This is a genomic window from Clostridium sp. HBUAS56010 (genome assembly GCF_007115105.1).
Classification (GTDB): Bacteria; Bacillota; Clostridia; order Lachnospirales; family Lachnospiraceae; genus Lacrimispora.
In genome coordinates, this window is sequence record NZ_SULJ01000003.1 from 173,014 (window position 1) to 230,684 (window position 57,671).

Below are 57,671 nucleotides of genomic sequence, written 5' to 3' on the forward strand. Positions count from 1 at the left end.
CTTCTCAAGTTCGCTGTATACTTCACTGACAAATTGATAAAATACCCCTTTTCCATAAAATAAATCCAGGGCAGTCATACCATTAAAACGTTCATAAAGACGTTTTAACTGATCTGCAAAAAAAAGCGGATTGGAAGGAGAGAATCCATACTGCTGTTGAAAAGGGTTTCTCTTTTCCATCAGCCTGCAAAATTCAAGTCTGTTAAATACGGGTTCTCTGGCTTTATAAAAAACCAGATAATATTCCAGCCAGTGACTTAAGGGATAAATGGACAGGCTGGCACCTTTCCCTCCATGAAACAGACCAAACCGTTCAGAATGAAAACGGGTATCGCCAAGAGATACGGCTGCCATGCCAGAGGTAAAGACAAATGCACTGGCTGGCAGAAAATAACTTCTGACTGCCTCTTCCTGGGTGATTAAATTGTGCCGAATATCCAAAAGTGAAATCACTGCCAGATTCCAGATCTGAAGTGAAGCCTGGATCTCCTTTTGTGTAACATGCAATTGTGCCTGATCCTGTCTGTCCATGGGAATACCTCTTATAAACGGGGGAGTTAGTTTTAGCTAACCAAAGTATAACATAGGATCTTATGGCTGTACAGTCTGGTTTGCTTTCCTGGGGTAGTTTTTACTGGAAATTGAGAAAAAAAGAAGTATCTTCTTTATATTAAAATACTTCCTGACGGAAACCCTATGCCTTTGCATTTAGATATAGGAATCCAATTTCTGCGTTTTTTATTTATAGCCCACCCTCTATTTGATAACCAGCTTGTTCTAAAACCTCTAATGCCTTGCTATAATTTTCGCTTTTGGTTAAAATATAATCCGTGTTATAAGTGGAAATGGCAAAAATGCTAATCTTGTTATCGGCCAATATGGTAGCAATGTTTGCCAATATTCCGATAAGAGAAAAGTCCAAAATGCCTTGAATTTTCAGCGCCTTCCAACCATCGTCTCTTTCAATGGTGTTTACTGGAACATGTTCTGTCATGCATACTAACGATAGTTCTTCGTCTGTTTTTCCGATGAAATAGAATTCATCTTTTACATCAACCTCCACTAAATTTTTTATTTTACATACTGAAAACGGATGTTTAATCGTTCTGATTTTCATATACTGGACTCCTTTTTTCAACGCTTACTGCCCTTTCATTATAATATAAAAGCAGGTTAAAAACGACATAATACCGTTTTCAACCTGCTTTTTTCAAAGCGGGTGATGGGAATCGAACCCACGTATCTAGCTTGGAAGGCTAGTGTTCTACCATTGAACTACACCCGCAAAGGAATTTCAAAATGTAACAAAGTGTGCAAAAGCACAATGCCCAAAGCTGGAATCGAACCAGCGACACGAGGATTTTCAGTCCTCTGCTCTACCAACTGAGCTATCTGGGCTAGCCTCTTGGAACATGAGTAATTTTACAAGATTTCCCGCCTTTTGTCAAGAGAAGTTTTCTAAATATTATAAAAAATCCGAAAAAACAGAATTATATTTTCCATGCTTTCTGTCCTCTGGTAAAAGTTGGTGTTATGTTTTCCTCACTCTCAGGGAATTCTGATAAATAAGATCAATAAATTGGAGGCACTTATGAACAAGGAACCGGTATTTTTAACAGATCAGAATCGAAACATCATTTTAGAAGCAATTCTAGGAACACCAAACGCAGCCATTCCAGATAGCTTAAAACCATTTATCATTCTGGAGCCTAACACCTCAGACGGCGCATCAGAAAAACATGCACCAGTTATTGAAACCAGTGGAAACCATGTAACAGTAAAAGTGGGCAGTACCTTTCATCCTATGTCTGAAGAACACAGCATTACCTGGATCTGTCTTTTTACAACCGCAGGGTGTCTGATGCGGGTGCATCTCCAGCCTGACTGCGAGCCTGCTGCCTATTTCACATTAGAAGAAGGTGATAGCCCGAAAGCAGCTTATGCCTACTGCAATCTTCATGGGTTTTGGAAAACGGAGGCATAAAAAAGAAGCTTATACAGAAAAGGAATTCTTCCAATCACTGTATAGGCTTCTTTTTTGCTGATTACAACACCTTCTTCAACCGCTCAATATGATTCTCTTCAATTTTTAAAAGCTTCTTCATCAGGTCCACAATATCCTTTTGTGCCTCTCCTTCATACTGCCCAATGCGCTTGATACAATCAATCACTCCCATGGTTCCGCCTCGAATCAACATTTCCGCCATATGGGAAGCAGACTTATCCACAAACGTTTTCATATCAATGGTCAGATATGCCATGACTTTTTCCATGGCTCCTATTTCTTTTTCCTTTAATCCATGTTGATTCAGCAGTTCCTTTGCCTCTTCATGAATCTGTGTATATTCTTCTAATTCTTCTTTCAGATGATTGGCAAAGCTTTCGTTATCGGTCATGGGAAGAAGCTGATTGACCGTCTCCACTCCCATCTGGGAATTCTGATAGATAAAATTTAACAATTCTGCATCTGCGTTCATGATTCCACCTCATATCTTTTTTCTTTTAGTATGGGATAAAAATCAGTTTTCTATGAAAATACCTTCCTGCTCCTGCAAAAGCTGGAATTTTTCCACTTCTTTTTGAAGCATTTCAGCCTGGCTTTTCAGTTCTTCTCCCGCAGAGGAATTTTCTTCTGCCATTGATACGTTGGATTGAATGACCGCGGATACTTTTGACAAGCCCTGATTGATCTGCTCCATGGACCGAACCTGATCCAGAGAGGAAGCCTCCACCTCTTTTATCGTCTGCTCCACCTGACCGGACTGCAAGGCGATCTGGCGGAATACTTCTCCGGTTTCTTCTGTCAGCCGCTTCCCCTCAGTGACGGATCGAACGGATTGCTCAATCAGTTCAGAGGTCTGCTGTGCAGCTTTTGCTGATCTTTCAGCCAGATTCCTGACTTCGCCGGCAACCACCGTAAATCCTTTTCCTGCAGTTCCTGCCCGGGCAGCCTCCACCGCAGCATTTAATGCAAGAATATTGGTCTGAAACGCAATGTCTTCTATGAGTTTTGTAATACTGGAAATCTTACCAGATGACAGGCTGATTTCTTCTATGGCATGCTGCAGTTGTTCCATGTGCTGGTTGCCTGCCTCTACTTTCGCTCCTGATTCATGGATATGTCTGGAAGCCAGACCTACGGATTCCACGTTTTTTTCCGTCTGGCGCTGTACCTCTTTTATGACGGAGTGAAGATCTTCTACTGCCACAGACTGCTCTTCACTTCCAGAAGCAAGAAAATGAGAAGCATCTGAGACCTGGGAAGCTCCGCTATTAACTGCCTGTGCCGAATCCTGAACGCTTCGAAGGGTTTCGCTCAAACGTAGGGCAATGGATTCCATTGAGGTACGGAGACGGTCAAATTCTCCAGGGTATTCACAACTGCTTGCAACAGACAGATTTCCGTAAGAAATCTCCTTGAGATAAGATGAAATGTCTCCAATGATCTCTTTATATTTGGAAGCCATATCATTAATCCTTTGCGTGATCTCTCCAATCTCATCGTCCCTCTCAACCAAAAGCTCCATATCTAAGTCTCCCTGCGAGAACCGCTGAAGAGAAGCCACCACTTTTCCAACAGGTCCGGTGATCCGGTTCACAACCTTTAAAATAGTCAGCACTCCAAAAGCCAGAGAAAAGAAGCCCAGCACAACCGCACAGACTACAGAAGTCCAGATTCCCGACATGAATTCTGACTGCAGGGCTGTTACATTTACAGACCAGCCATTGGTTTCTTTAATGGGTGCATAAGACCCGATTTTTTTCTTGCCATCTGCATGAAAAAAGCGGAATCCACTCCTGCCTTTTATCATGTCCTCTTCCAGGTCTTTTATCTCCTTGTAGGCTGCAGGATTCTTTTTCCCGTCTTCTATGGAATTCTGCCTGCTCTGGACCAGGGAAAGATCCTCGCATGCCACCTTGGTCCCGGCACTGTCCAAAATATATGTGCTTCCAGTCTCTCCTAACCTGGCATCCTTTATAATGGTTTCAAAGACAGAATAAGGAAATTCCAGTAAAATGACAAGATCCCCATATGGGTAAGCATATTGAAAGGAAACAGAATCTTTTTGAATCACGGGGTCTGATAAAAATGGAGTTCCCTCTTTTGCCCTTTGATAGGCCATGTTTTCCTGATAGGAACTTCCGCTTACAATGGATTTGCCATCTGGTGAGATAATATCTATCTTATTCAGACCGTATTGGGAACTGGATATGGTCAGAAATATGCTGATATTTCCTCCACGTCCTGCACTTCCTTTTTCATAAAGAGCAATGGATTCTGCAATAATAGAATAATCTTTTAATTGTTGTGTGACTTTCTCAGCCACCAGTTCCGATGTCTCATTGAGACTTTTTGCCAGTGATTTGTGCGCGGTATCATAAATAAGAAATATGGAGCTTACAGACAATAGAATTATGATGCAGGTAATACTGCTTATGGTGAATAAAACCAGTTCCTTTTTTATTCCTTTTCGACGTCTGGCCATCTGTTTCAAACCTCCAACCTATGATTTGTTGGTCCCCTGTTCCTTTAGGGACCAATGTATATATCGGAAACCTTTTCCTCTTCAAATAGACAGTTTACAGACTCTTTACCTGATTTTACAGAATCATTGCATTACTTTACCTTTATTTTTCTTAACTTACATAAACTTTACAAATTGTCTTTCTTTTAATACAACAAAAAAACCTTGTACTCAATATCGAATACAAGATTTTCACATTCATGCCGGCGACCGGAATCGAACCGGTACGGGCGATTAAGCCCGCAGGATTTTAAGTCCTGTGCGTCTGCCAGTTCCGCCACGCCGGCATTCTCATATATAACTACAGTTTCCTGCTGCTATACGGAGTGGGCGGAGAAGGATTCGAACCTTCGAAATCGTCGATAACAGATTTACAGTCTGCCCCCTTTGGCCACTCGGGAACCCGCCCATGCTTTTTAAGTAAGCGTTAGTAATTCTAACACATGGTCGAAAAAAAATCAAGGGTTTTTTGTAAATTTTTTAACTTTTATGTTGTCTTTAAGACAAGAAGAACAGAGCTTGTTTCCGGCATCCATACGTTCACATGGCCATTCTGTACGGTATAGGTAACCTTCCCCACATTATAGCCCCTTTCATCAGTAAACATATGCCTGATCATCTTCTCTCCATTCCGGACTCCAAGCTGCCACACCGGAATCTCCACCTCCCGTTTTATAAGGCAATGATTGACTGCAACCGCACATACACTTCCTTCACAGAATCTGCCATAAGAGATCAGATGATCTTCTGCAAGAAGCTGTTTTAAGGAGCCTTTCCGAAGGGCTTTCATTCTCCGGTGAAAGGAAGTCATATACCGGTGAAACTCAATCAACTCAAAATCTTCTCTGCCCCACGGATACGTCCTCCGGTTGTCCGGGTCTGTAAAGCCGCACAGACCGGCTTCATCTCCGTAATAGATGGCAGGTGCTCCCGGCCAGGTCATCTGAATCATCACCGCTTCCCGGAATATTCCATAGTGAACCCCAAGAGAAGCCGCCTCCGGTCCAAGGGTTGCTGCTCTGCCCGTCTTTTGATTGGTTCTCGTAAGAAAACGAGAGTGATCATGATTGGACAATTGGTTCATCGCCGCAAACAAAGACCCGGTCATCATACGGCTCATATGCTCATTCATGGATTGAAAGAAACGTTTCCCATCTCCAAATAAATCCATGTTTTTTTCATCGCTGTGCTTCTCCATTCCAGTAAGGAACCAACTGACCGGTTCCATAAATCCATCATAGTTCATTATGGTATCCCACTGATCTCCCTGTAGCCAGTCAGACGGGTCTCCATAGTGTTCAGCAAGTATCAGCGCCTCAGGATTGGCTTCCTTTACGGCTTTGCGAAATGCCCGCCAAAACTCATGGTTATACTGGCTGGTACGCCCCAAATCTGCCGCCACATCAAGGCGCCAGCCATCTGCGCAGTAAGGCGGAGAGACCCATTTCCTGGCAACAGCAAGGATTTCTTCAAATAGGGCAGGCGATTCTTCATAATTCAGCTTAGGAAGGGTCAAATGCCCCCACCAGCCATCGTAAGTGTCATTATAAGGCCACCCTTCCTGGTCTGAGAACCGGAAATAGGACTGGTACGGACTTTCCTTTGTTAAAAAGGCTCCTGGCTCATAATCTCCGGACATGGCATAGATTCCTTCTCCATCAAGCCACTTATGAAACGAACCACAGTGATTAAACACGCCATCAAGAATTACCTTCATTCCCCGTCTGTGAATCTCTTGTATAAACCTGGAAAAAAAAGCGTCACTGGCAGCCAGATTATCCTGGTCTGTGGTGCGAATCATATATCTGGTTGCTCCTTTGTTGTCAAAAGCCCCCTCTTCCACCACTTCACCGCCGTCTTTTACAAGGACCCCGTAATGAGGGTCAATGTGATCATAATCCTGACAGTCGTATTTATGATTGGAAGGTGATACAAAGATGGGGTTTAAATAGAGTACTTCCACACCAAGAGTCTGTAAATAATCCAGCTTTTTCAACACTCCCTGTAGATCTCCTCCGTAAAAGAATCCTACATCCATCTGTTCCGGGAATTTCTCCCAGTCCGTCACCTGAGTAACCAGCTTTCCAAGATAGATATATTCCCGGTCCTTTACATCATTATCCGGATTCCCATTATAAAACCGATCTACATAAATCTGATACATCACAGCCCCCTTTGCCCATTCCGGAACAGAGAATCCGGGAATCAGGCGAAAGCGGTACTGGGGAAATGATGTTTCAGAAACACCAAGGCGGTTATAGAACACATGTTCTTCTCCGTTTTCTATATAAAATACATAATAAAGAGGCTGGAGACCTGGAATTTGTCTGTGTTCATAGTAATCAAACACTCCATCGGAACAGACCTTCTTCATGATTGTCTTACGTTTTTCTTCCTCTTCTACAAAATAAACCTGACTTCCGTCATCGGCTGCCGTACGGAACAAAAAGCACACTTCCTCTGCTTCTCCCGGCTCCGCTGGAAAACGGAAATTCTCTGTCTCATCGGCAAACAATGCGTCTATATTCATAGGATCTCCATTTCCTTCCTTCTCTTCTATCTATTACTATCTTATCCGATTGATCTCAAATATACAACCCGGCTTTTGTTTTTGAAATAGAAAAAACGGTCAGCGGGGTAGCTGACCGTTCTTCGGAGAAGGTATTTCGTTTCTTATGGGGTGTAGCAAAAACTATATAATGTATTGGGGGGGTTTACGTTTATAAATATACCATGAAGCTCAGAATAAGTGTGCACAAACATCATTTTTTTGAATCTGTTTTTTTATGCACTTTTGCATACCATGTAGATAGGTTACAAAAAAGCAAAGAATCTCAGACAAAAGTTAGATATTTTATCTGAGATTCTCCACTTCTATTTTAGGAAGTCATTAGAAATCTGTTCTGCTTCGGAAGAAGCAGGGAAAAGACTTTCGAATTCCTTTTGACCAATTTTTTCCTTTTCCATGAGCATTTTACAGCAGGCATGGAGTACATCTTCATGCTGCAAGATAATCTCCTTTGCCTTTTTGTAGCACTCATCAATAATCCGTTTTACCTCATTGTCTATGGTATTGGCTACCTGACTGCCGTAGTTCTTGGTATGAGCCAGATCCCGGCCGATGAAAACTTCATCTCCATCATTGTCATAATTAATCATGCCCACCTGATCAGACATTCCGTACTGGGTTACCATGGCACGAGCAAGAGCAGTTGCCTGCTTAATATCCTGGGAGGCTCCGGTGGTAATATCCCCGAAGATAATCTCTTCTGCTATTCTGCCGCCTAAATCAACCATAATATCCTGCAGCATCTTCCCTTTGGTATTAAACATATGATCATTCTCCGGCAAAGGCATGGTATATCCGGCAGCACTCATCCCGGTTGGAATAATTGAGATGGTATGAACCGGTCCTTCATCCGGAAGAAGATGGAATAAAATTGCGTGACCAGCTTCGTGATAAGCGGTAATCCGCTTCTCCTTTTCGGTAATAACCTTGCTCTTTTTCTCGGCTCCGATGCCGACCTTAACAAATGACTTATCAATATCAGCCTGGGTAATAAACTTTTTGCTGTGTCTGGCTGCATAAATAGCGGCTTCATTGAGAAGATTCTCTAAGTCCGCCCCGGTAAATCCGGAGGTGGTCTGGGCAACTCTTCTTAAATCCACGTCTTCTGCCAAGGGCTTTTCTTTGGAATGAACTTTTAAGATTTCTTCTCTTCCCTTTACATCAGGTCTGCCTACACCGACCTTTCTGTCAAACCTTCCGGGACGCAGAATGGCAGGATCTAAAATATCCACACGGTTAGTGGCTGCCATAACAATAATTCCTTCATTGATCCCAAACCCATCCATCTCCACCAGAAGCTGGTTTAAGGTCTGTTCACGTTCGTCATGTCCTCCACCCATCCCCGTTCCTCTGCGGCGGGCAACTGCATCAATCTCATCAATAAATATAATACAGGGCGCGTGCTTCTTGCCCTCTTCAAACAAATCTCTGACACGGGATGCACCCACACCGACAAACATCTCCACAAAATCCGATCCCGATATGGAGAAGAATGGAACACCAGCCTCTCCTGCAACGGCTTTGCCAAGGAGCGTCTTACCGGTTCCCGGAGGTCCTACAAGCAGGATTCCTTTGGGGATTCTGGCACCAACTCCCGTATACTTCTGAGGATTTTTCAAAAAGTCAACGACTTCTTCCAGTTCCTCCTTCTCTTCTTCCAGTCCTGCTACCTTGCTGAAATTAATCTTATTGGCATCCTTTGCCAGAAGCGCCCGGCTTCTTCCAAAATTCATCATCTTGGAATTGGCACTGCCTGCTCCTGCTCTGGCATTCATTACCATGAACAAAAATACTACGGCAACGGCGGTAAGTATCAGCGGAAGAGTGATGGTTAAAAACAGATTCTCTTTCTGTACCGCATCCACCGTATAGGTAATTCCGCTGCGGTCCAGACGGTCCTGAATCCCGATCACATCGGATACATTCGCCTGCTTTGATGTGCCGTCAGTCATGGACATCTCAATCTTGCCTGTTGGGGGCGGATCATTCTGTCTGATGTTCGCAGATGCTATATTCCCGTTGTCAATAGCCAGCATCAATTCCTGGTTGGTGATGATCTGACTCTTTTGGGGAAGCCTGCTGGCAAATAAAAGCATGATAACCAGAAGGAGCAGAAATCCCAAGCCTTTAAATGGTTGCTGTTGTTTCAACATGCTGCCTCCTTATTGCTGTTCTATAACTCCTATATATGGCAAATTCCTGTATATCTGATCGTAATCAAGACCATATCCCACGATAAACTCATCCGGGACTGTGAAACAGGTATACTTCACCTGTACCTGCTTTTTCACCCTGCGTTCCGGTTTATCAAGCAGAGTACACAGTTCGATGCTGTTTGGATTTCTTTGCTTTAATACCTCTATTAAATACGATAAGGTATTACCGGAATCAATGATATCTTCAACGATCAGGACATCCTTTCCCTCAATGGGATCATCAAGATCCTTTGTGATCTTTACGATACCGCTTGATACGGTGCCGGACCCGTAACTGGATACGGACATGAAATCCATGGTAAGCGGCAGGCTGATTCGTTTTGCAACTTCACAGGTAAAGAAAACTCCTCCTTTTAAAATACAAATCAAATGAAGCTTCTTTCCTTCATAATCCTTGCTTACCTGATCTGCGATTTCCTTAATTCTTTCTGCCACTTTTTCTTCTGATAATAATACACGTATCTTATCATCCATTGTATTTTCCTCCGTCTAGCTGCATTTGTATTACTGTATGGGTATCATCTGTTATCTTATAGTATTCACTGATCCGGTATCCGATGACCCACAGGACATGGGAACCCTCCGCAATAAGCGGGATCCTTCCCCGGTCTTCTCTGGGTATCTTTTCATCAATCATAAATGCTTTGACGGTCTTTCTGCCGCCTCCGGCCAGTGTCATGTAATCTCCGGTTTTCCGATACCTCACAGAGAGCGCACATTTGATTTTATCATAATCAAACCATTTCGTATACCCGTTTTGGGGAATTTCCTGACCTTTTTTATAGGGAAAGACTTGAAAATCAACCTGGGGAAGCAACATATCCCTGGAATAATCCACAGATTCATTTCTATATTTGTTCTTTATCCACAAACGATCCGTAATTCTTACTGCTAAAAGTCCTCCGGGAAGATCAATCTGCCTGCCTGCTAACGAAGAAGCAAGTGACTTGATGTTTTCCACATGAGTCATGGTAATATCTTTCATGGAGGAATGAACCTGATGAATCATTTGGCGGATTATATAAGTGATGATAATGTCTTCCTGAGAAAGAAGCTGTTCTGTGCAAAGCGCACAGGCTGTAACCTGGTTTTTCTCATCAAACTCCCAGGAACCATGCTGCTCCAAATACCTGCATGCCTGCTTTTCTAAATATGTGTCTGCTTTTGCCGCCAGTTCTCCGGCATGAACAATGTTCTCTGCAGCACGGGTATTGATCTGTTCCCGGATCTGAGGCAGCAGGGAAATCCGGAGTCGGTTCCTTGCATAATCCGTATGGGAATTTGTAGAGTCCTCACAATAAGATATCCCTTTTCCCTCCAGATATGCAACAATTTCCTTCTTGCCCGTAATCAGCAACGGCCGGACAATACGCTCTCTTACCGGGCGCATTCCTCCAAGCCCTTTTAATCCAGTTCCCCGGAAAAGATGGTAAAGAATGGTTTCTGCCTGGTCATCCGCATGATGGGCAACTGCGATTTTGTCTCCATGAAAGGCAATCCGCTGTTTTTCAAAGATTTCATACCGCAAATGTCTTCCAGCTTCTTCTACTGACATCTTATGCTCTCTTGCATATTCTGCTGCATCCACTGAAACACATTCGAACGGAACAGAAAGAGACCTGGAAAGTTCTCTGGCATAATTACTGTCCCTGTCTGCCTCCAGACCTCTTAACCCGTGATGGACATGGACCGCTTTTAAGGTCAGTCCAAGCACATCCTTTAATTCATTTAAAATTACAAGAAGACAGACCGAATCGGCTCCTCCGGAAAGCGCAACAATAATGCGGTCTCCCGGAGTAAACAGCCGGTTCCGTCTGATAAAATCCAATATCGTTTTGTACATTCAGCCACCTTCCTTAGTTGATTTTCTCCCCTCTTTATTATAAATATACCCGTAAAACATGTCTGTTGCAATTATTATTTTCTTTTCCATATGCCGGCAGTGAGTACGGTCATATCATCCGCCGCTGTTTCCGTAAAGGATCTGGCAAATAGCAGAATCCGGTCCGCCATATCCTGTGGATTCTTTACCGGCATGCCTTCAATGAATTCTTTCAGCATTAATTCCTTATCGTCAGCAGGAAGTGCATCTAATATGCCATCACTCACCATAATGATCCGGTTGTCATCCCACAGTTTCTTGGATAGCAATACGGGTTCCACAGGATTTAAAATTCCCATGGGAACGTCACCTGCCTCTAAAAGTTCCACCCCCCGCTCACTTAATATGTAAGTAGCGGCGGCTCCAAGCTTCATGGCTTCCATGATTCCGGTCTTTAAATCAATACAGCACAGATCCAGGGTAGCCGGGTGCTGGGAGATTCCGGTGAGAAGCAAAACCGTATTGACCATCTTTAAAGCGGCTCTGCAGGAAAATCCTGCTTCCAAAAGTCTCTGGGTCAGTTCAATGACCTGGCGGCTCTCTTCTTCTGCTGCCTTTCCGCTTCCCATGCCATCTGACAGACTTATGATAACTTGTCCCGGCTGGACTTGTCCAAAGGTGTAATTGTCTCCAGAGACTTCTTCTCCCGACTTTACTGCCTTGGCAGCTCCATATATCACCTGATACTCTCCCCGTTCCACAAACCGTATGGTATCCGCCTGTTTGGTCACCAGATTTCTTCCGTCCGGTGCCACGGTCCACTCCCCTTCTTCCATGGCTCCTTCTAGAATCTCAGCGGCTTCTTTCACGGTAACACAGCGCCCATTCATGGTGCGCATGGTTAAAAATGCTTCTCTTTGCTGATTTTCATATTCCAGCACCAGCATTTTCTCTATTATGATGCGGTTGCGGCGAAATGCCCGTTTTACCTCATCTTCCCAATCCGGAGTGATATCAACCGCATGCTCTACCTGATGAGAAAATTCTTCCAGGATCACCGCCAGTTCCTGAAACTGGACAATGACAGCATCTCTGCTTTCCAAAAAGCGGTTTTTCCATGCCAGATTCATGGTAGCTCTTCCAAGGCCTCTGTTTAGATGGCCCATGTATTCATCTTTCTTTTTGCAGGTTTCCAGAAAAAAACGGGGCATGTCCCCGTAATCCACGTTGCCCTTTTGTTCAAATGCACGAATCAGATACTGCAGATAATACTGGTTATCCTGTTCTTTCCCGGGATGCACAAAGCATTTGTTACAGCCTGCGCATACCATGGCTGCTGCTGTCTCTAAAGCCGCAACGCCATCTTCCTTCGTAAGTCCCTGTTCTGTGGACAGGTCATCTGTGCACGCTCTGGCAAGTTCTCCCAAAGAGTTTGCCATGTCGTTTAATCTTTTAGCCGTGTATACATTCACATCAGCCATATCGTGATGTGCTGCCTTACGTCTGAACACAAAAAATCCCTCCTGCCTGTTTCATGCTATCGACCACATTATATACAGACAGAAGGAAAATATTTGTCAAAACAACTAAGCCATTATTAAAAATCGTACGACAGGTTTCTCCTTTTAAGTTCACACCCTCCGGGCATGAAAAGAAATCCGCAGGGAAATCTACTGCCGCTGCGATGGTTTCAACAAAATCTCATCAGGCTTTACAAGACCAAGCTTCTGCTTTGCCACTTCTTCTACATACTGTTTGGTTTGTACATAGACCCGGTGATCCTCCAGCTTCTTCGCCCGTTCTTCCTCCTTGTCCACCTGCGCCTCAAGATTCTCAAGGCGTATGGAATACTCCCGTTCCTTTTCCTTTAAAGATGCACCTTTAAGGGTCACAGTCACGGCAAGGCTGAATACAACAAAAGTAATACCGATGAGAGCCATGCGGTTGCCCCATTTATCTTTTCTTTTTCTTCTAGTTTTACCTATCCTATTCATAAATTCACCAGTCGTCCCTATTGCCGCCGTTTATGGCGAAAAAACCTACGCAGTTTCATTTTAAGATATTTCCAAAACTTTTTCAAGAACTTTAGGAAAAACCTGCTGATCATCCTGTCATACAGAAACATTCCAAGAAATATTCCTGCAATCACATAACCTCTTAATCCGCCGTCATTCTGCTCATATAGAAGGGAAAATACCGACAAGGCGGCATATACCCAGAAGATCATATCCTCAATTCCTGTAAAGACATAGGAGTGGGGAATGAAGATACGGAAAGCGCGCAACAGGTCATATGTCATCATAAGCCCTGCACCCGTCAAAAAGCTGTAGAGCAGAAGTTTTACTTCATATATAATATGAACGCTCATATGACTCCCTCTGATTCTTATTTAAACAGTCTGGACAAAAGAGATTCCCCGGATCTGCGGAGTGCCTCATTGGAGGAATAATTCAAACTTTCAATGGTGCCGTTTAAATCCACTTCCCCTTTTTCCAATGTCAGCCGGCTGACATGAAGGTCTTTGCCCTTTAAAGTCAAAAGCCCCATATCCGTATCCAGAACTACCTGATTTTCATCAAAAGACACCACTTCCCGTATTCCTGTTAACGTACCGGAGGCACGATTTTCTATTGTCAGCCTGTGAGGGCGGATATTTACTTTCTCTTCCATAAGAAAAACCTCCTAATATACCTGTCTTAAGTATATTAGGAGGAATGCTCCAATATTCCTGAAATTTATCATGCGTAAAGACTAAGAGTTAAAGATACCGGTACAGTTCCTTCGCCTCATCTTTTTTCACCGTTTCTGCTACATCAAGAACCTCTACCTTAACCGAACTGGTCCCAAAATGTATCTGAATCACGTCACCCTGTTTGATGTTCAGAGAAGCTTTTGCAGGCTTTTCATTCACAAGCACACGACCAGCATCACAGGCCTCATTGGCTACAGTCCTTCTTTTAATAAGGCGGGAAACTTTAAGAAACTTGTCTAATCTCATGGATTATGCGTTAACCATATCCTTTAAAGCTTTTCCAGCTTTGAATTTTGGTGTTTTGGATGCAGGGATGTTCATAACTTCACCGCTCTTTGGATTTCTGCCTTCTCTTGCAGCTCTTTCAGATACCTCAAATGTACCAAAACCAACTAACTGGATTTTCTCGCCGTTCACTAACTCTTCAGATATAACATCTGTCAAAGCTTTTACTGCCTTCTCCGCATCTTTTTTTGACAGCTCTGCTTTCTCTGCTACTGCTGCGATTAACTCTGCTTTGTTCATTGATATCTTCCTCCTGAAATGTAGCACTTTGCTACTATTTTTCGCATTAACACGATTACTATATCATTTATAGCTGTTTCTCCTGTTTTTGTCAAGGTTTTTTCCTCTTTTTACAGGCTTTTTAACCCTTTTTTATCACATCGGGGAGAGCCTTTCTTCCTTCCGACGAAATCACCTTTTTCTCGTCAAAAAACAAGACATTTTTATTAGAAATTTTTCCCAATTCTGAAGATTTTCTGACATTTGCTTTTTGCCCCTGTTAAAACAGAACGGTTTCTTATATAATAAGTTATAATTTAATTGAAACCGGAGGCTCTTATGAAAGAATTCAATATCTGGAAAAAAATGGCAGCATGCCTGCTGTTTTTAAACATTGTTTTTTCTGCATTTCACATGCAGACCGTATCACCCGGTCAGGCAGAAGCGGACTTATCTGCAAAAGCCATGGGCTTTGGTCCGTCCATTGCCATGGGACCTGGAGCAAAAGTATTTGGCGGCGGCAGCTTATCCCTCCTTGCCGATTATGATAACAGACAGATGCTTTCCATGGTTCTCCAGGACAAGCAGGGCAATGTGGTTGTTATCGACGGGGGCTGGGATATTGATGCAGAACATCTAACCGATGTTATACATCAAAAAGGCGGCAAGGTTGCTGCCTGGTATATTACTCACCCTCATTCCGATCATGTGGGCGCGCTGGTTCAGATTTTAAATAACCCGGACAATAAGATTACCATTGATCACGTTTACTACAATCTGGCAGACCAGTCCTGGTATGAAAAGGTGGAACCTTCCAGGGCAAATCTGGTAACCCAGTTACGGGACGCACTCGCCACTCTTCCTGCCGACCGTCTCCACGTTGTAAAAAAGGGAGATGAAATCAAGACTGGGCTCATCACCGCCAAGGTGTTAAATGATCCTTATCTTCTCGACGTCACTTCTGTAAACAACAGCTCGGTTGCCTATAAGTTTTTCCTTAACAACGTCAGTGTTCTGGTTCTTGGAGACATGGGACCTGAGGCAGGGGAGATCTTACTGGCACAGACAAGTGCTGCGGATTTAAAAAGTGATATTGTGCAGATGTCCCATCATGGACAGTACGGCGTCAACCGAAATGTCTATGAAGCCATTGCACCGAAGATCGCACTATGGCCTTGTCCTCTCTGGCTCTGGAACAACGACGGCGGTGCCGGCATTGGAAGCGGCGACTGGAAGACCCTTGAAACCAGACAATGGATGGACGAGCTGGGGGTTAAAGCAAACTATTCCATCAAAGACGGAGACCAGATCATCTACTAATTTTAAAAACTTTACAAAAAGGCAGCCGCCGTGCGGCTGCCTTTCCTTAATTCCCTCCAGGTCCATCTCTTCTCGGCCGTTCTGATTCTGGCAGCGGTTCTACATAGAATCCGTCTTCATATGGCTCTGTGTCAATCTCTGGTATATCGCCATCACCGTAATCATCTTCCGGCAACACAACTTCCAGATCGTTCATGTCTTTTTCATCTTTCATTTCTTTCACCTCCTGATTATGTCCGTGGAATTATCAGCCTTCCATCTGGCGTCCTAAGAATCCTGCTGCCGTTGTGGCAAGCTTTGTTTCCATATCGCCAAAACGCACTCTTGCTTCTCTGCTCAATAAAACTACAGCTCCTATGGCATCTCCTTCACAGATAATTGGAGCAATTACCTGAGCCGTAATACCTTCTAATGTTTCTCCCGTCAATGCCACAAAACCTTTCTCATCCTTACCAGCAATGACAACGCTGCGCTCATTGATTACGGTTTCTAACTGTTTGCTGATGGTTTTTTGAAGCAGTTCTTTTTTGGAACCGCCGGCTACTGCAATAATCTGGTCTCTGTCGCTGATGCAGACAGTAAGCCCTGTAGTCTGAGACATTGCTTCTGCATACTGGGATGCGAAAGCAGTCAGTTCAACCATGGGAGAATATTTCTTTAAGATAATCTCTCCTTCTCTGTCTGTAAATATCTCAAGCGGAGTTCCTTCTCGTAAACGGAGTGTCCTTCTGATTTCTTTTGGTATAACTACCCGGCCCAGATCATCAATTCTTCTTACTATACCAGTTGCTTTCATAATTAATATTCCTCCATCTTGTGCGTTTTAATATCACTGATATTATTTTGCTACGAATACGAAAGATTATACTTAAGTCTGCCATTTTTCCCAAAATTTAAAATCAGGACCAACCCTTAAAAAGAGTTAAGCCCTGATTTTTATTGTTAATCTTCATTTTAAACACTTATTATCGAGTTTTTTTATCATCTATCAGATAATTCTGCTATCTGTTTTAGAATTACTTCTGCCTGATCCATCATGGCATCTGTGGTTGCATTCTTTTTTCGATCCAGGTAGGTAAACCTTGGTTCTTCTCCCATGATAAATTTCAGATCTCCACGGTACTGTTCCACAATTGCCGGGATTCCCTCTACTTTCAGCTTTGCATTTTTATACATGGTAAGACGGATTTCCTGGCGGTTGATATTCACCTCTATCACATAGGCACTGTGAGCCAGGGCTTTTAAGCCTGCAACCTTTAACAGGTTATCAACCGGTTTTGGTATATCCCCAAAACGGTCCATAAGTTCATCCTGCATATCCATGTATTCGTCTTCATTCTCAATACTGGAAATACGCTTGTATATGTCAAGCTTCTGATATTCGTTCTTAATATAGGAAGTGGGAATGTAAGCATCCACATCGCAGTCCACCACAGTCTGGTAGGTCTCTTCTTCCTTGCGTTCTCCTTTTAACTCTAAAACCGCCTGATTTAAGAGCTTGCAGTAAAGATCATATCCAACCGCCTCCATATGACCATGCTGTTCCGCTCCTAATACATTGCCGGCACCCCGGATCTCTAAATCCCGCATGGCGATCTTAATACCGGAACCAAGCTCTGTAAATTCCCGGATCGCCTGAAGGCGTTTTTCCGCTTCTTCCTTTAGCATTTTATCACGTTTATACATTAAAAACGCATAAGATATGCGGCTGGAACGTCCCACACGCCCACGGAGCTGATAAAGCTGGGACAGTCCCATGCGGTCCGCATCCTGTATGATCATCGTGTTGGCGTTGGGGATATCAAGACCAGTCTCAATAATGGTGGTACAAACCAGCACATCAATTTCTCCATTTACAAAATCAAACATAATTCTTTCCAGCTCATGTTCCCGCATCTGTCCATGCGCAAAGGTAACATTGGCTTCCGGCACCAGTTTTGCAATATGGTTTGCCACTTCATCAATGTTGTTGACACGGTTATATACATAATAAACCTGTCCTCCCCTGGAAAGTTCCCGGTGAATGGCTTCCCGGACCATCTCATCGTTATGCTCCATGACATAGGTCTGAATGGGCATACGGTCCACAGGAGGCTCCTCCAGAACACTCATATCACGGATACCCACCAGACTCATATGAAGCGTTCTTGGAATGGGAGTGGCGGTCAGTGTAAGTACGTCCACATCATCTTTTAACTGTTTGATCTTTTCCTTGTGTGTTACGCCAAACCGCTGTTCTTCGTCAATAATAAGAAGTCCCAGATCTTTAAATTTAATATCCTTGGAGAGAACCCGGTGAGTACCAATAACAATATCCACCAGACCACGGCTTAAATCTTCCACCGTTTTTTTCACCTGGCTGGGAGTACGGAACCTGGACATTAAATCTACCCGGACAGGAAAATCTTTGACTCTCTGGGCAAAGGTATGGTAGTGCTGCTGCGCCAGTATGGTGGTGGGAACCAGATAGACCACCTGTTTTCCATCCTGCACTGCCTTAAAAGCGGCACGAAGGGCGATCTCGGTCTTTCCGTAACCAACATCTCCGCAGATTAAACGGTCCATGATTTTTTTGCTTTCCATATCCTTTTTCGTTGACTCAATGGCATCCCACTGGTCTTCTGTTTCCTCATATGGAAACATCTCTTCAAACTCTCTTTGCCAGACCGTATCGGGTCCATACTCAAATCCATGAGTCTGCTGCCTTGCCGCATACAGCATAACCAGATCTTTTGCAATCTCTTTCACCGCACCTTTGACCCGGGTCTTTGTCTTGTTCCACTGATCTCCGCCAAGACGGTTTAATTTGAGTTTTTTGACTTCTGCACCAGCATACTTCTGAATTCCGTCCAGTCTGGTTGCAGGAAGATAAAGATTGCCGTTGTCCGCATACTCCACTTTTAAATAATCTTTAATAACCCCGTCCTGTTCAATCTTTTCAATTCCCCGGTAAACACCAAGTCCATGATCTTCATGCACCACATAGTCGCCAATGGACAGTTCCGCAAAGTTATGGATTTTAGTTCCTTCATAGGCTGCCTTTTTCCGTTTGCGTTTCTTTTTCTCCCCTCCAAACATATCCCCTTCTGTAATAACAATGAATTTAATCAGAGGATATTCAAATCCACGGTGGAGTTTTCCATAGGTAACAAGAATCTCGCCTGGTTTTACATCCCGCTCTTCCTCATCCGCAGGACAATATGCCCGTAAATCATATTCCCGCAAATCTCCTGCCAGACGGCTGGCTCTTGTTCGGGATGCTGACAGAAGGATAATGCGATACCCTTCCTTTTTCCACCTGGTCAGATCTTTGATCAGCAGTTCAAATCCATTTTGGTAAGCGCTTACATTCTTTACCTGAAAACTATAACGGTTTTTCACTGCAAAACCGGAAAGCTTCTGTTCCAGACCGGTTAAATAAACGGTTGTTCTGGTCTGAACTGCTGCCAGCATTTCCTTTGCAGGAAAAAGAAGTCCGGTCTGCCCCGGAAGAAGATACCCGTTATCCAGACGATGTATCATACTTTCCCTAAATTCCATTTCTACGGTTTCGCCCTTTTCCTTTAGGCGCTCCGGTTCGTCAATGAATAAAACGGTATGGTCCTTTTTAAAGTAGTCTAAAAAAGAAACGCTGTCCGGACAGAAATAATGAATGTATCCGTCAAGCCCCTGCTGCTTGTACCCTTCCTTCAATCCTTCTAAAAGCTCATTGATAATGGAACGAATTCTGGCGGCTTCTTCAATCTTTGACTGGCCTCTCAAATCCTTTTCATATTTTTTTACTTCTTTTTGGATGGAATCCATACCTTCTTCCAGCCGTTCTTTGGTCAGCACCATCTCCGATGCCGGATAAATATTAATTTCTTCCAGTTGTTCGATGGAACGCTGACTCTCAAGGTCAAAGGTACGGATGGAATCCACCTCATCATCCCAGAGTTCTATACGGACAGGAAGTTCCTCTGTCAGCGGAAACACATCAATAATTCCGCCCCGGATGGAAAACTGTCCCATACCATCTACCTGCGCCATCCGCTCATAGCCCAGCTCTGCCAGATGCTTTTTCCACTTTTCAATATCAATGGTCTGGCCGCTTTTTACGGGCAATACCTGCTCCTTTAATGCCGAAAGCGGAAGCAGATGGTCCATAAGTCCGTCGATGGTGGTTATCACCCAGCCGGAAGTCTGTTCCATCAGATGCCGGAACACGGTCATTCGCTGTTTGGTTAACAGATTTCCATGAATATCTGCATTAAAAAAGAGAAGATCCCTGGCGGGATAAAGCCATACATCGGAATCAAAGAAACTTAAATCTTCATAGATTTCCCTGGCCCTGGTATCGTCATAAGTCACCACCAGCTTTAAATCTGCACTTTTTGCCGCTTCATACATCAGATGAACTTTCTGGGAATCCATGCAGCCGCTGGCCGCCATTGGTCCGGCCTTTTTTTCTATGTCCTTTGCAAGATCTTCAAAATCTTTCAGCTCCCACAATGGTTTTTCAAATAGTCCGCTCATGAGGTCTCCTTATTTCTTTTTATTGAAATGATTCATCGCCTGATCGGCTCCATCTGTAATCAGCATAACAGCGGCTGTTGCAGCATCATGGTAAGCTTCTTCCATAACCGCTTCCTGATCTTTGGGAAAACGGCCAAGGACATAATCTGCCAGATCCATCTCTTTGGGTTTTTCTCCCACACCTACCCGGATCCTTATAAATTCCTGGGTCCCCAGATGGCTGATAATATTTTTAAGCCCATTATGTCCGCCGGCACTTCCTTTGGTCCGAATTCTGAGCTGTCCCTCTTCCAGATTAATATCATCACAAATGACGATAACATGATCTGGTTCCACCTTATAATAATCTGCCATGGCTCCAATACTTTCGCCGCTTAAATTCATATAAGTCTGTGGTTTGGACAGAATTACCTTTTCTGTTCCCACCATTCCCATACCGCAGAATGCCCTGTGCTTTTTATCTGTTACACTGATTCCAAGTTTGTCCGCCAGAACATCAATGGCTTCAAAGCCTACATTGTGTCTGGTCTTTTCATATTCCCTGGTCGGGTTTCCTAATCCTGCGATGATAAACATGAAGATTCTCCTTATTATTGTCTATATTAACTGTATTTACAATTCATGACTGTTCTGGCTTTAAAACGCCCGAAAAGCGTTAGATTTCCCTTACCGGGGTCTAACGCTGTTTCTATTATTTTATCAGTTCCGCCAAAAGATGTAAAGGGAAAGGATTTTATTTTATATTATGAAGTTTTTATGCCAGCCCTTGCCACCAATCTTCCCATTATGATAAAATAATATCGTTGCGCCTGTCTCCCCAATGACGCAGCGGCTGACTATCGGGTGAAAAAAGGAGTGATGTTCATGAAAGATTCGAATGGAAAATACGATGTGATCATCATTGGTGCAGGCCCTTCCGGCATTTTCTGCGCCTATGAGCTCATTGAGAAGAAACCAGAACTCAAGATTCTTATGATTGAAAAGGGACGCCGCATTGAAAACCGGACCTGTCCCAAGCGAACCACCAAAGTCTGTGTGGGATGCAAGCCGTGTTCCATTACAACCGGATTTGCAGGAGCCGGAGCATTTTCTGACGGAAAGCTTTCCCTGTCTCCGGATGTAGGCGGGAATCTGCCTGAGATCTTAGGATACGACAAGACGGTGGAATTGTTAAAGGAATCTGATAACATCTACCTGAAATTTGGTGCAGATGAGAATGTCTATGGTGTGGATAAACAAAAGGAAATCGAAGAGATCCGCCGGAAAGCCATCAATGCAAATTTAAAACTGATTGAATGTCCCATCCGTCACTTAGGTACGGAGGAAGGTTATAAAATCTATACCCGGCTTCAGGAACACCTGCTGGCAATGGGGGTTGAGATGAAGTTTAACACGATGGTTAAGGATATCCTGATTGAAGGAAACCGGGCAACTGGTGTGATGACGGATCACGATGAGACATTCCTTGCCGGAGAAATCGTTTCTGCCATCGGGCGGGAAGGTTCCGACTGGTTCAGCCATATCTGTAACAATCATGGCATAGAAACCATGGTTGGAACCGTTGATATCGGAGTCCGGGTTGAGGTCCGGGATGAGGTGATGGAGTTTTTAAACAAGAATTTATATGAAGCAAAACTTGTTTACTATACTCCGACCTTTGATGATAAAGTGCGTACATTCTGCACCAATCCTTCCGGAGAAGTTGCTACAGAATATTATGAGAACGGGCTTGCTGTTGTAAACGGTCATGCTTACAAATCAAAAGAATATAAAACAAACAATACAAACTTTGCCATTCTGGTGTCCAAGAATTTTACCAAACCGTTTAAAACTCCAATTGAATACGGAAAGCATATCGCACAGTTGAGTAACATGCTTTGTGATGGAAGAATCCTTGTGCAGACCTTTGGGGATTTCCAAAGAGGACGGCGTACCACAGAGGAACGGCTATGCAGAAATAACCTGATCCCCACATTAAAAGATGCGGTTCCTGGTGATCTGTCTTTGGTATTTCCTCACCGGATCATGGTTGACATAAAAGAAATGCTGCTGGCTCTGGATAAAGTCACACCAGGGATTGCCAGCGATGAAACACTCCTGTATGGTGTTGAGGTAAAGTTTTACTCAAATAAAGTTGTAGTAAATCAGGACTTTGAAACCAGTGTGGAGGGATTACGGGCTATTGGTGACGGGGCTTCTGTAACCCGTGGGCTCCAGCAGGCTTCTGCCAATGGGATTAGTGTGGCAAGGAGTATTCTTTTCTCTCTTTCTACTAAATAAACAATAGTGTATATACTCTGGGCTAAAAAAATAAGTGTAATTGTCAGGGCACCGCATTACACCATGACAATTACACTCTTATTATCTAAAAATAATCAGACAAACCCTTTTTCAACCTATATTAACCCTAACTCCTCCATGGCATATGCCACTCCGTCATCTTCCACGTTCTTTGTAAAAAATGTAGCATAAGGTTCCAGTTCCACGCTGTGATGTCCCATGAGGACACAATTTTTTGCAAACTGAAACATGGATAAATCATTGGTGCTGTCTCCAAACACATAAACATCTTCCAGATCAATTCCATAATGCTTCATCACCAGTTTAATTCCTGTCGCCTTTGAAAATCCTGCTGGTACACATTCATAGAAGTCACCACCACGGTCTATGATATCGAAGTCTTCTCCCAATGCCTTTGAAAATCCTTCCATATCGCTGTTTTCATCCCGGAAAACACAGAACTTATCAAATTCATAACAGTCCTCATCCCAGCCATAAGAAGAGACTAAGCCATTATCCCGCATTCTGGCCTTCATCTTCTCCACTTTTGGCATCCAAGAGGTTTCCTTCCGGAAATAACATCCCTGGGTCCCCTCTAAAATCCCATCTAACTTATGCTCTGCAATAATCCTCTTGATCCGCTGTCCCTTTTCATGGGGAATCACAGAAGAGTACAAGATCTGATCTCCGGCTACCACACGCGTTCCGCATCCGCAGCAGTATCCATCCACTTCAATCAGTTCTTCTATGGGACCGATCAGGCTGTAAGCCCGTCCAGTATTAATAAATACCAGATGACCTTTTTTGCGAGCCTGGAAAATTGCTTCTTTTGCGCTATCGGGTACATTCCCGTTAATTTCAGAAAGCAATGTGCCATCTATATCAAAAAACAGCGCCTTATGTCTATTTCTCATTGGTCACCTCGAAAGCAAATTGTACCTGTCGTTTCATCCATCTGCTCCACAATAGCAAGAGACTCTACCTTGATGCCTTCGGCTCTGAGACGGTCTCCTCCCGGCTGGAAGCCTTTTTCAATGACAATGCCGGCACCAACCAACTGTGCCCCGGACTCCTTTACAATGGCTGCAAGCCCTTCTAACGCCTTACCATTGGCAAGGAAATCATCAATTAAAAGAACTTTATCTTCTGCCCCAAGGAATTCCCTGGACACCATTACATCATAAGTCCTTCCGTGGGTGAAAGATTCCACCTGAGTCGTATAAACATCTCCTGCGATGTTCTTTGTCTTAGATTTTTTTGCAAATACCACCGGCACATCAAAGTACTGGGCAACGATACAGGCGATTCCGATTCCGGAGGCCTCAATGGTTAAGATCTTGTTGACTTCACAGCCAGCAAAGCGTTTCTTAAACTCTTTTCCAATCTCAACAAACAGCTTGATATCCATCTGGTGATTCAAAAAACTGTCTACTTTTAATACATCACCGGACTTGATCTTGCCATCCCTCCGTATTCTGTCCTTTAAAAGCTGCATAAAGGTTCCCCCTGTCGTAAAATTATTATTTGATTACCGCATTTTCAGTCAGGAAATCCATGACTTTCTGATTCATAATAAAATCATCTACCGCATATTTTGTCTCTGCTTCTATTAATTTTTCAGCACTTTCATAACCCAACTGATCGGCAACCTCTTTCCGGTCATCGTCTGTTACCTTAATCTCTTCTTTGTCTGCGATTGCAGAAACTACAAGTCTCTGTTTTACAATCTCTTCTGCCTGAGCCTTCATGGTGTTTTTAAAGTCTTCTTCGTTCATTCCGGTAAAAGCACCAACAAATGTCGCAAAATCCAGACCATAGTTGGCTGCCTGGTTGGTGTATGTGGCAATAAGATTCTCATAGTTGGCATCAATGGCTTTCTGATCCGGTTCAATCTTGGCATCATTGGCAATGGCTGTGTAGATATCATTCTTCACTTTCTGATCCGCCTGGTCACCTTTGCTCTTTAAAAGATCCTGTTTTTTACTCTCTTTGTACTCTTCAACCGTCTTAAAGCTTGTGTTTTCTTTAACAAATTCATCATTAAGTTCTGGTTTCTGCTTCTCTTTTACCCCATTAACCGTTACATCAAATACAACTGCTTTTCCTGCCAGGTCTGCGTTTTGGTATCTCTCTGGGAAAGTAAGATTAAGGGAAACTTTCTCCCCTTTCTTTGCTCCGATCAGTCCATCCTCAAATCCATCAATAAACTGGTTGGAACCAATGGTTAAATCAGCTCCCTTAGCGGTTCCTCCATCAAATGCCACGCCGTCTTTGGTTCCTACATAGTCGATGTTGACTACATCGCCGTCTTTTACTTCCCGGTCAACATCAACAGTCTTTAACTTGGCAGCTAAATCATTATCAATTGCCTGACTGATCTCTTCGTCCGTCACTTCAATGGGTTCTTTTGTTACTTCAATTCCTTTATATTCCCCAAGTGTCACCTTGCCATTGTCAATATCGCTTAAATCTTTTACTTCTGCAGTCTCTGGAGCAGCAGCTTCCGTTGCCTCTGTCGCAGTTGCAGTTCCCTCTTTTGTCTCCTTTGTGTCTTTCTTTCCACAGCCGGAAACAAGAGTGGCAGCAACCAGACCCAACATACAAACTTTAAAAATTTTCTTCATCATACCATCCTTTTTCTTTCTATTATAATGATTAACGGGAAAACACTTCTTGTCAGTTATATCATATCGGACTGGCGAAAAAAAGCATTTTCCCGAAATTAACAAATATTTCAAACTATCTTACTTATAAAATGCACGAAATGCCTTATATGTATTGTATACATCCAGCTTAGCTGATAATTCAAAGGGGGAGTGCATGGAAAGAATGGGCACGCCCAGATCTACTACATCCACATCCATGGCAGCCACATATTTGGCAATGGTGCCGCCGCCGCCCTGATCCACAGCTCCCAGCTCTCCGATCTGCCAGTATACGCCTTCTTCTTCCATCATGGCAATGACCTTTGCCATCAGTTCTGCACTGGCATCATTGGAACCGCCTTTTCCCCTTACTCCTGTATATTTGGTGAGAACACAGCCCTTATTCATAAAACAGGAATTGCGTTCCTCGTAAACCTGGGAAAAGGTAGGGTCATAGGCTGCATTCACATCAGAGGACAGGCAGATGGAATTGCGCAGAACAGTTCGTACCGCAACGCCTGAGAGCTCAGCCAGATCTTCAATATAGTGAAGTACAAAATCTGAATTCAATCCGGTATTGCCATCAGAACCAATCTCTTCCTTGTCTGCAAGAACGGTAACCGTAGTATACTGAGGCATAACCGCATCAATCTCAGCCATGAGGGCTGTATAGGCACAGACTCTGTCATCTTGTCCATAAGCACCAATCATGCTTCGGTCAAGTCCCACATCACAGGCTTTCTGAGCCGGAACAAGTTCAATCTCTGCCCTTAAAAAATCTGCCTCCGTAACTCCATACCGGTCATGAAGCACGTTTAATGCCAGAAGCTTTACCGGATCTTTTAATTCCGCCTCATCTACAAAAGGAATGGAGCCGATTACAACATTCAGTTCTTCTCCCTTTAATCCATCTCTTAACTTTCTCTCATTCTGGTCGGCTGCCAGATGGGGAAGCAGGTCTGTAACACATAATACCGGTTCGCCCTCTTTTTCTCCGATATTCACTTCCACCACTTCTCCGTTCTTCTTTACGAAAACACCGTGCATGGCTAACGGAGTGGTTCCCCACTGGTATTTGCGGATTCCACCGTAATAATGGGTCTTAAAATAGGCCAGATCATTCTTTTCATATACTGGATTAGGTTTTAAATCAAGCCTTGGAGAATCAATATGGGCTCCATTAATCCGGACGCCCTTTTCCAGACTTTCCTTTCCAAATGTGGTGGCAATAATGGCTTTATTCCGATTTACATAATATACCTTATCCCCTGGCTTGTAATTCTTTCCTGCTGCAAATGGAATATAACCCTGCATCTCCAGCATGGCCACTGCTTCTCTTACACATTCCCGCTCGGTCTTACCATTGTCCAGGAATTTCTTATATCCTTCACAGAACATCTCCGCTTCCTGCATCTGTTCTGGCGCTTCTTTTCCAATGTGGGGAAAACGGAAGGTCAACTCTTCCTGTAATAACTGTCCTTTTGTTTTGTCCATTCTTAATGCCTCCATTCTTAATCCTGCCGGGTCAAAATAAAACCCGGCATGTATTATCACCATCTATTTTAATACCAGCCTTAAATATTCCAGAAGATTCTCCGTTGACTCTTCCCGGTACACGATCTGTCTGGTAAGCACCGGATAGTCTGTAATAATGTTGTCAACAGAAAGCATCTTCATCCGCTCCATTTCACTTTTGCTGTTCACTGTCCACGCATGTATGGCCTTTCCTCTTAAATGTGCCGCTTCTACCAGCTTCTCATTTACAAAACTGGAACGCAGGCTGACGAAATCAATATCGTCACTGGAATAATAATTACCATAGGCCGCTGAAATAATATACCCGGTGCGTATCTTCCTATCAAAGTTCTTAATCCTGGTTAAATAGGAGAACCGGGTGGAAGTGACCACGCACTGCTCATTCATCTGGTACTGGTCAATCAAAACTGCAACCTTTTCAGGAAGAAGGCTTCTGCTTCCTGCATTCTTAATCTCAATGTTAATATTGATCTTACCCTTGCAGAATGTCATTACCTCTTCCAGAGACGGAATCTTCTCTCCTGCGTATTCATGGGAGAACCAGCTTCCCACATCAAGCTTTTGCAGTTCCTCAAAGGAATAAGAGCCAATTGTCCGGTTCACTCCGGCAACTCGTTTCAGGGTGGAATCATGACCCAGAACCACCACACCGTCTTCTGTCTCCTGTACATCAATCTCCACATAGTCCGCCAGATCATCCACCGCCTTTTTAATGGCTGCCATGGTGTTCTCCGGTGCTTCTCTGGAACTGCCCCTGTGAGCGGTGATCTGAACGGGACTTAAAAGTCCTTCTGTAATGACAGAGCCATTGTGAACCACCTGGAATAAGATAAAGAGACTGAACAAGGCAGCGGCTCCAATGGAAACTCCCGCCAGCCGCCGGTTGGCAAACCTGGTTCCCGAATCCAGAATATTCCCGGACCTTTTCAGCCGTTTGCTGGTAAATTGAAAATACTGGACACTTAAAGCCCCATAATTCCCAACCGTAAGCAGTATACTGCAGAAAAAGAGAAGTACCAGTTCAATTCTGCCGCATGCCGCCGGCAACAGGGCAAGAGCAAGCCGGTTGTCAGTAAAAAGTGTGATGGAAAGTGCTGCTATCAACACGCAGAACGAATACGCCAGCTTAAAAAACGCCATAAAGGCCAGATAATAAACTGCCATCACAGCCGTGACCTTGGGGATTCTATGCCTGATCAGCCACCAGCTTCTTAAATAGCCGTCCCGAAAATTCTTTTGTTCCACCATACAGGCATGAAACGTATAAAGCCCGGGCACCACTATCAGAAGCAGCAAAAGTACAAACAAAGCCAGACAGACCTTTCCCGGTGTCTGCCCTAAAACTTCCGACATGACAAAATTCAAAGGTTTTATACGGGAAAAAAAACGATAGATCAGGTACAGATTGGCAAACGTACTGTTTGCCAATATCAGAAGTCCCAGACGCCAGTTTTTCCTGCGGATTTCATCAAGAAGTTTCAAAAAACCTCCAGCCAGTATCTCCCAGGGCGTTAACTTCCTGGTATAATAAATGCCCTGATAAAAAGTAAGCAGACAGCCCGCTTCAAATGTCAGGATCAAAACTCCAAGAAATGCCAGAAAAAACAGAATCAGCACGGTCCAGGGTCTCAGCAGAAAATTACCGATATTGGCACCTGTCAGATAACTGTAGCCGGCCATATGAAGGGCAGATAATAACCCTTTATCCAAAGCAAATACATACAGCGGTGTTGTTACCAGACGAAACAGAAGTGCAAATAAAAGCCCATTCTTCCGGTTATATTTAAGTATCTTTAAAGTGTCTTTTGTTAATGTGCTCATAGGATAACCTTCTTTATTCTTCTTCATCCTCCTTCTGCTTTGCCTCACTCAGCTCCAGAATCGCCTCATTTAGAGAAAACATCTTCGCATCCAGCATATTCACCACATCAGCACATGCCTTTAACTCCTGCTGCAGATACGCCGGCGCGTTGCCTTCAAATTTATAATAGATCTTATGCTCCAGGCTTGCCCAGAAGTCCATGGCAACCGTTCTGATCTGGATCTCCACCTTGGTGTCTACCGGTCCATCAGTCAGATAGATGGGAATGGTTACCACCATGTGATAGCTTTTATAACCGTTTGGCTTGGGATTCTCGATATAATCCTTTACATAAAGTACCGTTACATCACTTTGCCTGGCTATCATCTGGGCAATCTCATAAATATCAGATGTAAAGGAACAGATAATCCGTATCCCTGCAATGTCACTTAACTTCTCCACCATATTCTCTATCGTTACGTCAAAACCGTAACGCTTTAATTTTTTAACAATGCTGTCCGGCGTCTTCAGCCTGGACTTAACATGTTCAATGGGATTATAGTTGTAAATATGGACAAATTCATTATTAAGAATCTCAATCTTTGTACTGATCTCTTTTAATGCTGAATCATACAAAAACATCACGGATTTCCATTGGTCAACCTGGTTAAATGAACTGGGAAAATTCATTCCTCATTCCCCCTCTCCTTCACCCGTATACGGGTCAGTATGGGCAGGAGCACCCGTCACCGAACAGCCCCCGCCCACATTGGCATTATACCACAAATACCCGATGTTTTATATGTTTTTTCCTCAGTTTCTAAAATTTTAATCCTTTTAATAAAGAAGATAAACCAGTGGAAGCAGTCCCGCTTTCCTGATAATCATAAATTTCTTCTTTCAGTTCATCTTCCTCTTCTATTGCCTTCATACTCAAACTGATCTTATGATCTGCAGTGGACAAAATCTTAACCCGGACCTTCTGCCCTTCCTTTAACACTGCACCCGGATGCTTGATTCTCTGGCTGCTGATCTGGGAAATATGCAAAAGCCCTGTCAGACCATTTTCAAGATTAACAAAAGCACCGTAATCTTTGATGGTTTCAACCGTTCCAGCCATGATGGCGCCTGTCTCGCATTTGGCAATCTCCTTGTTCTGCTCTTCTTTTTGTTTTAACTGGGCAGGTTCCTTACCGGAAAGGATCAGCTTGTGATTCTCTTCTTCGGCAGTGATTACCGTTACATCAATGGTCTTACCCAGATATTCGTTTAAGTCCTCCACATAATGGGCTGCCAGCCTGGAAGCAGGAATAAATCCCCGTACGCCCTCCAGATAAGCTACGGCACCGCCCTTTACAATCTCTGTGATCTTCACCGGAACAACCGTTCGTTCCTTTAATAAGGTGTCGAATTTCTCCCATGCCTTCTGATCGCCTAGAAGTTTTGCAGATAAGAGCACATTCCCCTCTCCATCATCGGCTTCCAAGACAATGGCTGTAATCTCTTCCCCTGCCTTTACCTCCTCAACAAGATGGTAATCCGGATCAGCGTTCATATCCTCTTTACGGATCATTCCCTGGGCAAAGTACTTCAAATCCAGCAAAATCATGTCATCGGTTACATTCACAACGGTCCCGGTCAGTACATCACCTTTTTTCACCCGCCGGTAAGACGCTTCCAGTTCTTCCTTGTAATCGTCCATGCTCTCTACTTTTTCTTCTAATAATTCTGTTTCTCTCTGCTCCTGGCTCATGCAAACTTCCTCCATTCATAAAATCTTGTTTTTTGTATAAAATCTAACTATATATTTAACACATCCAGCCCCATATTGCTATAGTTTTCCGGTGAAAAGTATGATATATTTGATTTATATGGAAATGATCCCCGGAATATATTTTTAGCCGGGCTGCAATTGAGAAAGGATAAGAAAATGAATGACATAATGGATCTGCATACCCATACCATTGCCAGTGGACATGCGTACAACACCTTATACGAAATGGCAAAATCAGCTTCTGAAAAAGGACTCGCCCTGTTCGGATCCACGGATCACGCTCCTAAGATGCCAGGAACCTGCCACGAGTTTTATTTTATAAACTTTAAGGTCATTCCAAGGAAGCTTTTCGGCGTTCAGATTCTCATGGGTTCAGAACTGAACATTACCGATTATAAGGGAAGCGTAGACTTGAGAAAAGGTCTTCTGGAGCGTCTGGATTATGGAGTTGCAAGCATTCATGAACCTTGCTATAAAAACGGAACCATGGCTCAGAATACCAGTGCCTATGTGGGGGCAATTGAGAATCCTCTGATCCATATTATCGGACATCCCGATGACGCCCGTTTTCCCATTGATTACGATACTCTTGCAGCCGCAGCCGCTGAGAACCATACTCTTTTAGAAGTCAATGCAAGCTCCCTCCACCCCTTCAGCGGCAGAAAAAACGCAAGAGACAACTACCTCATCATGCTGGAGCGGTGCAGACATTATAAAACCCATATTGTCATAAACAGCGATGCTCATGTGGAGGCTGATGTGGGGAATCACAAAAGAGCCTGGGATCTGATTGAGGAAGTTGATTTTCCAAGAGAACTGATTGTAAATGGTTCCATAGACCATATCCTCCCCTTTATTCCAAAGCTGGAGGCTTATTTATGATCAACTTTTTAAACCTTGAATATTTCCTTGCTGTTGCGGAGGAGTTAAATATCACCCGCGCCGCCAGACGGCTTTATATATCCCAGCAGTCTTTAAGCAACCACATTTCCAACATGGAAAAGGAGTTTGGGGTTCAGCTTTTTAACCGTACCATGCCTCTTACTCTGACTTATGCAGGACGTTCCTTAAAACAGAGAGCAAAAGAGCTTCTGGATTTAAAGGATGAGACATACCGGGAACTGGCAGATATTAAAGATTTTACAACAGGACAGCTTTCCATTGGAGTTTCCCATACCAGGGGACGCTTCCTTCTTCCAGCCATTTTACCTGCCTACCGGGAAAAGTTTCCCAATATAGAACTTCATCTGGTAGAAGGCAATTCGTCGGAACTGAGTTCTGCCCTGATTCACGGAGAGATTGATCTGCTGATTGACCTTCTTCCATTTAAAGCAGAGAATGTAGAGACGGTTCCTATCTGTGAAGAAGAGATTCTGCTTGTGATTCCAGATCAGATTCTGGATACCTATTTTCCAGGAAAACAGGAAGAGATTAAAAAACAGTTAGAACATTCTCCGGACATCCAGCTTTTAAAAGACTGCCCCTACCTTCTGATCCATAAGGGGAACCGGGTAAGAACCATTGCTGATGAGATTTTTGAGGATGCCCAGTTAAGTCCTGCGATTCTGCTGGAGACAGAGAACATTGAGACCGTACTGGCACTGGCTGCAAAAGGTATGGGAATCACGTTTTATCCCAGAATGTTTGTTCCAGACGGAACGGATGCGGTTAACGGTACTGCCAGAAAATACGGGCTGAATTATTATTCTTTAAATTACAGCCGCAGCCACGGTGTTCTGGCATTCGGCTGCCACAAGGGCAGATACTTATCCCAGGCAACAAAAGAGTTCATAAGAATTGCCAAAGAAAACATCTGACAGTTTTTAACAATACATTGACAAAGCGGATGGAATCTACTATTATTAAATAGTAACAATTACTAATATAATTATCGTTATAGAAAGGGAGCGGCCATGAAAACATTAAAGTATAGCCGTCAAAGGGAATCCATTAAAGCTTGTCTGATGGCAAGACACGATCATCCGACTGCCGACGCTCTATACACCTCTATCCGCGAAGAATACCCCAATATCAGCCTCGGAACCGTATACCGGAACTTAAATCTTCTTGTTGAGCTTGGGGAGATCAAGAAGCTGACATGCGGAGACGGTGCCGACCACTTTGATGCTGACACATCACCACACTACCATTTTGTATGCAAGACATGCGGGCAGGTCTGTGATCTGCGGTTACCCCCTATGGAAGAGATTAACCAACTGGCCCAGAAACATGCGGAGGGACAGATCGAAAGCCACACCATCTATTTCCATGGAACCTGTGAACACTGTTTGAGAAATAATTCTTAATTAGACTTGACACAAGACAAAAAATATGCTAAATTAATATCAGTAATTATTACTGTTATCAATTACTACACGCAGAAAATTAAATTTATAATAAAGGAGACATGAATCATGAAAAAATGGGTTTGTACTGTATGCGGTTACGTTCACGAGGGAGAGGCAGCTCCTGAATTCTGCCCAATCTGTAAAGCTGGATCTGAGAAGTTCAAGTTACAGGAAGGCGAGATGACATGGGCATGCGAACATGAAATCGGCGTTGCTCAGGGTTCTCCAGAGGATATTATGAAGGATTTAAGGGCAAACTTTGAAGGAGAGTGTTCCGAAGTTGGAATGTATCTTGCAATGTCAAGAGCTGCTCACAGAGAAGGCTATCCTGAGATTGGTTTATACTACGAAAAAGCTGCTTTTGAAGAAGCAGAACATGCTTCCAAGTTTGCAGAGTTACTTGGCGAGTGCGTAACCTCTAGCACAAAGAAAAACCTTGAGATGAGAGTTGATGCGGAAAATGGCGCAACTGCTGGTAAGTTTGATCTTGCAAAACGTGCAAAGGCTTTAAACTTAGATGCAATCCATGATACTGTTCATGAGATGGCAAAAGATGAGGCTCGCCACGGAAGAGCATTTAAGGGCTTATTAGAGAGATATTTTGGTTAATTAAAGTTTACTATTTAACAGGAGTCTATAGGAGGGTTCAATATGTCAAAATATGCGGGAACAAAAACAGAACAGAACTTAAAGGATGCCTTTGCAGGGGAATCCATGGCAAGAAACAAGTATACCTTTTTCGCCTCAGCGGCAAAAAAGGCTGGCTACGAACAGATGGCTGCCTTATACTTAGAGACTGCTGACCAGGAAAAGGAACATGCCAAGATGTGGTTTAAAGAACTTCATGGTATTGGAACCATGGAGGAAAACCTTGCAGCGGCTGCTGAAGGGGAGAATTACGAATGGACTGACATGTATAAACGCATGGCTGAGGAAGCCAGAGAAGAGGGATTTGAAGAGCTGGCATTCAAATTTGAATTTGTGGGTAAGGTGGAAGCTGCCCATGAAAAGCGCTACTTAAAGCTTCTTGACAGTCTGAAAAATGACAAGACGTTTAAAGGAGATGCTCCTCTTGGCTGGAAGTGCCGCAACTGTGGATATATCCATGAAGGACCAGACGCTCCTGAGATCTGTCCTACCTGCGCTCACCCGAAAGCTTATTTTGAAAGAAAAGTTGAAAACTACTAATTAAAAAAGTCGGTTTGGATCATTCCAAGCCGACTTTTTTTATTCTTTATTTTTCAGGAAATGAATATGACGCATTCTGGGCAATTGTGGAAAATCCCTTAGGAAACGGTGCCCGATTCTGCTGCAGATCACCTTTATAAATGCCGCTCCTCCCTGGGTAAGCACATATACAATACGCACCCGTCTTCCGGTACCTGTGGCAAAAGCAACGTACCTGGATCTTACATTCCGGGGCGGCGTCCTCATAGCACCCTGACGAAGTTCTTCCATAGGGATTCTTCTCCTTTTAAAAAGGCTTCGTATTATGAGTGTATCTTTTTCCAGGATAACTTTATAACATAACATTTGCAGAGAAATCAAAAGAAGGGAGATAGAAATACAATACATAAAAACAGGAATGTCTCCCGGATCAATGCCCTCCATCACATAAAGCTCAGGAGAAAAAATACAAAATCCTAACGCAATCATGCCAAGAATCAGCATAAACCAGGAGATACCTCTAAAAAAAGCACTTATGACTAACACTGGGTTTCCATCTTTATCCTTATTGTAACCATTGGAAATATCTTTTTTCAAGGTCTCCTGAATTTTTCTCATAAGATATTGCTGCAACATGATTGAATTCCTCCCGAATCATTCTAATGAACCTGTTTGTTCATAATTTAACATAAGAATCATCAGAAGGCAATTCCTTTTTATATTCTCCATCACAAAGAACGCTTTTTTCGCGTCTCCATTCTATATTGCTTCACGGTTATTTTTTCATACTTTTTGAATACTTTGCTGAAATAACTGCTTTCATTATATCCCAGCCGATATGCCACATCAGCAATGCTGTCTTCTGTAAAATAAAAATATCCCTTTGCCAGATGAAGCTTTTTCATGTGAATGTATTCTGTGACACTGACATTAAGCTGCTCCCGGAAGATACGGCTTAAATATCCCTGGCTTATGGCACAGTTTTCTATAATCGTATTAAGGGTAATATCTTCTTTAATATGGTTTTCTATATAAAGAAATATATTCTCCAATAGGGGATAACGGTTAATGCTGTTTTGCTGAAACAGATAATCCATTACCCGGAAAAGCCACAGTTCCGAGGTTTTCCGATCAGAAATTAAGGCTTCATTGATGGGGAACAGCTCTCCGATCTGTATGTTTTCATCGTAAACCATTCTGGTATCCAAAAGATTCTGACCAATATAAGTAAAGAGCTTTATGAGCCTTGCAGAATCCTCTCCTGCCAGTTCATAAATCTGGTCAATGATTCCGGACAGACTCCGGTAGAACTCTCCAAAATCTTTCTGTCTAAGGAATATTGCCAGTTCCTCCTGATGAGTCATAACCGTATCTTCATGGTTGGTCTTATAATTTTCCAGTACCTTCTTTAAGTGGGCCCACGTGACAGGCTTTTCTAAAACATCTTTCACTTCATCTCTTGCCATGCTTCGTATAAATACATGGGAGGAAAAGGCGGAAAGCATATAAATGGTTATCTCCGGATTTGACTGATGAATCATCCTGCTGGCTTCCAGTCCTGTCATACCCGGCATCAGCATATCCATAAATACAATGTCTATGGCGTCTTCTCTGCATGCTTTGACAGCACTGTCTCCACTGCCTACCACCTGAACAATCTGGAAGGACTCGTCTCTGGATATTAAAATCTTCAAGGCTTCCTGCATTAAAATATCATCATCCGCAATCAGAACCCTGTACATGATTATTCCGTCCTTTCTTCATAATGTTCAGGCCAGATCAGAATGTTTTTACATCCTTTATTCCTGATATTCTCTGAAATAATCCTATATTCTTCCCCGAAAAGCTTTTTCATCTTCTCTCTTGCATAGTCTTTCCCAAGTTTGATGTAATATCCTTCATGCTTGTCTTTAAACGCCTCATACTTTGCCTCTAATTCTACCTCTAAAAGACCGGGACCGTCATCACTGATCTCCATAATCAGGTTGTTATTCCTGATGGCTCCGCCTATGGATATCTTCCCACCCTGTTTTTTTAACATGACCCCATTATAAAGGGCATCCTGGATAAACGGCAATAAAATGCCGGAGGGCATCTTTCTCATGTGCATCTCTCTTGGCACCTGAATGGAATACTGCAGCCTGTCTCCCAGCTTCTTTTTCTGAATCAAAAGATACTTTTCTGCATGATCCAGTTCTTTGGTTACAGGGACAAAGGTTCCCTTTTCCATACATTTATATTTTGTATATTCAATAAAAGAACCCAAAAAGTCTTGAAATTGTTCCGTATCCTCCATAATGGAAAGGTTCATAAGAGATGTCATCACATCCATGATCTCACAGGGGTTGAAATTCATCTTCAATTCCTGCAATTCCATGTTCTTTTTGGCGATCTCTTTTACAAGAACCTGATTGGTTCCCTGGATTCTTTTGATCTTTCTCTTTAAAACATCTTCATGAAGGTGTTTGCTGACTTCATTCTCGCTTAACTGGTTGATAACAAGAAATACCAGATTGGCGATGTCTAAAAACTTCTCATAAGAATAAACCGGAATCTCTTTTCGGAATTCCTCACACTGTTCCCTTACCTCTTCAGACTCATCGGAACGCATCACCGATTCCAGACGACTTACGGATTCCGGCGCATCCAGACACCGAACCTGTCCGCCGATGAAGCCGCCAAGATAATGCCCTCTGACAATGATGGGAATCGCCATCTCCAAAAGACCGCAGGGACAAAAATACACATTGGTTTTTTTTGTTACGGCTGCCTGTATGGAGCCAAAGGCATCAGAGGACTTGCACCGCTCAATTGCTTCTTCGCTTTTTCGCACCTGACTGCAAAAACTGGAAAAATAGGTTGAATCGGTGATAGGTTCGCCTCTAAAATCCACCGTTACAAACGCAACTCCCGTTGCTTTTGAAAGACTCTTCTGAATGTTCTCCAGCTTTTCTTTCCCGAATAAGTGGATAATATCCAGTTTCGTCATATTGCCTTCTTCATCTGTACTGAAATAATCATCCGGGGTATCTGACTGCATTTCAGCTAAATGGAGCAGTTCCTGATATTCTTCCATCTTTGTAACCTCTCTTTGCTACTATGATCTGTTTGCCATCTTCCTGTAAATGATTGGTTTCTATATCAGAATAACACAAGAAGACCGGGCTGTCATATAAAACAGCTCGGCCTTATGTTATTTTTATCCCTGACTGCCATTTTCCTGTCCTTCGTAGATATCAAGGAGAATCTTTTTAATCTCCTGACCTCCGATTTTAGTAGGAGTAGTGGCAAAGCAGGCATCCATAAGGGCATTATCTCCCATATTTTGAAGCTGACTTTCATATTCCGTCCGGTCAATTCCCAGTTCTTTGATGGAGGACGGCATATTCATACAGCGCATCAGAGCTGTAATCAACCCTTTCAGTGCCTTTACGGCAACCCCTGGGGTTTCCTTTGGCTCTGCAAGCTGAACTTTTAAGGCAAGTGCAGCATACTTTTTAAGGACTTCCTGATCTTTACTATTATATTCAATCACCTGATTTAATAGTATAGCATTTGCAAGGCCATGTGGAACATGGAAAGTTCCTCCAAGTTGATGAGCAATGCTGTGGTTCACACCCAGACCAGCCGTATTAAATGCGATTCCAGCCAAAGTGGAAGCTTCCTGCATCATGGTTCTGGCCTTTAGATTTTTTCCATCCATGTAACAGCCCAGAAGAGATTTTAACAGAAGTTCTACGGATTTCTCTGCCATTGCATCGGAAAATACATTGGCGCCGGTGGCAACATAAGCCTCTAATGCGTGAGTCAGCACATCCATTCCTGTATTTGCCGTTACCACCTGGGGAACAGTCACCGTCAGCACCGGATCTAAAATTGCCACATCCGCCAGAATATCTTCTGAGGCAATCAGATGCTTACTCTTATTTTCCGGATCTGTGATAACAGACGCAGAAGTCACTTCTGAACCGGTTCCGCTGGTTGTTGGAACTGCTACAAAAAGAGGTTTGGGAGCCAGTTGTTTTGCCATGGAAAAGTAAATAATTCCTTTTGCAGTATCAATGGCAGATCCGCCTCCAAAGCCAATGATTACGTCGGGCTTCACCCGGCACATCATGGAAATCCCCGATCCAACCACCGCAATGGTGGGATCAGGGATGGCTTTGTCAAACAGCTCTACAACATTGCCAGAAGAAAGAATATCCGTTAAATACTTAACAGCTCCATTTTCAGCAAGGAATTTATCACAGACAATCATGATGCGTCTGTTTTTCAGACTCTTCAAATATTCCTTTGCCTGCTTCCCTTCCTGTATTCTGGTTTTCATGTATACATTTGACATTTGCGTTTCTCCTTCTTATTCCGTTCATACCGGAGGTTCGTCTTATCGAATGCTGAATGCATCAGAGAGAACGCATTTGCGCTTCCTGCAGAAGGATCTTGCAGAAGTAAGGCCTTCTCCGGTAGGTCCTGCAATGGTAAATGTGGTATGACCTTCTCCGCCTGCACCGATTCCTGCATAAGATGGTGCATTTTTTACAAAGATGGTGGTTTCCAGCATTTTTGCCATCTTGCTTAATTTCTCCACGTTCTGGGAGTGCATCATAGCAGTATGACGGTTTCCATGCTCTGCTTCCAGTGCATATTCAATTGCAGTATCTACATCTGATACACGAACGATTGGAAGAATTGGCATCATCATCTCTTCCTGAACAAACAGGTCATCCTTTGGCACTTCCATAATAATAACACGAACAGAATCCGGTACTTTTACGCCCAGTTTCTCCATGATATATACGGCACTTTTTCCAACGAAGGAAGTCTTTGGTCCGCCTTTTTCTGTGGTTACCATCGCTTTTAAATCCTCGATCTGCTGTTTGTCAGTGATCAGGTAAGCTCCGTTTTCCTTCATGTACTGGATTAAGTGATCACAGATGGAATCCACTGCAAATACTTCCTTTTCTGCGATACAGGGAACGTTATTATCAAAACTGCTGCCATCAACAATATCTTTTGCGGCTTTCTTAATATCTGCGGTTTCATCAACTACAACCGGAGGATTTCCTGCTCCTGCTCCAATTGCTTTCTTTCCGGATGAAAGAACTTTCTTTACGATAGAAGGACCGCCGGTAGCAACCAGAAGACGTACCTTTGGATTGCTGATCATTTTTTCTGTATTCTCCAGAGATGGCTCTTCCACCATAGAGATTAAATCAGAAGGTGCACCTGCTTCTTTTAAGGCTTTGTTTAACATCTTAACAAGAAGTCTGGAAACCTTTTTTGCTCTTGGGTGAGGGCTGAAAATAACGGTATTGCCCCCTGCAATCATAGAAATAGAGTTATTGATGATTGTCTCGGTTGGGTTCGTGGTTGGTGTAATCGCACCAATCACTCCAAATGGGCAATACTCTGTAAGAGTCAGACCATTATCACCGGTTACTGCTTCGGAAACCAGATCCTCTGTTCCAGGAGTCTTTTCAGCAGCAAGACGGTTCTTAATGAGTTTATGTTCATAATGGCCGATCTCAGTTTCTTCCACTGCCAGTCTGGAGATCAGCTCCAAATTTTCTTTGTTCAAAATGGTTTTACGCATTACATCTACATATTTCTGACGATCAGCAATTCCGGTAAATAACAGCTTTTTCTGTGCTTTTTCAGAAGCCTCAATTGCTTCATCCATGGTTGTAAAGAGACCATATCTTTCTACATTCTGTTCCGGTGTGCTGATAAGTTTTTCTGACTGAATTTCCCGTAAAACCTGTTCTACCATCTGCTCAATTGCTTTTAAATCCATATCCAAGTGTCTCTACCTTCTTTCCCTTATTGTGAGTCTGTTTTGGCAATCCTTACTGCTCTTTTCTGATAATTACATAGTCGCCATTGCCTAGTGAAAGGGCATTCGCCTCATCCACGTCAACGTGCATTTCCAGAGCAAACTGATCCGATACACGAACCAGAACATCTCCGAATACACCACGCCTTTCGCCAAATGTCTCTACTTCCACCATGTCTTTGTCTTTCAAGCCCATGGCTTGTGCCTGACCTGGTGTCATATGTATGTGGCGTAAAGCAACAATGGCTCCTTCTGAAAGAGAAACGGTTCCTGCCGGACCGACTAAATCCAGTCCGGGAGTACCTGTTAAATCTCCGGATTCCTTTATGAAAGGCCGGATTCCAAGACGGAAACTGTCGGTTTTTGAAACCTCAACCTGACTTTGTTTTCTCACTGGTCCAAGAATCCGCACCCGTTCAAATTCTCCCTTAGGGCCTCGTATGGTCACTGTCTCATTGCTGGCAAACTGGCCAGGCTGTTTTAAATCTGCCTTTTTTGTCAGTTCGTAGTCTTTTCCGTAAAGTATGTCTAAATCCTGTCTGGATACATGGACATGCCGGTTCGATACCCCTATGGGAACTTTATGTGTATCATAATCTTTGATCTTCTCGATTACCCGCTTGGTCACAAGCTTAATTAATTCTTCTTTATCCATGATTCCCTTTTCCTTTTGAACTGATTTTTTACCTGTTTATTATAATTTTGGTAAAATCTTTTCTACATCGGTATGAGGTCTTGGAATCACATGCTGGGATACCACTTCCCCTACATTGGCTGCTGCGGCTGCTCCTGCATCAACAGATGCTTTTACTGCGCCTACATCACCGCGAACCATAATTGTAACAAGACCAGAACCAATCTTCTCGTAGCCGATCATGGTTACATTGGCTGCTTTTGTCATAGCATCTGCTGCTTCAATTGCTCCTACCAGACCTTTTGTTTCTACCATTCCTAATGCTTCATTTGACATTGATTTTTCCTCCTGAAATTATGTTTACATTATTATTCTATGAAAAGGCTAACTGTTTTAATATCCATGCCTTATCTGTTTCTTCCCAGCCAAATCCCTGGTCGCTTCTTCCGAAATGGCCATAGGCTGCCGTCTTTAAATATTGGGGTCTGCGAAGCTTTAATTCGGATATGCAATCGGAAACCCCGAAAGAAAATACATTTTTTACAAGTGTCTCCATCTGACTGTCCGGAATGGTTCCGGTTTCAAATGTATTAACTGTAATTGCCTCCGGCTCTATTCCGCCGATGACATAGGCAAGAGCCACTTCACATCGCTTTGCCAGACCTGCCGCCACAATATTCTTTGCCACATACCGTGCCATATAAGCAGCAGAGCGATCCACTTTCGTGGGGTCCTTACCGGAGAAGGCTCCTCCTCCATGTTTCGCAATGGTTCCGTAGGTATCTACCATAATCTTTCTTCCTGTGACACCCGTATCTCCTGCCGGACCGCCAATCACAAACCGCCCGGTGGGATTAATATGAATTCTTGTCTTTGGTGTCATAAGATCGGAATCAATGATCGGCTCAATGACCGTACACCGGATAAATGCTTCCAGCACCTCTTTGGAAACCGCTTCACTGTGCTGAACAGATACCACAATGCTGTGAATTCCAACAGGTTCTCCTGCCTGGTTATACCGGACTGTAACCTGGGTTTTTCCATCGGGATATAGAAAGGAGCCGCCCTGGGTCTGTCTGATATGATCCAGTCTCTCTGCCAGGCGGTTTGCCAGATAGCAGGGCAGGGGCATAAGACTTTCAGTCTCATTCACTGCATAGCCATACATAACACCCTGATCTCCGCCTCCAAGCACTTCTTTTTCTCCGTCTTTTCCCTTTGTCACTCCCTGAGAGATGTCTGGAGACTGATTATGTATATTGGTAAAGATCATGCAGGTGTCGGCATCAAAGCCTTTTCCATGCTCTACATATCCGATATTCCGAATAATTTCCCTTGCTTTTTTTATGACGTCAATCTGTGCTTTTGAGGTAACTTCTCCTGCCAGCATCAGCGTGTTCGTAGACGCCATAACCTCTACCGCCACCCTGGAAGCAGGGTCCTCTGCCAGATAAGCATCAAGAATCCCATCAGCGATCTGGTCGCAGACTTTATCGGGATGCCCTTTGGTTACGGATTCTGAGGTTACGAAATAGGTTCTGCTATTGCACCCTTCCAACATAGTTTACAACCTGCTTTCTCAAAGATTAACGGAGGGCAAAGCCATCAGTCAGCGTACACCTTCTTCTTCTGGTGAAATGCCTTGCTGTGGCGGTTCCCTCTCCCGTCGCTGTTGCAACGGTAAAGCTGGTATGCCCTTCCAAATCAAATCCCACTCCAAGCAGAGACGGACCATTTTTAACGAATACAGAGGTCTGCATCTTCTGTGCCGCCCGGTTTAAGTGTTCAATGGACTGGGAGTGGACCGTAGCTGTATGTTTGAATCCCTGTTCTACTTCTAATGCGGTTTCTAATGCCTCGTCAAAATCAGAAACAATAACCAGAGGCACTAAAGGCATTAACAGTTCAAGGGTTACAAAAGGATGGGTCTTCTTTGTTTCCACTACAATCAGCTTCACAGGAGAGGAACAGGAGATTCCTGCGCTGGCAAGGATCTTATCAGCACTTTTTCCTTCCAGTTTTTTGTGAATGGTCAGGTCCTGTGTTACTGCGACCTGGAGAAGCTTCTGGATTTCCGCTTCATCCTTTACATAATAAACCCCTTTCTTTAAAAGCTGATAAATCATTTCTTCTGCCGCCGGCTTTGTCACCACAATACATTTTTCAGAAGTACACATTAAATTATTGTCAAATGCGGCTCCACGGACAATATCATACGCTGCCTGTTTTAAATCTGCAGTTTCATCTACGATGGCAACCGGATTGGCGGGACCTGCTCCGATTACCCGTTTTCCGGAAGACATTGCCTGAGAAAGAGAATCCGCTCCTCCGGTACAGACAACAAGGTCTACGTCCGGATGACTCATAATCTCTTTTGTGTATCCCATCAGGCTCTCATGGAGCGTTACCACAAGATCGGGAATCTGACAGGTGTTTAATACGGCATTGCTGATTACTGCTGTCACAAGCTGGGATACTCTTAACGCCCTTGGATGAGGGCAGTGCACCACACCGTTTCCTGCTGCCAGCATTCCGATGGTATTGTTAATGAGCGTTGCACAGGGGTTTGTGGAGGGCTGAACCGCACAGACAACTCCTACGGGAGCCAGTTCATATAAGGTCATGCCGTGATCTCCTGTATTGACCTCTGTAATCAGATCCTCAACACCCGGAGTCTTTTCGATTGCCAGACGAATCTTCTCGGTCTTGTCGGCTTCATTACCCATACAGGTCTCTGCTACCGTCAGCACCGCCAGTTCCTCCGCCAGAGGACGAAGAGCTGCCCTTACTGCTTCGATTACCTGCCGCCGTTCATTTAACGTCAGAGCGGCATACTTTGCAGATGCGTTTTTCGCTGCTGCTACTGCATCTGTTACACTGGAGTAAATACTGCTAATCATGCTATTTCTTACCTCCTTTCCTGTTAAGCTGATGGGGAAAGCATTTAACCGACCAAGTTATCGACGATTCCGATAATTGCCATGTCAATAACCGCTTCCCGCTTCCTTTTATCTACGCGGACAGAGGAGCCCTGGCCGATTAAAACCGTTTCGCCTACTCCTGCTCCCACATAGTCTACTGCTACTTCTTCCGAATCTATGAAATTGCCCTGGGAATCAATTCTGCGAACGATCATCAGTTTGTAACCCGTCAGGGTTTCATCTTTTCTGGTCGCTACAACAGTACCTGTAATCTTTGCCAGCCTCATTTTTCTTCCCTTTCCTTTCCGCGATCAAGTTCTATTTCTTACGGCTGCCTGGTTTTCTTGGCTGCTGGGAAGGCTGCTCTTTTACTGGTTCCGCTTTTACAGGCTCTGGCTTTACTGCCTCTTCCTTAGACGGTTCCTCTTTCACAGATTCCTCTTTCACAGGTTCTATTTTTACAGCTTCTGCTTTTACGGCTTCTGCTTTTACGGCTTCCTCTTTTACAGCTTCTTCTTTTAAAAGCACTTCTTTTACAGCTTCTGGCTTCTTATCTGTCTGCTCCTGCTGATCACTGGAAGCGGATGGCTGCGGAGGAATTTCTGCTTTTAAATTTTTGGAAGCACCGAAGATCTGATCCACGGAGTCTGCCGGCCGGGCAATCACTTTAAAGGACACCAGTTTCTGGTTTTCCAGTCCAGTCTGCTTTCCTGCGCTTACAGCCGCATTGACCGCTCCCACATCTCCGGCGACTTTGACGGTCATATAGCCCTGACCCTTTGTGTTTTCAATCTCAAGAATTGTGACATTTGCCGATTTCACCATGGCATCTGCCACTAGTACTGCCGTTGATAGTCCCTGGATTTCAACCAATCCTAATGCCTGTTTCATTGTATCACCTCACAACTTTTGTTTACTGTAAGACAATGTTTAATAACCTTGCCTTGTCTTTCGCCAGATCTGTAATAATATCCCCTTTTTGCAAAGGGAGTACCCCGTCTGACGCATATGTTTCTACATTGGATGCTGTTATAACTCTTTTTCCCCCGGTACCGCAAACAGTGTGTTTCTGTTCCGGAACAGCGGATGTCAAAGATCCAATCTCGATTCCATACTGTAAAATGCTTCTGTAATAGGATAATATCTGCTCCTGATAAGCGGGCTGTTCTTTTCCGGAAAACGGAGTGAGTCCAGACTGCAGAAACAGTATCCGGCTCCCCGCCCGAAAGCATGCACCAATCCAGGATGTCTCAAAGGTATCATGAAGGCACAGAGCAGTTTTTACTGTTATCTCTGTAGGAACAACTGGAAAAACAGTCACCGCACCTTCTAAATCTACCGGAATTCCCTGGGAATGATAGCGGATCTCTTTACAAGAGGAAATACTGGAAAGTCTGGACTGCCGTCCCTCTTCCTGCCATTCATCTGGAATGACAGGACAGACACGGTATTCTCCGGACTCTTTGATTTCTTCTAAAAATTCCACATACCTTTCGTCCCAGGCTGAGGTGCAGATCATATACAACAGCTTTTTTTCCTTTATGCCCTCTTCTTCCAGTTTCTTTAAGATCCGAAGCACCAATTCTTTTAGCTGCTCTTCACTGATGTTCAATTCGTCCACCTCATTTTAAGAATTCCTGATTACAGAATATTTGGAAGAACCTTTTCAACGTCAGAATGAGGACGTGGAATTACATGGGTAGATACCAGTTCGCCTACTGCTGCTGCAGAAGAAGCTCCTGCATCAGTAGCTGCCTTTACTGCACCTACGTCTCCTCTTACCATAACAGTTACAAGTCCTGATCCGATCTTTTCATATCCAACCAGTGTTACATTTGCTGATTTTACCATGGCATCTGCTGCCTCAATTGCTCCGATTAAACCTTTTGTCTCTACCATACCTAATGCGTCTGCGCTCATAGTTAAGCCTCCTTATTTTTCCTTACGTTTCTCTTTTGGTTTCTTATTTAAATATAGGGCTGCTGAGAGGATTTTGCTTCGTCTCCCATTGCTCCAAGAAGCTTCTTACCTGCTTCTATGGCTGCACGCACTGCCTGCCTTACTGCACCGGAATCTCCGGTAAAGGTAAGAATTGTCTCATTGGAATAGCTGGTTCCAGCCGCTGGAGAGCTGTAACTTACCACTTCAACATTTGCTGCTTTTACTGCAACATCTGCCAGAACCGTTCCAATGGCTGCAGGTCCTGCACAGGTCATTCCAAATGCCTTTCCCATAGGTGCTCCAAATGCTTTTTCCAGACAGTAGCTGGCTCTTGCAGTATACTGGAACTCCAGATGGCCCGCATCATTGGAATAAACATCTCCAAAATATTTTGGCAGTACCTGAAGTGCAATCTCAACAGCTCTTCTGGCATCGGATACATCTTCTGCACCGATATAGATTAAACTTCCGTGTCCTGCTCCGCCTTTTGTATCTCTTGGAAGTTCTACGGAAAGGACTTCTGTATTGGTTGCTTTTACAGCTTCATCCACTGCCCAGATCTGAGGACCTGCGCCAGTTCTGCCGCCTATGATACCGATGGAACGGTATTTTCCAAGCTTCATGGCATCTGCAAGCATTGGGTCCACACTGGCAATGACAAGACCTATGGTATCACCAACTGTGGTTCCCACATACTCCGTCATTCCAATTCCTGCTGCTGCCGGACGTGCTGTTTCTGTTTTTTTAGTCTCTTGTCTGGTTTCTGGTTTGATTCCCAGTTCGTCAGAGACCTGTTTCATTACTTTTTCAATTAACTGCTGATCCATTGTTTTCCTCCATTCTCAAATCATACTATCCACCGATTACACACCGAAAACCGAAGTTTTCCACAATTGCCTTACATTCTGAAAGATCTTCCGGATTCAGCGGTTTTACATGTTTCAGCTCGTAATCTTTTCCTAATAATTCATACTTATTTTCTCCAAATGAATGATAGGGGAGAAGATGTATGGTTCTTATACCGGTCAGTGTTTTTGCAAATTCTGCAATGGCGCCGATCGCCTCCGTGGAATAATTAAAACCAGGAATTACCGGAACCCGGATTACCGTATTCGATATCTGGGTGATGCGGGGAGCATTCTTTATAACTCCTTCATTGACAGCCCCCGTAAACCGCCTATGCTGTTCCGGGTCCATATGTTTCACATCTAAAAGAACCGTATCCACATATGGTATAACTGCTTCAACTGCCTCAGCACTTCCAATTCCAGTTGTCTCAATGGCTGTGTTCCAGCCCTGGCTCTTGCTGGCTTTTAAAAGTTCTGAAGCAAACTCATACTGCACCAGCGGCTCCCCTCCGGAAAGGGTGATTCCCCCTCCGGAACGGCGGTAAGTGGTTGCATCCTTTTTCAGTTCCCGCACAACCTGCTGGATAGACATGGTTTTTCCTTTTGAAACCAGGGCACCTGTAGGACATGTATTGGCACATTCTCCGCATCCAGTGCACAAATCTCTGTCAATCCAGTTTTCATTCTCCGGGCTGATGGCTCCCGCCTTACATGCCTTTATGCAGCGTCCGCAATGAATACATTCATCTTTCTTATACATCATGACTGGCTTTATACTCTGGGATTCCGGATTGCTGCACCACTGACAGGAGAGAGGACAACCCTTTAAAAATACGATTGTACGGATTCCCGGACCATCGTGCAGGGAAAACCGCTGGATATCAAATACGGTTCCCGTCAGATTATAATTAATCGAATCCATGCCGACTCCCTTCTTTTCTATGCCGGAACCCTTTACATGGTCTGCTCGGTACGGCTGATAATGTCATCCTGAACTTCTTTTGCAAGAACCGTAAACTGTGCGCTGTATCCTGCTACACGGACTACCAGATCTTTATGCTGATCCGGATCAGCCTGTGCGGCTAACAGTGTTTCACGATCAATAACGTTAAACTGAACGTGCATTCCTTTGTGGTCAAAATAGGAACGTACAATTGAAGCAAAATGCTTCAGACCATCATCTCCTGCCAATGCAGAGGGAAGGAATTTCTGGTTATATAAGGTTCCGTTTGAATAATTGGCATGATCCAGTTTTGAAACTGACATGGCAGCGGCAGTCGGGCCATTGGTATCTTTTCCCTGTCTTGGTGATACACCGTCTGCTAAAGGTTTCTTAGCCAGTCTTCCGTCTGGAAGTGCTCCAACATCCTTACCGAATAATACATTGGCAGATACCGGATAACATCCCGCCTGGAACTGACCGCCTCTTGGGTTTTTATATTTTTCCACTTCATAGGAATAAATCTGTCCGCAGCGTCTTGCGATCATATCCACTTCATCTTCGTCATTTCCATACCATGGGGTATTCTCAAGAATTCTCTTGATTTGGGCATAGTCTTCCTTATTACCGGAAGTCTGCTGTACCGGCTTGCTTAACTGTGCCTGTAAATCTGCAAGATTAATGGAACCGTTGTTGCTTAAAATTCGTTTTACTGCTTCATAAATTTTTGCTTCGTCTGTGATCTCTGCTGATGCTGCATTCTCGCAGTCATATCCGAAGTTATGATCAAGAGCTTCCTTTAACTGTGCCATTGTAATCTCTTTGTTTTCAAAGACATGTTTCTTAATGGCGCACAGGGAATCTCCCGCATCTGCTACACCAAATGCCTGAGGACCGGTAAAGTTATAGATGGCTCCGCCTTCCTGAACACTCTTGCCGCGGCCAATACAATCATCAACCAGTGCGGATAAGAATGGAAGGGGTGCACGCTCTGCATGAGCATAATCCACGCAGTTATCTGCTTCTGCAAGATGGTATACAAAATACTCCATCTGTTTTTTATATGCTTCAAAAAGCTGCTCTAAGTTAGTAAAGGAAGTAATCTCTCCAGTTACAGGACCTAACTGCTTCTCTCCAACTCTTCCGTTATTCAGAGTAATCTCTAACACTTTTGCAATGTTAAAGAATGCGGCATCATGCCAGCCCTCTGTTTTATTCGGACACTGTGGTTCTACACAGCCGATGATACAATAATTTCTGGCATCTGCTAAGGATACTCCTCTGTTGCAGAGTGCCGGAACAATCACTTCATCGTTATACATAGCCGGAACTCCAAGGCCTAAACGAGTCAGCTCACAGGCACGGTAAAGGAATTCGTCCGGTGTATTCTGGTGAACACGGATCGAGAAAGAAGGTGCAGGAAGTTTTACATGAGCAACTGCTTCCATACACATATAAGACATCTCATTGGTGGCATCAAGACCATCTTCTGTCTGACCGCCTACGATCAGGTTCTGGAATACTGCATATCCTGCAAATGCCTGAGCGGACACTTCATCTCTTGTCTTATTGACATCATTTAATTTTACCCATACACAGTCAACCAGTTCCTGTGCGAACTCATGGGAAATTCCCTGATCCATTGTAAGATATGGATTCATATACTGATCAAAACGTCCTGGTGAAATAGAATGACCATTGGCCTCAATCTGAAGAAGGATCTGTACAAACCAGAAGGACTGGCATGCTTCATAGAAATTGGTTGCACCCTGTTCCGGAACCCGGTCACAGTTGGATGCGATCTGAAGCAGCTCTGCTTTTCTCTTTGCATCGGGACAAACCGCTGCCATCTCTCTGGCTTTGGCTGCGTAACGATGTGCAAACTGAATTGCAGCCGTATATGTAATAATGAGAGCTTCATAGAAATTTTTCTTTTTAATATAATCAGGATCTCCGGTATTTAACTTTGCCATAGCTTCCATTACCTGACGGATAATTCCTGTAAATCCGATCTTTAATACTTTGCCGTAATCTGCACATACATGACCAACACCGCCATAGAAGTAGTTTCCTACTGTAAATACGCCATAGTCGATACAGTCCTTTGTTTCCTGGGACATATAGGATTCTGCCAGGGCACTGGTTGTCTTTCCATCCCAGTACTTAAATGCTTCTCTTAATTCTGTTTTAGTCTCCTGTGGAATCTGGAATGGATCTGCCATTCTGGTTCCCATGGTATCAAACTCTTTTTCTACCCATTCATAGGAAAACTCAGGGCAGATCTCGGTGGAACGGAGATTCTTTGTAATGGCACCTACAATTAACTCATCATCATGAATGGTAATAGGAAGGTTCCTGAAAATCTTATCCGCTGCCTTTGCTCTCCTCATAATTGGAGAAAGACCCTCTGTTTCTTTATAAGATTCTGTTACCAGAACGGCACGTTCTGACTCTACATATGGAACCGCGTTAACGATAGCACTCTTTAATTTTTTTACACGCTCCGTTGGCTCTGTAAACCCTTTTGCAAGCATAAAATATCCTCCTTCTACATAATAAGTTTTTGGATGATTCCTCTGTCCACATCATATCGCATCCATACGAAAATAATGAAACATTTTTAAAGCATAAATAATGTACAATCCAGACTTCTTCTGTTTTTCCCCTGCCAACCGTGCTTTTAAAACCCTTTTCACACTGGTTTTTATGATGTCAGAATTCACGAATCCGTTATACTCTGTCTTACCGGAGTGTCAAAGCAGGATGTATGGACTGGAACAATGGGTTTTCAGACCTTCCCCAGACATATGCCTCCGCTTCATGTAATCTACAGACTGGTTTTATGTATTATCAAGACCTGCCCTTTATCTGCCGTTTGTATTGGATCGTCCCTTTTTTCGGATTGGACTGTCATTGAAGCCAGAGGAGTTCCCCTTTATAATAATGTTAAACCTATGAAAGTCCTTACCAGGAGGTATTTGTATGAATGATTCCCAAATGACGGGAGATATTGCAGCGGCTGTAATACAGGCTTTAAAGGGAGAGAGAATGACCTTAAAAGAAGCTTTGCTTTTAATCGAACGGGGGGAAGAGATGGCAAGATCCATTGCAGTTCCCATGGTCTTTACTGTCGTGGACGAAGGTGGGAACATGGTTGCCATGCACCGTATGGATGATTCCCTTCTTGCAGGAATCGCAGTTTCCAATGCAAAAGCCTATACATCAGTTGCCCTTCGTATGTCAACCGAAGAAGCTGCTAAATCCGTTCTTCCCGGACAGCCTCTTTATGGGCTTCAAGAAACCCACCCAGGGAAGTTCTGTGTCTTTGGAGGCGGAGTCCCCATTACCTTCAACGGCCGTCTGATCGGCGGACTGGGTGTTTCAGGAGGAACAACAGAGCAGGATATTACCGTAGCAAAATACGCCGCCGGCATCTCTTAAACGCCACGAACGCAGGATGCGTAATCAATCAGACAAAAACAAGCATGAGACAACCCTTTTCAGGTATCTCATGCTTGTTTTTAATTGGTATAAAGATTGTCAGGGAAGAAAGAATCCATTCCCAAACAATATATTTACAAGAAATGTGAAGATAAATATGGTACATGCCGGCGGATCCACATGGGTATCGCAATGGCTGTTAAGAGTCTTCACAATAAAATCACCAAATAATGCAGTCAGAATTCCAAAGACAACTCCCATAAGCGGATTGCCGGAAATCACCGCTGCCAATGCCGAAATCAGGGCAATGTGATGGGTTGAAGGAACTGCAAACCCGGTCTGGGTAAACATCAGAGAAAATGCCGCAATTCCAAAACAGAGAACAGGGAAATTCCCAATAGCAGCTTCTGACGCTCCGGCCGCTGCCATTGTCTGGTACACAAATCCGGTTGCTGTCCCGATTCCGCCGCCAAGAAGCACATTGCAGAATAATCCCTTTCCAAGCGTTATGTATTCTCTCTTTTCTCCCGATTCTGTTTTTCCAATCAGACCGCTGCTTCCAAATGCAAACCGTGCAATCAATCCAGATATAACAACGGTGATTCCAGGAAGATCGGTATTCAGACGTAAAACACTGCCTGCTCCATAGTGAATCACAAACCCAAGGACACCAAACACACCGCCCACGACCAAGGTCATGGGATCATTCAATCCAAACAGAGGAGACAAGATGTCCGTGCCGCTTTTAAGAAGCTTCTTTTTTCCTGCGTAAGCCGCCGCTGCCACGCCGCCTGCAAAAGCAACATGAGGACCAAGGTAGGAACCAAAGGCAACATAACCGATGGTTACGTCTCCTCCCCCCGCCATCGCCACTACCGCTCCTGCTATGGCAAGCAGTCCCGTCAGTATAAATGCCGGCAGCGCTCCTAAGTATGCTCCAATGATTCCTCCCCCAAATGCCCCGATGAAAGCAAAAATATCCATGTCTTTCCTTCTCCTTTTGCTCTTTTATTTTAAGCCCTTTTAACCCCACTCAGGCTTATAAACTGTTTTATGAAACGATGGAAATTGTCTCTCTGGCAATGGCTAATTCTTCATTTGTTGGAATCACTAAAACGGCTACTTTAGAATCCTCAGTGGAAATTAACTGTTCGCTTCCTCTTTTTGCATTTGCTTCCTCATTTACTCCAATTCCTAAAAATGCAAGCTGGTCACAGACTTTCTTTCTCATGGCTCCATCGTTTTCCCCTACCCCTGCGGTGAAGGCAATGGCGTCAATTCCACCCATGGCTGCTGCATAAGCACCAATGTATTTTACAACACGGTATGTAAAGGCATCCAGGGCAATCTGTGCTCTGTGGTTTCCCTCTTCTGCTGCCTTCATAATATCACGAAAATCGCTGGATACTCCGGATACTCCAAGAGCGCCGGATTTTCTGTTGAGCACATCAAGCATCTCATCAATGGTTAAGTTCTCTTTATTCATCAGATACTGCATGGCGCCAGGATCTACGTCTCCGCTTCTGGTTCCCATTAAAAGCCCTTCTAAAGGAGTAAATCCCATACTGGTATCTACAGACTTTCCATTCTTAACGGCTGAGATACTGGAACCGTTGCCCAGATGGCATACCACAATCTTCATGGACTCATAATCTTTCTTCAGATATTCTGCCACTCTCTTAGAAACGTAGCTGTGGCTGGTTCCATGGAATCCGTATCTTCTGATCTTATACTTCTCATAATACTCATAAGGAAGACCATAGAGGTAGGACATCTCTGGCATGGTCTGGTGAAATGCCGTATCAAAGACTGCCACCATAGGAGTCTCCGACATCAGCTCCTGACACGCTCTTATGCCGGTTAAACTGGCTGGATTATGAAGAGGTGCCAGAGCACAGCATTCTTCAATTGCCTTTAATGCTTCCTCTGTAATAAGGGCAGAAGAGGTGAAAATCTCTCCTCCATGGGCAACACGGTGTCCAACTGATCCGACTTCATCTAAACTTTTTATAACACCCGACTGTTCATCGGTGAGCAATCTCTGCATGATTTTAACTGCTTCTTTGTGTGTGGGCATAGGTGCAACGGTTACACTCTTCTCTCCGCCCTTTTTCTGGTAAGTGACCTTGCTCTCATCAATTCCAATCCGCTCGCAAAGTCCAATTGCCAGCACTTCCTCTGATTCCGGGTTGATTAACTGGAATTTAAGGGAAGAGCTTCCGCAGTTAATTACCAATGTGTACATAATTGTTCCTCCTGCTTCGTTCATCTACCTGATTATACCTTTCAGACAGGAACATTATATCATCAGGACAACCTGCTTTAAGTGCATTATACAGACAGGAAAGCAGTAAAATACATACCAGTTTTTTTCTGGCTCTTACCTTTTAAGACAAATACGGTTATAATGGAATATCCTGGAACTGGCGGACAAGCTGATCTGTCATTCCTTCTTTTGAAATTACAAATATCGTATCATTTCCGGCAATGGTTCCTATGATTTCCCGCCAGTCCAGTTCATCAATAACGGCACAGATTGATGCTGCCATTCCTGGCTGGGTGGTAATTACGATGATGGTTCCAGAGCATTCCACACTCACAACTGCCATGGAAAAAAGGACAAACAGACGATGACTGATCTGATGCTTTGGTATTACCCTGCTCTTTTCATATCCCTGTCCATCCGGACGTTTTACCAGACTCATTTCACGGATATCTCTTGACAGGGTTGCCTGGGTCACATGAATTCCCTGTGCCCTCAGACGTTTTCTCAAAGTCTCCTGGGTTCGGATGGAATCATCCTCTAACAGCCTTAAGATGATTCTCTGACGTCCCCGTTTTATGTTCTCTCTTTCTGACTCGTTCACGCTTTTCCTTTCCCTTTAATTCAAAAGTTCTGTCTTTCCCACTCGAAATTGATTGGGAAGTACATGCCTGAGTGCTAAGAAATTTCTCCGGAACGTCCGGACTGTGCCATATCCTACTTCAATTGCAATATCTTCAATTGGCATATCTGTAAGAATCAGCAGTTCACTTGCCTTATTAATTCTTAACCGATGAAGAAATTCGTAAAAGTTACATTCTGTCTGAGCGAGGAAATGCCGATTCATTTCCTCTATGGTGATTCCGAATTTTTTGGCACACTGAGAGGCTGTAAGATCCTCCCTGTAATTCTTCTTTAAGTACTCCACCAGTCGGTATTCCAGTTTTTTTTCTTCTATATTAATGATTTTAAGTACCTTCTGATACGTTTTACGGTAATCGCTGATTCTGTTTTCCATACGGCTTAAAAATACTTTTGAAATATGGGCAGAATCCACGAATCCCAAAATGTCCGCTATTTCCTCTAAGGTCAGATCTGTATACAACAGATAATTAAGACTTTTTGCAATCCTCATCTCATTGAGCAGTTGAGGAAAGGAAAGGCCTGTGACTTTGTCTATGTAATCCCTTACAGAAGAACAGCTCATATAAAACTGCCTGGAAACGGTTCCAAGGGTTAACTTCTCACTTAAATGCAAATAAATATAACGTAATATTAAAACACGGTTATCACTGTCAACCTGCCCCAGATCCCGGTCTTTTCCTTCTTCCACAGATCTGCAAAAGGCAATCATCAGCGAAGACAGCCGCATGACAACACTCATTTCCTGATAGGATTTTCTTTTCCCACAGAGAAGAACGGATTCTACCCCCACTTCCTCTCTAATCCGTTTAAACAGGTACTCCACCTCTTCCCTGATCTCCTCTGTGAGGAAGGCAACAGGTGATTCTTCCAGTCTTTTTAATACGGATACAGGATCATAGATACTGGAGGATGTCTTTAAAATATCTGCTACCACATCATAGTTATACCGTATTACCTCAAACGTCAGCGGTTCCTTAACCTGGATCATCTGCGTGCAGACCCAGGGCAGAATGGAAAGCATCACTCCTGCCTTTAACTGGAAGCACTCCCGGTCAATCATCAGAGTTCCTTTTCCCTTCTTCACAAGAAGGAATCTGGAACCCTGATGATACAGGGGAACCGTGTTTTCTGATGCCGTTTCATAATCAAACGTGCATATGCTTTTCATATCAATTCTGGAGCAAAACTGGGATTGCAGTTTTTGATACTCCTTCATCATAATCAAATCCTTCCAGACCAATTTCTATACACGGTTATTGGTTTACAATTCTGGTTCCAGTCTTTCCTTTCAAAGCATCTCCGACTTTTTCCAGAGAACAGATCAGTGAAGTTCCATCTTTTTTGGATTTAATAAATTCCATGGCTGCCAAGACTTTGGGAAGCATACTTCCTGCTGCAAAATGTCCTTCCGACACATACTGCTGTGCCTGATTTAATGTAATCTCTTCCAGATCCTTCTGATCCGGCTTTCCAAAACGGAGACACACCCGGTCCACAGCCGTAAGAATGACAAACGCATCTGCATCTACCAGCTCTGCCAGTTTCTCCGCTGCAAGATCCTTATCCACCACTGCCGGAACTCCATGATAGGAACCATCCGGATCTTTGACCACTGGAATTCCGCCGCCACCGCCGGCAATTACCACATGGTTGGCATTGATTAAGGTATTAAGAGAGATTCTTTCATAGATGCTGACTGGCTTTGGGGATGCCACAACCCTTCGGTAACCCCTGCCGGAATCTTCCACATAGGTGTAACCGGTTTCCTTCATCAGCAGGTCTGCTTCGTCCTTGCTGTAATATCCGCCAATGGGTTTGGTGGGATTTTGAAATCCCGGATCGCCGGCATCTACAATTACCTGTGTCAGCATGGTGATTACCACTGTATCGCTGATTCCATGTTTCACAAGAGCCTGATCAATCGCCTGCTGTAGATGGTATCCGATATATCCCTGACTCATGGCAGTGCATTCTGGCAGTTCCATATTCGGAACAATCCCTGCTTCACTTCCCTTTTCAAAGGCAAGATTGATCATTCCCACCTGGGGTCCGTTTCCATGGCAGACCACCACCTGATAACCTTCTTTTACCAGACCTGCCACTGCTTCTGCTGTGATTCTGACCCGTTCTAACTGTTCCTTAGAGGTATTACCCAGGGCATTTCCCCCAAGTGCAATTACAATTCGTTTCACCTTATCCGCCTTTCTAGCAAAGAGTTGCATACATGACTGCCTTAATGGTGTGCATGCGGTTTTCTGCTTCATCAAATACTTTAGAATATTTCCCTTCAAATACCTGATTGGTCACTTCCATCTCCGTAAGACCGTATTTTTGAAAAATATCCTCTCCCACCGTTGTTTCCCGGTCGTGGAAGGAGGGGAGACAGTGCATAAAGATTGCCTGCTTTCCTGCATTCTCCATCACTTTGTCATTGACCTGATACGGACTCAGAAGTTTGATCCGGCTCTCCCATACCTCATCTGGCTCTCCCATTGATACCCAGATATCGGTATAAATCACATCGGCTCCCTTTGTTCCTTCTGAAACGTCTTCGGTAAGAGTAAGGGTGCAGCCGTTTTCTGCTGCAATTGTTTTGCAGATCTGAACCAGCTCTTCTTCCGGCCACAACTCTTTTGGTGCACAGGCGGTAAAGTTCAATCCCATTTTCGCACACGCCACCATAAGAGAGTTTCCCATATTATTTCTTGCATCGCCCATGAAGGTGAAATTAATTCCTTTCAGATATCCAAAATGTTCTTCCATGGTCAGAAGGTCTGCAAGCATCTGGGTTGGATGAAACTGATCCGTCAGACCATTCCAGACTGGTACTCCGGAATAATCAGCCAGTTTTGTCACAAGTTCCTGGCTGAATCCACGGTACTCAATGCCGTCATACATTCTTCCAAGAACCCGGGCGGTATCTGCAATACTCTCTTTCTTGCCCATCTGGGAACTTCCGGGATCTAAATATGTAACACCCATTCCAAGGTCTCTGCCTGCCACCTCAAAGGAACATCTGGTTCTTGTAGAAGTCTTCTCAAACAGAAGAACAACATTTTTTCCCTGCAAATACTGGTGGGGGGTGTGCGTTCTTTTTAAATCTTTAAAGTTTTTTGAAAGATCAAGAAGATAACGGATTTCCTCTGGTGAAAAATCTAATATTTTTAAAAAGCTTCGTCCTCTTAAATTAACTGCCATGGTGTTCATTCCTTTCTTATCAACGGTTTACAGATTTTCTCTTTCTAAAGGCATACTCATGCAGCGTGGGCCTCCCCTGCCTCTGGAAAGTTCCGCACTTGGTATCTCAATCACATGAAGGCCTTTGTCTTTCAGCAATTGATTGGTTTTTGTATTTCTTTCGTAGGTGATAATACTTCCAGGTGCAATACATAAGGTGTTGGAACCATCGTTCCACTGTTCCCTCTCGGCGGCAATCATATCTTCTCCACCACATTTAATCAGTTCTACGCGGTTAAGTCCCAGACTTTCTTCCAGAATCGTCTCCAGATCAGAATAAAGGACTTCCACACGGATCTCTCTGTCTCCCTGACCTTTTACAATTTTGTATACCCTCAGAGGCCCAAGAATTCCAGGGTGGACGGTAAATTTATCATAATCAATCTGCGTGAATACTGTATCCAGATGCATAAATGCACGACTATTTGGAATATCAAATCCTAATATAGTTGTAATGGTACTGTTTTTATTGGAAAAAATGTTCTTTGCCAGCAGCTCTAAGGCATCCGGCTCCGTCCGCTGGGAGATTCCCACTGCCAGAACCTTGTCACTGATATTTAAAATATCTCCTCCTTCAATATGAAAAGCATGATAACGGTCATAATACTGATCGACGTTTCCCTTAAAGTCCGGATGATACTTAAATAGATATTCTCCGTAGATGGTTTCCCTGTTTCGTGTTACGGAATACATATGGTTTAAGCTGACCCCTTCCCCAATACAGGCAAAAGGATCTCGGGTAAAGTAAAGGTTGGGCATAGGATCCACCACCAGTTTAGACGGATCACTCATCAGATCCACTAAAGAATCATTCTTATTGTAATCCAGCTCCTTTAAGACAATCCCCTCCATAGTCTTTAAAACCAGTTCTTTGGTATTTCCCTGATACTGCATCATATAATCATAGATTTTCTTTTTGTACAAATCGGTGCAGATACCAGCTTCCTCAATCCACTGCCTGATAAACTTCTCTTTGATGTCATGACTTAAATCCAGTACCTGGGCAACCATATCTTCCAGATAGAAGACTTCCACCCCATGATCTTTCAATGCTTTTGCAAATGCGTCATGCTCCTTTTGCGCCGCCTCCAGAAATGGAATGTCATCAAAGAGAAGTCTCTCTAATGTATCTGGTGTTAAGTTTAATAGTTCCCTTCCGGGTCTGTGCAGCAATACTTTCCTTAAACGCCCAA

At 43.7% G+C, this 57,671-nt stretch carries 57 protein-coding genes and 4 tRNA genes (2 of these 61 only partly in view); 9 read left to right on the forward strand and 52 right to left on the reverse strand.

Features of this window, described 5'->3' with window-relative positions; genetic code table 11:
- The 4 genes from FAY33_RS07455 to FAY33_RS07470 form a co-directional block, all read right to left on the reverse strand.
- On the reverse strand, positions 1-531 hold the beginning of the coding sequence (locus FAY33_RS07455) for an AraC family transcriptional regulator (RefSeq protein ID WP_143320323.1). Its footprint begins 1,434 nt before the window's first position; only the first 531 of its 1,965 coding nucleotides appear in the window; its start codon is at positions 529-531; the stop codon falls past the left edge of the window.
- A 211-nt stretch (positions 532-742) separates the two neighbouring features.
- Entirely contained in the window at positions 743-1,117 is a 375-nt protein-coding gene (locus FAY33_RS07460) for an ACT domain-containing protein (protein WP_143320325.1), read from the reverse strand.
- A gap of 97 nt (positions 1,118-1,214) precedes the next feature.
- A tRNA-Gly gene (locus FAY33_RS07465) sits at positions 1,215-1,285 on the reverse strand.
- 40 nt (positions 1,286-1,325) lie between these two features.
- Positions 1,326-1,398 (reverse strand) — tRNA-Phe (locus tag FAY33_RS07470).
- Positions 1,399-1,591: 193 nt separating this feature from the next.
- On the opposite strand from FAY33_RS07470, the gene FAY33_RS07475 reads away from it, so the two are divergent.
- Positions 1,592-1,984: a desulfoferrodoxin family protein gene (locus FAY33_RS07475; RefSeq protein WP_143320327.1), complete on the forward strand. Its 393-nt coding sequence runs from the start codon at positions 1,592-1,594 to the stop codon at positions 1,982-1,984.
- A gap of 61 nt (positions 1,985-2,045) precedes the next feature.
- Here the strand turns inward: FAY33_RS07475 and FAY33_RS07480 are convergent, their stop codons facing one another.
- From FAY33_RS07480 to FAY33_RS07545, 14 genes are all read right to left on the reverse strand, one after another.
- Positions 2,046-2,477, reverse strand: coding sequence for a hypothetical protein (locus tag FAY33_RS07480; RefSeq protein ID WP_143320329.1), 432 nt, complete (start codon positions 2,475-2,477; stop codon positions 2,046-2,048).
- A gap of 42 nt (positions 2,478-2,519) precedes the next feature.
- The gene (locus tag FAY33_RS07485) at positions 2,520-4,487 is read right to left on the reverse strand and encodes a methyl-accepting chemotaxis protein (protein WP_143320331.1); all 1,968 of its coding nucleotides are present in this window, start codon (positions 4,485-4,487) and stop codon (positions 2,520-2,522) included.
- A gap of 240 nt (positions 4,488-4,727) precedes the next feature.
- Positions 4,728-4,813, reverse strand: a tRNA-Leu gene (locus FAY33_RS07490).
- Between the two features lie 40 nt (positions 4,814-4,853).
- Positions 4,854-4,935, reverse strand: a tRNA-Tyr gene (locus FAY33_RS07495).
- A 78-nt stretch (positions 4,936-5,013) separates the two neighbouring features.
- Positions 5,014-7,056, reverse strand: a complete 2,043-nt coding sequence (locus FAY33_RS07500) for a glycoside hydrolase family 13 protein (protein ID WP_143320333.1) — start codon at positions 7,054-7,056, stop codon at positions 5,014-5,016.
- A gap of 344 nt (positions 7,057-7,400) precedes the next feature.
- Positions 7,401-9,248, reverse strand: a complete 1,848-nt coding sequence (ftsH, locus tag FAY33_RS07505; RefSeq protein ID WP_347562666.1) for an ATP-dependent zinc metalloprotease FtsH — start codon at positions 9,246-9,248, stop codon at positions 7,401-7,403.
- A gap of 9 nt (positions 9,249-9,257) precedes the next feature.
- A complete protein-coding gene (hpt, locus tag FAY33_RS07510) occupies positions 9,258-9,785 on the reverse strand; it encodes a hypoxanthine phosphoribosyltransferase (protein WP_143320335.1) in 528 nt (175 codons plus the stop codon).
- Positions 9,778-11,154, reverse strand: coding sequence for a tRNA lysidine(34) synthetase TilS (gene tilS / locus FAY33_RS07515; protein WP_143320337.1), 1,377 nt, complete (start codon positions 11,152-11,154; stop codon positions 9,778-9,780). The genes hpt and tilS overlap by 8 nt, the downstream gene beginning before the upstream one ends.
- Before the next feature lie 74 nt (positions 11,155-11,228).
- Entirely contained in the window at positions 11,229-12,644 is a 1,416-nt protein-coding gene (locus FAY33_RS07520) for a SpoIIE family protein phosphatase (protein ID WP_347562667.1), read from the reverse strand.
- Between the two features lie 159 nt (positions 12,645-12,803).
- Positions 12,804-13,127, reverse strand: a complete 324-nt coding sequence (locus tag FAY33_RS07525; protein ID WP_143320339.1) for a septum formation initiator family protein — start codon at positions 13,125-13,127, stop codon at positions 12,804-12,806.
- A gap of 17 nt (positions 13,128-13,144) precedes the next feature.
- Complete coding sequence (yabQ, locus tag FAY33_RS07530; RefSeq protein WP_143320341.1) at positions 13,145-13,501, reverse strand: spore cortex biosynthesis protein YabQ; 357 nt, start codon at positions 13,499-13,501, stop codon at positions 13,145-13,147.
- Between the two features lie 17 nt (positions 13,502-13,518).
- Positions 13,519-13,803 (reverse strand): sporulation protein YabP, encoded by a 285-nt coding sequence (gene yabP, locus FAY33_RS07535; RefSeq protein ID WP_143320343.1) that lies wholly within the window; start codon positions 13,801-13,803, stop codon positions 13,519-13,521.
- Positions 13,804-13,891: 88 nt separating this feature from the next.
- On the reverse strand, positions 13,892-14,131 hold the full coding sequence (locus tag FAY33_RS07540; RefSeq protein WP_143320345.1) for an RNA-binding S4 domain-containing protein: 240 nt from the start codon (positions 14,129-14,131) through the stop codon (positions 13,892-13,894).
- A 3-nt stretch (positions 14,132-14,134) separates the two neighbouring features.
- Positions 14,135-14,437, reverse strand: coding sequence for an HU family DNA-binding protein (locus FAY33_RS07545; RefSeq protein ID WP_279231850.1), 303 nt, complete (start codon positions 14,435-14,437; stop codon positions 14,135-14,137).
- A 291-nt stretch (positions 14,438-14,728) separates the two neighbouring features.
- Between FAY33_RS07545 and FAY33_RS07550 the strand changes: the two genes are divergently transcribed.
- On the forward strand, positions 14,729-15,709 hold the full coding sequence (locus FAY33_RS07550; RefSeq protein ID WP_143320349.1) for an MBL fold metallo-hydrolase: 981 nt from the start codon (positions 14,729-14,731) through the stop codon (positions 15,707-15,709).
- A 46-nt stretch (positions 15,710-15,755) separates the two neighbouring features.
- Here the strand turns inward: FAY33_RS07550 and FAY33_RS07555 are convergent, their stop codons facing one another.
- From FAY33_RS07555 to pth, 4 genes are all read right to left on the reverse strand, one after another.
- Positions 15,756-15,923 (reverse strand): AE-binding protein, encoded by a 168-nt coding sequence (locus tag FAY33_RS07555; protein ID WP_185967531.1) that lies wholly within the window; start codon positions 15,921-15,923, stop codon positions 15,756-15,758.
- Between the two features lie 33 nt (positions 15,924-15,956).
- The gene (gene spoVT / locus FAY33_RS07560; RefSeq protein WP_143320351.1) at positions 15,957-16,505 is read right to left on the reverse strand and encodes a stage V sporulation protein T; all 549 of its coding nucleotides are present in this window, start codon (positions 16,503-16,505) and stop codon (positions 15,957-15,959) included.
- A gap of 185 nt (positions 16,506-16,690) precedes the next feature.
- Complete coding sequence (mfd, locus tag FAY33_RS07565) at positions 16,691-20,224, reverse strand: transcription-repair coupling factor (RefSeq protein ID WP_143320353.1); 3,534 nt, start codon at positions 20,222-20,224, stop codon at positions 16,691-16,693.
- 9 nt (positions 20,225-20,233) lie between these two features.
- Positions 20,234-20,800, reverse strand: coding sequence for an aminoacyl-tRNA hydrolase (gene pth, locus FAY33_RS07570; protein ID WP_143320355.1), 567 nt, complete (start codon positions 20,798-20,800; stop codon positions 20,234-20,236).
- Positions 20,801-21,088: 288 nt separating this feature from the next.
- Between pth and FAY33_RS07575 the strand changes: the two genes are divergently transcribed.
- Positions 21,089-22,504 carry an FAD-dependent protein gene (locus FAY33_RS07575; RefSeq protein WP_143320356.1) on the forward strand — a complete coding sequence of 472 codons (1,416 nt, stop codon included), beginning with the start codon at positions 21,089-21,091 and terminating at the stop codon, positions 22,502-22,504.
- Between the two features lie 116 nt (positions 22,505-22,620).
- On the opposite strand, the gene FAY33_RS07580 is transcribed toward FAY33_RS07575, so the two are convergent.
- The 7 genes from FAY33_RS07580 to FAY33_RS07610 all read right to left on the reverse strand — a co-directional run bounded on the left by FAY33_RS07580 (position 22,621) and on the right by FAY33_RS07610 (position 30,239).
- On the reverse strand, positions 22,621-23,418 hold the full coding sequence (locus FAY33_RS07580; RefSeq protein ID WP_143320358.1) for an HAD family hydrolase: 798 nt from the start codon (positions 23,416-23,418) through the stop codon (positions 22,621-22,623).
- The gene (locus tag FAY33_RS07585; RefSeq protein WP_143320360.1) at positions 23,415-23,999 is read right to left on the reverse strand and encodes a xanthine phosphoribosyltransferase; all 585 of its coding nucleotides are present in this window, start codon (positions 23,997-23,999) and stop codon (positions 23,415-23,417) included. Before FAY33_RS07585 ends, FAY33_RS07580 begins: the two co-directional genes overlap by 4 nt.
- Before the next feature lie 25 nt (positions 24,000-24,024).
- On the reverse strand, positions 24,025-25,131 hold the full coding sequence (tig, locus tag FAY33_RS07590) for a trigger factor (RefSeq protein ID WP_243126646.1): 1,107 nt from the start codon (positions 25,129-25,131) through the stop codon (positions 24,025-24,027).
- A gap of 117 nt (positions 25,132-25,248) precedes the next feature.
- Positions 25,249-26,643 carry an aminopeptidase gene (locus FAY33_RS07595; RefSeq protein ID WP_185967532.1) on the reverse strand — a complete coding sequence of 465 codons (1,395 nt, stop codon included), beginning with the start codon at positions 26,641-26,643 and terminating at the stop codon, positions 25,249-25,251.
- A gap of 63 nt (positions 26,644-26,706) precedes the next feature.
- Complete coding sequence (locus FAY33_RS07600; protein WP_143320364.1) at positions 26,707-28,506, reverse strand: glycerophosphodiester phosphodiesterase family protein; 1,800 nt, start codon at positions 28,504-28,506, stop codon at positions 26,707-26,709.
- Positions 28,507-28,519: 13 nt separating this feature from the next.
- The gene (locus FAY33_RS07605) at positions 28,520-29,176 is read right to left on the reverse strand and encodes a GTP pyrophosphokinase family protein (protein WP_143320366.1); all 657 of its coding nucleotides are present in this window, start codon (positions 29,174-29,176) and stop codon (positions 28,520-28,522) included.
- Between the two features lie 130 nt (positions 29,177-29,306).
- Positions 29,307-30,239 carry a S1 RNA-binding domain-containing protein gene (locus FAY33_RS07610; protein WP_143320368.1) on the reverse strand — a complete coding sequence of 311 codons (933 nt, stop codon included), beginning with the start codon at positions 30,237-30,239 and terminating at the stop codon, positions 29,307-29,309.
- 177 nt (positions 30,240-30,416) lie between these two features.
- Between FAY33_RS07610 and FAY33_RS07615 the strand changes: the two genes are divergently transcribed.
- The 5 genes from FAY33_RS07615 (at position 30,417) to rbr (ending at position 33,796) form a co-directional block, all read left to right on the forward strand.
- A complete protein-coding gene (locus FAY33_RS07615; RefSeq protein ID WP_143320370.1) occupies positions 30,417-31,142 on the forward strand; it encodes a phosphatase in 726 nt (241 codons plus the stop codon).
- Positions 31,139-32,077: a LysR family transcriptional regulator gene (locus FAY33_RS07620; protein ID WP_143320372.1), complete on the forward strand. Its 939-nt coding sequence runs from the start codon at positions 31,139-31,141 to the stop codon at positions 32,075-32,077. The genes FAY33_RS07615 and FAY33_RS07620 overlap by 4 nt, the downstream gene beginning before the upstream one ends.
- Positions 32,078-32,173: 96 nt before the next feature.
- Positions 32,174-32,566 (forward strand): transcriptional repressor, encoded by a 393-nt coding sequence (locus tag FAY33_RS07625; protein WP_143320374.1) that lies wholly within the window; start codon positions 32,174-32,176, stop codon positions 32,564-32,566.
- A gap of 108 nt (positions 32,567-32,674) precedes the next feature.
- Positions 32,675-33,217, forward strand: a complete 543-nt coding sequence (locus tag FAY33_RS07630; RefSeq protein WP_143320376.1) for an NADH peroxidase — start codon at positions 32,675-32,677, stop codon at positions 33,215-33,217.
- Between the two features lie 42 nt (positions 33,218-33,259).
- Positions 33,260-33,796: a rubrerythrin gene (gene rbr / locus FAY33_RS07635; protein WP_143320377.1), complete on the forward strand. Its 537-nt coding sequence runs from the start codon at positions 33,260-33,262 to the stop codon at positions 33,794-33,796.
- Between the two features lie 39 nt (positions 33,797-33,835).
- Here rbr and FAY33_RS07640 read toward each other — a convergent pair whose 3' ends face one another.
- From FAY33_RS07640 to FAY33_RS07720, 16 genes are all read right to left on the reverse strand, one after another.
- Positions 33,836-34,411: a hypothetical protein gene (locus tag FAY33_RS07640; RefSeq protein WP_143320379.1), complete on the reverse strand. Its 576-nt coding sequence runs from the start codon at positions 34,409-34,411 to the stop codon at positions 33,836-33,838.
- 92 nt (positions 34,412-34,503) lie between these two features.
- Positions 34,504-35,517, reverse strand: coding sequence for a response regulator (locus FAY33_RS07645; RefSeq protein WP_143320381.1), 1,014 nt, complete (start codon positions 35,515-35,517; stop codon positions 34,504-34,506).
- Between the two features lie 2 nt (positions 35,518-35,519).
- Complete coding sequence (locus tag FAY33_RS07650; RefSeq protein ID WP_143320383.1) at positions 35,520-36,851, reverse strand: PocR ligand-binding domain-containing protein; 1,332 nt, start codon at positions 36,849-36,851, stop codon at positions 35,520-35,522.
- A 123-nt stretch (positions 36,852-36,974) separates the two neighbouring features.
- Positions 36,975-38,117, reverse strand: coding sequence for a 1-propanol dehydrogenase PduQ (locus FAY33_RS07655; RefSeq protein ID WP_143320385.1), 1,143 nt, complete (start codon positions 38,115-38,117; stop codon positions 36,975-36,977).
- Positions 38,118-38,159: 42 nt separating this feature from the next.
- Positions 38,160-39,575 (reverse strand): aldehyde dehydrogenase family protein, encoded by a 1,416-nt coding sequence (locus tag FAY33_RS07660; protein ID WP_185967534.1) that lies wholly within the window; start codon positions 39,573-39,575, stop codon positions 38,160-38,162.
- 46 nt (positions 39,576-39,621) lie between these two features.
- Positions 39,622-40,263 (reverse strand): phosphate propanoyltransferase, encoded by a 642-nt coding sequence (locus FAY33_RS07665; RefSeq protein WP_143320389.1) that lies wholly within the window; start codon positions 40,261-40,263, stop codon positions 39,622-39,624.
- 39 nt (positions 40,264-40,302) lie between these two features.
- Positions 40,303-40,578 carry a propanediol utilization microcompartment protein PduA gene (gene pduA, locus FAY33_RS07670; RefSeq protein WP_143320391.1) on the reverse strand — a complete coding sequence of 92 codons (276 nt, stop codon included), beginning with the start codon at positions 40,576-40,578 and terminating at the stop codon, positions 40,303-40,305.
- Between the two features lie 37 nt (positions 40,579-40,615).
- On the reverse strand, positions 40,616-41,803 hold the full coding sequence (gene metK, locus FAY33_RS07675) for a methionine adenosyltransferase (RefSeq protein ID WP_143320392.1): 1,188 nt from the start codon (positions 41,801-41,803) through the stop codon (positions 40,616-40,618).
- Between the two features lie 25 nt (positions 41,804-41,828).
- Positions 41,829-43,142 (reverse strand): aldehyde dehydrogenase, encoded by a 1,314-nt coding sequence (locus FAY33_RS07680; RefSeq protein WP_143320394.1) that lies wholly within the window; start codon positions 43,140-43,142, stop codon positions 41,829-41,831.
- 44 nt (positions 43,143-43,186) lie between these two features.
- Entirely contained in the window at positions 43,187-43,450 is a 264-nt protein-coding gene (locus tag FAY33_RS07685; RefSeq protein ID WP_143320396.1) for a EutN/CcmL family microcompartment protein, read from the reverse strand.
- A 31-nt stretch (positions 43,451-43,481) separates the two neighbouring features.
- Positions 43,482-44,054 carry a BMC domain-containing protein gene (locus tag FAY33_RS20055; protein ID WP_279231851.1) on the reverse strand — a complete coding sequence of 191 codons (573 nt, stop codon included), beginning with the start codon at positions 44,052-44,054 and terminating at the stop codon, positions 43,482-43,484.
- 22 nt (positions 44,055-44,076) lie between these two features.
- Positions 44,077-44,775, reverse strand: a complete 699-nt coding sequence (locus tag FAY33_RS07700) for a hypothetical protein (protein WP_143320398.1) — start codon at positions 44,773-44,775, stop codon at positions 44,077-44,079.
- Between the two features lie 29 nt (positions 44,776-44,804).
- Positions 44,805-45,083: a propanediol utilization microcompartment protein PduA gene (pduA, locus tag FAY33_RS07705; protein ID WP_143320400.1), complete on the reverse strand. Its 279-nt coding sequence runs from the start codon at positions 45,081-45,083 to the stop codon at positions 44,805-44,807.
- Positions 45,084-45,130: 47 nt separating this feature from the next.
- The gene (gene pduB, locus FAY33_RS07710; RefSeq protein WP_143320402.1) at positions 45,131-45,931 is read right to left on the reverse strand and encodes a propanediol utilization microcompartment protein PduB; all 801 of its coding nucleotides are present in this window, start codon (positions 45,929-45,931) and stop codon (positions 45,131-45,133) included.
- Between the two features lie 25 nt (positions 45,932-45,956).
- Positions 45,957-46,874, reverse strand: a complete 918-nt coding sequence (locus FAY33_RS07715) for a glycyl-radical enzyme activating protein (protein ID WP_143320404.1) — start codon at positions 46,872-46,874, stop codon at positions 45,957-45,959.
- A gap of 32 nt (positions 46,875-46,906) precedes the next feature.
- Positions 46,907-49,426 (reverse strand): glycyl radical protein, encoded by a 2,520-nt coding sequence (locus FAY33_RS07720; protein ID WP_143320406.1) that lies wholly within the window; start codon positions 49,424-49,426, stop codon positions 46,907-46,909.
- A gap of 448 nt (positions 49,427-49,874) precedes the next feature.
- Between FAY33_RS07720 and FAY33_RS07725 the strand changes: the two genes are divergently transcribed.
- Entirely contained in the window at positions 49,875-50,333 is a 459-nt protein-coding gene (locus tag FAY33_RS07725) for a heme-binding protein (RefSeq protein ID WP_143320408.1), read from the forward strand.
- 99 nt (positions 50,334-50,432) lie between these two features.
- On the opposite strand, the gene FAY33_RS07730 is transcribed toward FAY33_RS07725, so the two are convergent.
- From FAY33_RS07730 to arcA, 7 genes are all read right to left on the reverse strand, one after another.
- Positions 50,433-51,317: a hypothetical protein gene (locus tag FAY33_RS07730; protein WP_143320410.1), complete on the reverse strand. Its 885-nt coding sequence runs from the start codon at positions 51,315-51,317 to the stop codon at positions 50,433-50,435.
- A 67-nt stretch (positions 51,318-51,384) separates the two neighbouring features.
- Positions 51,385-52,578: an acetate kinase gene (locus tag FAY33_RS07735; protein ID WP_143320412.1), complete on the reverse strand. Its 1,194-nt coding sequence runs from the start codon at positions 52,576-52,578 to the stop codon at positions 51,385-51,387.
- A 157-nt stretch (positions 52,579-52,735) separates the two neighbouring features.
- Entirely contained in the window at positions 52,736-53,200 is a 465-nt protein-coding gene (locus tag FAY33_RS07740; RefSeq protein WP_143320414.1) for an arginine repressor, read from the reverse strand.
- 15 nt (positions 53,201-53,215) lie between these two features.
- Positions 53,216-54,460, reverse strand: coding sequence for an AraC family transcriptional regulator (locus tag FAY33_RS07745; protein WP_143320416.1), 1,245 nt, complete (start codon positions 54,458-54,460; stop codon positions 53,216-53,218).
- 34 nt (positions 54,461-54,494) lie between these two features.
- Complete coding sequence (arcC, locus tag FAY33_RS07750; protein WP_143320418.1) at positions 54,495-55,433, reverse strand: carbamate kinase; 939 nt, start codon at positions 55,431-55,433, stop codon at positions 54,495-54,497.
- A gap of 13 nt (positions 55,434-55,446) precedes the next feature.
- A complete protein-coding gene (gene argF, locus FAY33_RS07755; RefSeq protein ID WP_143320420.1) occupies positions 55,447-56,439 on the reverse strand; it encodes an ornithine carbamoyltransferase in 993 nt (330 codons plus the stop codon).
- Positions 56,440-56,466: 27 nt separating this feature from the next.
- Positions 56,467-57,671, reverse strand: partial view of an arginine deiminase gene (arcA, locus tag FAY33_RS07760; RefSeq protein WP_143320422.1) — the 3' portion only. Its footprint extends 28 nt past the window's final position; 1,205 of the gene's 1,233 nt are visible here — the last part of the coding sequence; the start codon falls outside the window, past its right edge — the gene reads right to left on this strand; its stop codon occupies positions 56,467-56,469.

Excerpts from the sequence above, each read along its gene's own strand:
- FAY33_RS07460 (WP_143320325.1), bottom strand. The coding sequence starts at position 1,117 with ATGAAAATCAGAACGATTAAACATCCGTTTTCAGTATGTAAAATAAAA.
- FAY33_RS07475 (WP_143320327.1), top strand. The coding sequence starts at position 1,592 with ATGAACAAGGAACCGGTATTTTTAACAGATCAGAATCGAAACATCATT.
- FAY33_RS07480 (WP_143320329.1), bottom strand. The coding sequence starts at position 2,477 with ATGAACGCAGATGCAGAATTGTTAAATTTTATCTATCAGAATTCCCAG.
- FAY33_RS07485 (WP_143320331.1), bottom strand. The coding sequence starts at position 4,487 with ATGGCCAGACGTCGAAAAGGAATAAAAAAGGAACTGGTTTTATTCACC.
- FAY33_RS07500 (WP_143320333.1), bottom strand. The coding sequence starts at position 7,056 with ATGAATATAGACGCATTGTTTGCCGATGAGACAGAGAATTTCCGTTTT.
- ftsH (WP_347562666.1), bottom strand. The coding sequence starts at position 9,248 with ATGTTGAAACAACAGCAACCATTTAAAGGCTTGGGATTTCTGCTCCTT.
- hpt (WP_143320335.1), bottom strand. The coding sequence starts at position 9,785 with ATGGATGATAAGATACGTGTATTATTATCAGAAGAAAAAGTGGCAGAA.
- tilS (WP_143320337.1), bottom strand. The coding sequence starts at position 11,154 with ATGTACAAAACGATATTGGATTTTATCAGACGGAACCGGCTGTTTACT.
- FAY33_RS07525 (WP_143320339.1), bottom strand. The coding sequence starts at position 13,127 with ATGAATAGGATAGGTAAAACTAGAAGAAAAAGAAAAGATAAATGGGGC.
- yabQ (WP_143320341.1), bottom strand. The coding sequence starts at position 13,501 with ATGAGCGTTCATATTATATATGAAGTAAAACTTCTGCTCTACAGCTTT.
- yabP (WP_143320343.1), bottom strand. The coding sequence starts at position 13,803 with ATGGAAGAGAAAGTAAATATCCGCCCTCACAGGCTGACAATAGAAAAT.
- FAY33_RS07540 (WP_143320345.1), bottom strand. The coding sequence starts at position 14,131 with ATGAGATTAGACAAGTTTCTTAAAGTTTCCCGCCTTATTAAAAGAAGG.
- FAY33_RS07550 (WP_143320349.1), top strand. The coding sequence starts at position 14,729 with ATGAAAGAATTCAATATCTGGAAAAAAATGGCAGCATGCCTGCTGTTT.
- FAY33_RS07555 (WP_185967531.1), bottom strand. The coding sequence starts at position 15,923 with ATGAAAGATGAAAAAGACATGAACGATCTGGAAGTTGTGTTGCCGGAA.
- spoVT (WP_143320351.1), bottom strand. The coding sequence starts at position 16,505 with ATGAAAGCAACTGGTATAGTAAGAAGAATTGATGATCTGGGCCGGGTA.
- mfd (WP_143320353.1), bottom strand. The coding sequence starts at position 20,224 with ATGAGCGGACTATTTGAAAAACCATTGTGGGAGCTGAAAGATTTTGAA.
- pth (WP_143320355.1), bottom strand. The coding sequence starts at position 20,800 with ATGTTTATCATCGCAGGATTAGGAAACCCGACCAGGGAATATGAAAAG.
- FAY33_RS07575 (WP_143320356.1), top strand. The coding sequence starts at position 21,089 with ATGAAAGATTCGAATGGAAAATACGATGTGATCATCATTGGTGCAGGC.
- FAY33_RS07580 (WP_143320358.1), bottom strand. The coding sequence starts at position 23,418 with ATGAGAAATAGACATAAGGCGCTGTTTTTTGATATAGATGGCACATTG.
- FAY33_RS07585 (WP_143320360.1), bottom strand. The coding sequence starts at position 23,999 with ATGCAGCTTTTAAAGGACAGAATACGGAGGGATGGCAAGATCAAGTCC.
- tig (WP_243126646.1), bottom strand. The coding sequence starts at position 25,131 with ATGATGAAGAAAATTTTTAAAGTTTGTATGTTGGGTCTGGTTGCTGCC.
- FAY33_RS07595 (WP_185967532.1), bottom strand. The coding sequence starts at position 26,643 with ATGGACAAAACAAAAGGACAGTTATTACAGGAAGAGTTGACCTTCCGT.
- FAY33_RS07600 (WP_143320364.1), bottom strand. The coding sequence starts at position 28,506 with ATGAGCACATTAACAAAAGACACTTTAAAGATACTTAAATATAACCGG.
- FAY33_RS07605 (WP_143320366.1), bottom strand. The coding sequence starts at position 29,176 with ATGAATTTTCCCAGTTCATTTAACCAGGTTGACCAATGGAAATCCGTG.
- FAY33_RS07610 (WP_143320368.1), bottom strand. The coding sequence starts at position 30,239 with ATGAGCCAGGAGCAGAGAGAAACAGAATTATTAGAAGAAAAAGTAGAG.
- FAY33_RS07615 (WP_143320370.1), top strand. The coding sequence starts at position 30,417 with ATGAATGACATAATGGATCTGCATACCCATACCATTGCCAGTGGACAT.
- FAY33_RS07620 (WP_143320372.1), top strand. The coding sequence starts at position 31,139 with ATGATCAACTTTTTAAACCTTGAATATTTCCTTGCTGTTGCGGAGGAG.
- FAY33_RS07625 (WP_143320374.1), top strand. The coding sequence starts at position 32,174 with ATGAAAACATTAAAGTATAGCCGTCAAAGGGAATCCATTAAAGCTTGT.
- FAY33_RS07630 (WP_143320376.1), top strand. The coding sequence starts at position 32,675 with ATGAAAAAATGGGTTTGTACTGTATGCGGTTACGTTCACGAGGGAGAG.
- rbr (WP_143320377.1), top strand. The coding sequence starts at position 33,260 with ATGTCAAAATATGCGGGAACAAAAACAGAACAGAACTTAAAGGATGCC.
- FAY33_RS07640 (WP_143320379.1), bottom strand. The coding sequence starts at position 34,411 with ATGTTGCAGCAATATCTTATGAGAAAAATTCAGGAGACCTTGAAAAAA.
- FAY33_RS07645 (WP_143320381.1), bottom strand. The coding sequence starts at position 35,517 with ATGTACAGGGTTCTGATTGCGGATGATGATATTTTAATGCAGGAAGCC.
- FAY33_RS07650 (WP_143320383.1), bottom strand. The coding sequence starts at position 36,851 with ATGGAAGAATATCAGGAACTGCTCCATTTAGCTGAAATGCAGTCAGAT.
- FAY33_RS07655 (WP_143320385.1), bottom strand. The coding sequence starts at position 38,117 with ATGTCAAATGTATACATGAAAACCAGAATACAGGAAGGGAAGCAGGCA.
- FAY33_RS07665 (WP_143320389.1), bottom strand. The coding sequence starts at position 40,263 with ATGGATAAAGAAGAATTAATTAAGCTTGTGACCAAGCGGGTAATCGAG.
- pduA (WP_143320391.1), bottom strand. The coding sequence starts at position 40,578 with ATGTCAAATGAAGCATTAGGAATGGTAGAAACAAAAGGTCTGGTAGGA.
- metK (WP_143320392.1), bottom strand. The coding sequence starts at position 41,803 with ATGTTGGAAGGGTGCAATAGCAGAACCTATTTCGTAACCTCAGAATCC.
- FAY33_RS07680 (WP_143320394.1), bottom strand. The coding sequence starts at position 43,142 with ATGATTAGCAGTATTTACTCCAGTGTAACAGATGCAGTAGCAGCAGCG.
- FAY33_RS07685 (WP_143320396.1), bottom strand. The coding sequence starts at position 43,450 with ATGAGGCTGGCAAAGATTACAGGTACTGTTGTAGCGACCAGAAAAGAT.
- FAY33_RS20055 (WP_279231851.1), bottom strand. The coding sequence starts at position 44,054 with ATGAAACAGGCATTAGGATTGGTTGAAATCCAGGGACTATCAACGGCA.
- pduA (WP_143320400.1), bottom strand. The coding sequence starts at position 45,083 with ATGAGCGCAGACGCATTAGGTATGGTAGAGACAAAAGGTTTAATCGGA.
- pduB (WP_143320402.1), bottom strand. The coding sequence starts at position 45,931 with ATGGATCAGCAGTTAATTGAAAAAGTAATGAAACAGGTCTCTGACGAA.
- FAY33_RS07715 (WP_143320404.1), bottom strand. The coding sequence starts at position 46,874 with ATGGATTCGATTAATTATAATCTGACGGGAACCGTATTTGATATCCAG.
- FAY33_RS07720 (WP_143320406.1), bottom strand. The coding sequence starts at position 49,426 with ATGCTTGCAAAAGGGTTTACAGAGCCAACGGAGCGTGTAAAAAAATTA.
- FAY33_RS07725 (WP_143320408.1), top strand. The coding sequence starts at position 49,875 with ATGAATGATTCCCAAATGACGGGAGATATTGCAGCGGCTGTAATACAG.
- FAY33_RS07730 (WP_143320410.1), bottom strand. The coding sequence starts at position 51,317 with ATGGATATTTTTGCTTTCATCGGGGCATTTGGGGGAGGAATCATTGGA.
- FAY33_RS07735 (WP_143320412.1), bottom strand. The coding sequence starts at position 52,578 with ATGTACACATTGGTAATTAACTGCGGAAGCTCTTCCCTTAAATTCCAG.
- FAY33_RS07745 (WP_143320416.1), bottom strand. The coding sequence starts at position 54,460 with ATGATGAAGGAGTATCAAAAACTGCAATCCCAGTTTTGCTCCAGAATT.
- argF (WP_143320420.1), bottom strand. The coding sequence starts at position 56,439 with ATGGCAGTTAATTTAAGAGGACGAAGCTTTTTAAAAATATTAGATTTT.